The organism is Acinetobacter sp. 24-47-66 (genome assembly GCF_056779755.1).
On record NZ_JBWYIL010000007.1, the window covers coordinates 1 to 57,671 of the forward strand.

Consider the following 57,671-nt stretch of genomic DNA (forward strand, 5'->3'; position numbering starts at 1 on the left):
CCCAATCGCAATGGACCCAGGTCTACGTTTTGCGATCCGTGAAGGTGGTCGTACAGTTGGTGCTGGTGTTGTTGCGAAAGTAACTGCATAATAGAAGTACAAACGAAAACCGAGAGTTTCGATTCTCGGTTTTGTTATAGGTCAGTAGTTCAATTGGTAGAGCGTCGGTCTCCAAAACCGAATGTTGGGGGTTCGAGTCCCTCCTGGCCTGCCAAATTATTTTTGATAAAAAGCTTGATGCTGGCTAAACTGGTCATATAATAAGTCGCGAATTCAACGACGAGTACAAAAATGTCGAATGATAAATCGCGTGACGCATTAAGCGACGCGCCAATTCCTCAAAGAAACAATTCCGCTGAAGTCGTTAAATCTGGTTCACCAGTTGACGTGATTTTATGGATTATTGCATTGGCATTACTTGCTGGTGCACTTATGGTAAATCAACATCTTCCAGCATATTGGGTTCCCGCAAACAATATTTGGGTGCGTGTTGGGGTAATTTTGGCTTGTATCGTTGTGGCTTTAGGTTTATTATACGCCACCCATCAAGGCAAAGGCTTTGTTCGTTTGTTGAAAGACTCACGCATTGAACTGCGTCGAGTGATTTGGCCAACAAAGCAAGAAACAGTAACTGCATCATGGCAAGTGTTACTTGTTGTTGTAATCACCGCTATTGGTTTATGGTGTTTTGATTACATTATTAGTTGGTTGATGAAGTTTATTATCGGGTAAAAGAGCTATGAAACGTTGGTACATTATTCATGCCTATTCAGGTTATGAAAAACAAGTGATGCGTTCGCTTAATGATCGAATCCAGCGTAGCGCTGTTGCCGATAGCTTTGGTGAAGTCCTTGTTCCTACCGAAGAAGTGGTAGAGATGAAGGATGGTAAGAAACGTAAGTCAGAGCGTAAATTCTTTCCAGGCTATGTGTTAGTTGAAATGGAAATGAATGATGATACTTGGCACATTGTTAAAGAATGTCCAAAAGTACTCGGATTTATTGGTGGTACGGCAGAAAAGCCTGCTCCAATTACGCAAAAAGAAGCTGACGCGATTCTTGCACGTGTACGCAATACTGGCGAAGCACCTCGTCCTAAGACAATGTTCGAGCCAGGCGAAGAATTATTGGTTACTGATGGTCCATTCACAGACTTTAAAGGTGTGGTGGAAGAAGTCCAGTACGAAAAGTCACGCTTAACGTTGACGATTAATGTATTCAATCGACCAACTCAAGTTGAATTGGAATTTCGCCAAGTCGAAAAAACAATTTAATCTGAATTGGTTGAAAACGCCCGATTTTATTAATCGGGCATTGTTGTTGTAACGGTATCGTTACTTGTAAATATTGGGGAGCCTTAATCGGCGTTTGTACCCAGAGGTAATTGAAATGGCTAAGAAGATTGACGGCTATATCAAGCTGCAAGTTCCAGCTGGTAAAGCGAATCCATCTCCACCAATCGGTCCTGCACTAGGTCAACGTGGTGTAAACATCATGGCATTCTGTAAAGAATTCAATGCTGCTACACAAAAACTTGAAGCTGGTCTTCCGATTCCTGTAGTGATCACTGTGTACAACGACAAGTCGTTCACATTTATCATGAAAACTCCGCCTGCTGCTATTCTTCTTAAGAAAGCTGCTGGTATCCAAAAGGGTTCAGCTGTACCTAACAAAACTAAAGTTGGTAAGTTGACTCGTGCTCAATTAGAAGAGATCGCGACTACTAAAGAACCAGATTTAACTGGTGCTGACTTAGACGCGCGTGTACGTACCATTGCTGGTTCTGCACGTTCTATGGGCTTGGAAGTGGAGCTTTAAGACATGGCTAAATTAACTAAACGTCAAAAAGCGATTGCAGCTGCTGTAGAAGCGAACAAAGTTTATACTTTGGAAGAAGCTGTAGCAGTACTTTCTAGCCTTCCAGCTGCTAAATTCAAAGAATCTTTGGATGTAGCTGTAAATCTAGGTGTTGATCCTCGTAAATCTGACCAAGTTGTTCGTGGCGCGACTACACTTCCTGCAGGTACTGGTAAAACTGTACGTGTAGCTGTGTTTGCTCAAGGTGCTGCTGCTGAAGCTGCTAAAGCTGAAGGCGCGGACGTAGTTGGTTTTGATGACCTTGCTGAAAGCATTCAAGCGGGTAACCTTGACTTTGACGTAGTGATTGCTGCTCCAGATGCAATGCGCGTTGTAGGTAAGTTGGGTACAATCCTTGGTCCACGTGGCTTAATGCCAAACCCTAAAGTGGGTACTGTAACTCCTGACGTAGCAACTGCAGTTAAAAATGCAAAAGCTGGTCAAGCACGTTACCGTGTAGACAAAGCGGGTATCATCCATGCTGCGATCGGTCAAGTAGGTTTCACTGCTGAAGCTGTTCGTCAAAACGTTGAAGCTCTTGTAGCTGACCTTAAGAAAGCAAAACCTGCAACTTCTAAAGGTGTTTATATCAAAAAGATCACTTTAAGCTCAACTATGGGTCCTGGTCTTACTATTGATGTAACTAACGTTTCTAACTAAGTTTAACTTAGACAGAATTTTAAAGCCCTGAGTAAGATTTGAAGCGTTGCTTCAAATCTTACGCAAGATACCGGTTTTGGATTTCTTGCGAACTTAGGCAAACTTTGAATTGGTAAATGAGAATTTATCAGCGTCAAAGACCTCAGGCGAGGGGAGTTTTATGCTTCGCTCTTAATATTCCAGCCTGCGTAGACGCGGTGGTGTGATTTAGTTCATCCTCCGCGTGTTGACTCAGTGATGAGTTAACGAACTGGGAGTGTACTTCGCGTGAGTACATAAATCACCGTTAGGAGGTTTTACAATGGCTCTTCTTATCGAAGACAAAAAACAGATCGTAGCTGAAGTTAACGCTGTTGCTTCTACTGCTTTCACTGCTGTTGTTGCTGACTACCAAGGTTTAACTGTTGAGCAATTAACTGCTCTTCGTGTTGAAGCTCGTAAACTAGGTGTTACTACACGTATCGTGCGTAATACTTTAGCTAAACGTGCTCTTCAAGATACTCAGTTCGATATCTTGAACGACAACCTTGTTGGCCCAACAATTTTAGCTTTCTCGACTTCTGAAGACGACATGGGCGCAGCTGCTCGTTTGTTTGAAGAATTTGCTAAAACTAATAAAGCATTTGAACTTAAAGCTGCTGCATTCGATGGCAAGGTTTATCAAGGTGCTGAAGTTAGCGTAATCGCGAACCTTCCGAACCAAGAAAAAGCGCTTACTATGCTTGCAAACGTTCTTCAAGCTCCTATTTCGAAATTGGGTCGCCTTATTACTGCGCTCAAAGAGAAAAACGAGTCAGAAGCTGCTTAAGCTTAATAAATCAATTTCCACACCATTCAATATCCATTTGGAGTTATTCTCATGGCTTTAACTAACGAAGAAATCTTAAACGCAGTTGCTGAAAAAACTGTTCTTGAACTTGTTGAACTTATCTCTGCTTTTGAAGAGAAATTCAATGTATCTGCTGCTGCTGTAGCTGTAGCTGCTGCTCCAGGTGCTGGCGCTGCTGCTGCTGAAGAACAAACTGAATTCAACGTAGAGTTGACTTCTTTCGGTGCTAACAAAGTTGCTGTAATTAAAGCAGTTCGTGAAGCTACTGGTCTTGGTCTTAAAGAAGCTAAAGATTTAGTTGAAGGCGCTCCAGCTCTTCTTAAAGAAGGTGTTTCTAAAGAAGAAGCTGAAGAACTTAAGAAGAAACTTGAAGAAGCTGGTGCTCAAGTTACTGTTAAGTAATTTCGCCATGGGGCCAATATTAATTTGACCCCAAAAATTGGCTGATGGCTCTTGGGTCATCAGCCTTTTTGCGTTACAATTATCGGCTCGATTTTTGTTAACTTGATGTAAAAATCATCAATACCAACTATAATTGAATAAAATCAAACGCTTACCAATATTTTTCCATGTTTAAAAATATTGTTAAGCGTTTTAATACCACTGAACATTGCAGCATTTGAACAAAGTGGTGGTCATATCGACCTGCGTAATTCCTTCTAGACCCGTTCTGCAGGCGGGTTTAGTTTACTTTCCGAGGACTCCAGATGGCATACTCATATACCGAAAAGAAACGGATCCGTAAGAATTTTGGTAAATTGCCCCAAGTGATGGATGCTCCGTACCTGCTCGCGATTCAAGTCGACTCGTACAGAACGTTCCTTCAAGATGGCAAAACACCAAAAAACCGCGAAGATATCGGTCTCCAAGCCGCATTTCGTTCAGTTTTTCCAATTGAAAGTTATTCTGGGAATGCTGCTTTAGAATTCGTTGAGTATAGCCTTGGTAAACCAGAGTTTGACGTTCGCGAATGTATTCTTCGTGGCTCAACTTATGCGGCACCAATGCGCGTAAAAATTCGTTTGATCATTAAAGATCGCGAAACGAAATCAATTAAAGACGTACGTGAACAAGAAGTGTACATGGGTGAAATGCCACTTATGACACAGAACGGTACGTTCGTGATCAATGGTACTGAGCGTGTAATCGTATCTCAATTACATCGTTCACCTGGTGTGTTCTTTGATCATGACAAAGGTAAGACGCATTCAAGTGGTAAGGTGCTTTATTCTGCACGTATCATTCCTTACCGTGGCTCATGGTTAGACTTTGAATTTGATGCTAAAGACTTAGTATACGTACGTATTGACCGTCGTCGTAAGTTACTTGCGACTGTGATTCTTCGTGCCTTGAACTATACAAACGAACAAATTCTAGACATGTTCTATGAAAAAGTTCCTGTATATCTAGACATGGGCAGCTATCAAATTGACTTGGTTCCAGAGCGTCTGCGTGGCGAAATGGCACAATTTGATATCACAGATAATGACGGTAAGACAATCGTTGAGCAAGGTAAACGTATTAATGCGCGTCATGTTCGTCAAATGGAAGCTGCAGGCTTAACTAAACTTCCAGTACCTGATGAATATTTGTATGAGCGTATTACTGCTGAAGACATTACATTACACAATGGTGATGTGATTGCTGCAAACACGGTTCTTAGCCATGAAGTGATGGTTAAAATTGCTGAAGGCGGCGTTAAGCAATTTAACCTACTTTATACCAATGACATCGATCGCGGTTCATTCGTAGCTGATTCATTACGTGCTGATACGACTTCTGGTCGTGAAGAAGCGCTTGTAGAAATTTACAAGGTAATGCGTCCAGGTGAGCCACCAACGAAAGAAGCTGCAGAAAACTTGTTCAATAACTTGTTCTTCTCTTCTGAACGTTATGATTTATCACCAGTCGGTCGTATGAAGTTCAACCGTCGTTTGGGTCGTCCTTACGAAGTGGGTACAGATCAGAAGTCGCGTGAAGTTGAAGGTATTCTTTCAAACGATGACATTATTGACGTATTAAAAACACTGGTTGAAATCCGTAACGGTAAAGGTGAAGTCGATGATATCGACCACCTAGGTAACCGTCGCGTGCGTTCTGTTGGAGAAATGACAGAAAACCAATTCCGTGTTGGTCTAGTTCGTGTTGAACGTGCTGTGAAAGAGCGTTTATCACAAGCAGAGACAGATAACTTGTCTCCACAAGACTTGATTAATGCTAAACCAGTAGCGGCTGCAATCAAAGAATTCTTTGGTTCAAGCCAGTTATCTCAGTTCATGGATCAAAACAACCCATTGTCTGAAATTACACACAAACGTCGTGTATCAGCATTAGGTCCAGGTGGTTTAACACGTGAACGTGCGGGCTTCGAAGTACGTGACGTACATCAAACTCACTACGGTCGTGTTTGTCCAATTGAAACGCCTGAAGGTCCAAACATTGGTTTGATCAACTCATTATCTGTATATGCGAAAGCGAATAGCTTTGGTTTCTTAGAAACTCCATATCGTAAAGTTGTTGATGGTCGTGTAACGGATGAAGTTGAATATTTATCAGCAATTGAAGAAGTAGGTACTGTGATTGCACAGGCCGATTCTCAATTGGATAAAGATGGCAACTTAACAGAAGAATTCGTATCTGTTCGTCACCAAGGTGACTTCGTACGTATGCCGCCAGAAAAAGTAACGCACATGGACGTATCTGCTCAGCAGGTTGTTTCTGTGGCTGCGTCACTGATTCCATTCCTTGAACACGATGATGCGAACCGTGCATTGATGGGTTCAAACATGCAACGTCAGGCTGTTCCTACGCTGATTGCTGACAAGCCTCTTGTTGGTACAGGTATGGAAGCGAACGTGGCGCATGACTCAGGCGTGTGTGTGATCGCGAAACGTGGCGGGCGTATTGAATACGTAGATGCATCTCGTGTCGTTATTCGTGTGAATGAAGATGAAATGGTTGCGGGTGAAGCAGGTGTAGATATCTACAACTTGATTAAATACACACGTTCAAACCAAAACACATGTATTAACCAAAAAGTACTTGTGAACCTAGGCGACAAAGTTGGTCGTGGTGATGTACTTGCTGATGGTCCATCAACTGATGGCGGTGAATTGGCTCTTGGTCAAAACATGCGTGTCGCGTTCATGACTTGGAACGGTTATAACTACGAAGACTCGATCTTATTATCTGAGCGTGTTCTTCAAGAAGATCGTTTGACGTCTATTCACATTCAAGAACTCTCTTGTGTTGCGCGTGATACTAAACTTGGTTCTGAAGAAATTACTGCTGATATTCCGAACGTAGGCGAGGCTGCACTTTCTAAGCTTGATGAATCAGGTATTGTCTATATCGGTGCTGAAGTAACTGCTGGTGACATTTTAGTTGGTAAAGTAACACCTAAGGGCGAAACGCAGTTGACTCCTGAAGAAAAATTGCTTCGTGCAATCTTTGGTGAAAAAGCAGCTGATGTGAAAGACTCTTCACTTCGTGTTCCATCTGGTACGAAGGGTACAGTCATCGACGTTCAAGTGTTTACTCGTGATGGTATCGAGAAAGACGAACGTGCTCAAGCGATTGAAAAAGCTCAACTTGATGCATACCGTAAAGATTTGAAAGAAGAATACAAAATCTTCGAAGAAGCTGCACGTGAGCGCGTTGTACGTTTGTTGAATGGTCAAGAGTCTAATGGCGGCGGTACAACAAAACGTGGCGATAAGTTAACTGATGAAGTTCTTTCAAATCTAGAACTTGTTGATCTACTTGATATCCAACCAGTAGATGAAGGCATCGCGGAGCGTTTAACTCAAATTCAAGTATTCTTGAAAGAAAAGAGTCTTGAAATCGATGAGAAATTCGCTGAGAAAAAACGTAAGCTTTCTACAGGTGATGAGTTAACAACTGGCGTATTGAAAGTTGTTAAAGTTTACCTAGCAGTAAAACGTCGTATTCAGCCTGGTGATAAGATGGCGGGTCGTCATGGTAACAAAGGTGTTGTATCAAACATCTTGCCAGTTGAAGACATGCCACATGATGCGAATGGTGTTCCAGTAGATATCGTATTGAACCCACTAGGTGTACCTTCACGTATGAACGTGGGTCAGATTCTTGAAACTCACTTGGGTATGGCTGCGAAAGGTCTTGGTGACAAGATCGATCAAATGTTGAAAGAACAACGTACTGTACTTGAACTTCGTGAATTCTTAGACAAGATTTACAACAAAGTTGGTGGCGAGCAAGAAGATCTTGATAGCTTAACTGATGATGAAATCTTGGCACTTTCAGGCAACCTCCGTAAAGGTGTTCCACTTGCAACACCAGTATTTGACGGTGCCGAAGAAGGTCAAATCAAAGAGTTATTAGAACTATCTGGTCTTTCACGTACTGGTCAGACAGTACTGTATGATGGCCGTACTGGTGAACGTTTTGACCGTCCTGTAACTGTAGGTTACATGTACATGTTGAAATTGAACCACTTGGTTGATGACAAGATGCATGCGCGTTCTACAGGTTCTTACTCGCTTGTAACGCAACAGCCGCTTGGTGGTAAAGCACAATTCGGTGGTCAGCGTTTCGGTGAGATGGAGGTCTGGGCACTCGAAGCATATGGCGCAGCTTATACGCTTCAAGAAATGCTGACTGTGAAGTCGGATGACGTTGAGGGTCGTACCCGTATCTATAAGAACATTGTAGATGGTAACCATTATATGGACCCAGGTATGCCTGAATCGTTCAACGTATTGACCAAAGAGATCCGTTCTTTAGGTATCAACATTGAACTGAAAAATGGTGACTAAATCCCCCTAAAGCCCCCTTTGATAAGGGGGAGACTTTCCCCTCTTTAAAAAAGAGGGGTTAGGGGAGATTACCAATTCAGTTAAAAAACAATATTTGTGACCCAGTTGTGAAGTGAAAATCTCCACAACACACGGAGAAAAAAATTGAAAGACTTGCTCGATATCATGCGCAAAAAGACGGATTCAGACGGTCATGCTCCTGTAGAGTTTGATCGCATCCGTATTGGTCTTGCGTCACCAGAAATGATTAAGTCATGGTCTCATGGTGAAGTTAAAAAGCCAGAGACAATTAACTATCGTACGTTCAAACCTGAACGTGATGGTTTATTCTGTGCCAAAATTTTTGGTCCAGTAAAAGATTACGAATGCTTGTGTGGTAAATACAAGCGTATGAAATACAAAGGCGTCATTTGTGAAAAATGTGGCGTTGAAGTAACAACTGCGAAAGTTCGTCGTGAACGTATGGGTCACATTGAGCTTGCTTCACCAGTTGCACACATTTGGTTCTTAAAATCACTGCCTAGCCGTATCGGTCTTCTTTTAGACATGACGCTACGTGATATCGAACGTGTATTGTATTTCGAATCTTACGTTGTAACAGATCCTGGTATGACTCCTTTCGAAAAATACCAACTTCTGAATGATGAAGAATACTTCACAGCATTAGAAGAGCACGGTGATGAATTCACTGCGAAAATGGGTGCTGAAGCAGTTCAAGATTTGTTGAAAGACATTGATCTTGAAGCTGAGATTTCTCGTTTACGTGAAGAAATTCCGAATACAACTTCTGAAACGAAGCTTAAGAAAGCATCTAAGCGTTTGAAGTTAATGGAAGCGTTCAAAGAGTCGAATAACAAACCAGAATGGATGGTGTTGACTGTACTTCCAGTACTTCCACCAGATCTTCGTCCGCTTGTACCACTTGAAGGTGGTCGTTTCGCGACATCTGATTTGAACGATCTTTATCGTCGTGTGATTAACCGTAACAACCGTTTAAAGCGTCTTCTTGACCTAGCTGCTCCAGACATCATCGTACGTAACGAAAAACGTATGTTACAAGAGTCTGTAGATGCATTGTTAGACAACGGTCGTCGTGGTCGTGCGATTACGGGTTCGAACAAACGTCCTCTTAAATCTTTGGCAGACATGATCAAAGGTAAACAAGGTCGTTTCCGTCAAAACTTACTTGGTAAGCGTGTTGACTATTCTGGTCGTTCGGTAATTACTGTAGGTCCTACTTTACGTCTTCACCAATGTGGTCTTCCTAAGAAAATGGCACTTGAGTTATTCAAGCCGTTTATTTTCGCGAAATTACAAGCGTCTGGTCAAGCAACTACCATTAAAGCTGCGAAGAAAATGGTTGAGCGTGAGACTCCAGAAGTTTGGGACGTTCTAGCATCTGTGATTCGTCAACATCCAGTGATGTTGAACCGTGCGCCAACACTTCACCGTTTAGGTCTTCAAGCATTTGAGCCTGTACTGATTGAAGGTAAAGCAATCCGTCTACACCCACTCGTATGTGCTGCGTTCAACGCCGACTTCGATGGTGACCAAATGGCGGTACACGTTCCATTAACACTTGAAGCTCAATTAGAAGCTCGTGCGTTAATGATGTCAACGAACAACATCTTGTCTCCAGCAAACGGTGAACCAATCATCGTTCCATCGCAAGACGTTGTCTTAGGCTTGTATTACATCACGCGTGATGCAATCAATGCCAAAGGTGAAGGCATGGTGTTCGCGGATACTCACGAAGTAAACCGTGCGCTTGCAACAGGTCAAGTTGATTTACATGCTCGCGTTAAAGCTCGTGTACATCAAACTGTGATCAATGAAAATGGTGAGCGTGAGCAACAAACCATTATCGTTGATACAACGCCAGGCCGTTGTTTACTTTGGGAAGTTGTGCCAGAAGGTTTAAGCTTCGAGCAAATCAACGTTGAGATGACCAAAAAGAACATCTCTAAATTGATCAACTCTTGCTACCGTAAGCTTGGTTTGAAAGATACTGTTATTTTTGCTGACCAATTGATGTACCTCGGTTTCCGTCAAGCAACACGTTCAGGCGTGTCTGTTGGTATGGAAGACATGGTGATTCCACCTGCGAAGTATTCAATCATCGAGAAAGCTGAAGTTGAAGTTCGTGAAATTGAGCAACAGTTCGAACAAGGTTTCGTAACTGCCGGTGAACGTTATAACAAAGTTGTCGATATTTGGGCACGTACAAACGACCAAGTAGCGAAAGCGATGATGGATAACTTGTCTTACACGACTGTTAAGAACAAACAGGGCGAAGATGAGAAACAAAAATCATTCAACTCCATCTACATGATGTCTGACTCTGGTGCCCGTGGTAGTGCAGCACAGATTCGTCAGCTTGCAGGTATGCGTGGTTTGATGGCAAAACCGGATGGCTCGATTATTGAGACACCAATTAAAGCGAACTTCCGTGAAGGTTTGACAGTACTTCAGTACTTCATTTCAACACACGGTGCGCGTAAAGGTTTGGCCGATACAGCATTGAAGACAGCGAACTCGGGTTACTTGACACGTCGTCTTGTAGACGTAGCGCAAGACTTAGTGATTACTGAGCCAGATTGCGGTACTTTTGACGGTCTCGTAATGACGCCATTCATTCAAGGTGGTGATGTTATCGAGAACTTAGGTACTCGTGTGCTCGGTCGTGTACTGGCTGAAGATGCGAAGCGACCAGGTTCTGATGAAGTGGTACTGCCACGTAATACACTCATCGATGAGAAACTTGCAAACTACCTAGAAGAGCAAGGTGTCGATGAAGTTAAAGTGCGTTCAGTAGTAAACTGTGCATCTACTTTTGGTGTATGTGCGAAATGTTATGGTCGTGACCTTGCACGTGGTCACTTGGTGAATCCAGGTGAATCAGTGGGTGTAATGGCTGCTCAATCCATTGGTGAGCCAGGTACACAGTTAACGATGCGTACATTCCACGTGGGTGGTGCTGCGAGCCGAACTTCTGCTGCGAACAGTGTTCAAGTACGTAATGCAGGCTTTGTCCGTTTCCATAATGTGAAGACAGTGCAACACGCTAAAGGTCACTTAGTGTCTGTATCTCGTTCTGGTGAGATTGGTATCACTGATGACATCGGTCGTGAGCGTGAGCGCTATAAACTTCCTTACGGTGCCTCAATCTTGATTAAAGATGGTGGTGCGGTAGAAGCTGGCGGTATTGTAGCGACTTGGGATCCGCATACGCATCCATTGGTAACAGAAGTTGCTGGTAAAGCACGTTTCAGCCAAATCGCTGATGGCGTGACTGCAACATCGAAAACAGATGATGCAACTGGTATGACGACAGTTGAAATTTTACCTGTAACGTCTCGTCCAGCTTCTGGTAAAGACTTACGTCCAGCGATTGTATTAGATACAGTTGATGGTGGTGAACAGTTCTACTTCTTACCACAAAATACAATTGTGACTGTCCGTGATGGCGAAACAATTGGTGTGGGTGATGTAATTGGTCGTGTACCTCAAGAAACTTCACGTACTCGTGATATTACCGGTGGTCTTCCACGCGTAGCTGACTTGTTTGAAGCGCGTAAGCCGAAAGAACATGCGATCCTTGCAGAAGTTTCAGGTGTTGTAAGCTTTGGTAAAGAAACTAAAGGTAAGAATCGTCTTGTGATCACACCGGATGATGGCTCAGAGATTTACGAAGAGTTAATTCCTAAGTGGCGTACGATTAACGTGTTTGAAGGTGAGCATGTTAACCGTGGTGAAACGATTTCTGATGGTCCGCAAAATCCACATGACATCTTACGTTTGAAAGGTGAAGTGGCGTTGACAAACTACATCGTGAATGAAGTTCAAGACGTATATCGTCTCCAAGGTGTAAAAATCAACGATAAGCACATTGAAGTCATCGTACGTCAAATGTTGCGTAAAGTTGAGATCATCGATGGTGGTGATACAAGCTTCATCAAAGGCGAGCAAGTGGATTACATCCGTGTTGTCCAAGAAAACCAAGCAGTACTTGCTCAGAACAAGTTCCCTGCGAAGTTTGAACGTCAATTGATGGGTATCACGAAAGCTTCACTTTCTACTGACTCGTTCATTTCTGCTGCATCGTTCCAGGAAACAACACGTGTGTTAACTGAAGCTGCTGTAACAGGTAAAGAAGATGATTTACGCGGTCTAAAAGAAAACGTGGTTGTTGGTCGCTTGATCCCAGCGGGTACAGGTTTGGCTTACCACTTAGAGCGTCGTCGTCAAGAAGCAGAAGCTGCTGAACACGAATTGGTTAATGACTTCTCTGAAGTTGACCAAGCGTTCTCACAAGCATTAAATGAAGATCAGTTTTAATCTAAACTGAATTAAGAAGGCACCTACGGGTGCCTTTTTTTATTGAGTTTGATAATGTGAATTTGAGGCTAAATATCTATTTTGAAAAAAAATCTTTACAAATAGCATCATTTTCGCGTTGTCTTGTAACAGAAATTGAAAATTTTATTCTCTAGATCGCGATATGCTTATATAAATAGACAAAGAGGGACATCAAGATGAAAAAGTTAACAGCTGTCATGGCGATGGCAACCGTATCTACAATGCTCCTTGCAGGTTGTGAAAGCATGACGCCGAATCAACAGCGTATTGGTGCAGCTGCTGCAGGCGGTGCACTTGGTGGTGGTGTTGGTAATAATGTTGGTGGTGGTGTTGGTGCAACGCTTGGTGGTGGTGCAGGTGCCGCTGTAGGTAGTAAAGCTCAAGGGGGCTCAGATCGTAATGCCACTTATAGTGGTGTAGGCGGTGCAATCGGGTCTGCAGTAGGTAAAAGTATTTTTGGTGGTAACTCTGGCGCTGCAATTGGTGGTGCAATTGGCGGCGGTGCAGGAGCAGCGATAGAGCAAAAGCAATAGAACAAAATAATCGTTAATTTGCTAAAGTGATAAAAAAAAGCGCTCATAGAGCGCTTTTTTTATTAACGGAAACGTGTGGCTTTTGCCTTCTTGCGACGGATATACACAGTTTTGTGAACTTCTGCGATCCGTAAGCCTGATTCATCCATAATATTCACAGTATAGTTACGGTAAACAGGAGCATGATTGCTAGCGAGCTCTTTGATGAGTTGTATTTCACTGGAATCAATGCGGATATCTGCATAAACAGTGCTACGACCAGGAGTTAAAAAATCGATGCTTGCAGCCTTATCCCAAACAATATATTTATCACCTAAGTGATACATGAGTAATGTCATATAGAATGGGTCAACCATAGAATAAAGGCTACCGCCAAAGTGGACACCCACAATATTTTTATTTTTTCGTGTAAGTGGCATTTTTACACGAATATGATGATTTTTTAAGTCGATTTTATCGATAGTAATGCCTGCGCCTTGAAAGGGTGCAAAGCTATTAAACATATACTTGGAGATTAACGGAATTGTCGTTAGCTTTTTCAAAATACTCATTTAGGTCAATTATTTTTATTTCATTAGTTAGCATACTAAAGTACAAAAAATATTCTGGCATTGATCGAAAATCATCGTAGACCAAGAAAACGGTCAATCAATAACAAAAAAGGTTGAGCATATTATGCAATTTGAATCGCATTGGATTAACACGACAGATCAACAAAAACTCTATGCTAAAACATGGGGAGATCGGAATAAGCCGGCATTGGTGCTTGTGCATGGTTATCCAGACAATCAAGAAGTATGGGAACCAATCATTTCGAATTTAATCGAAGATTATTTTGTTGTGACTTATGATGTGCGTGGCGCTGGTCAATCGAGCGTACCGAAAAAGATTCGCGCTTATGCATTAGCTCAACTGTCTTTGGATTTGGAGAGTGTGGTAAATCATCTGTTGCCAAATCGAAACTTTCATGTGGCAGCACACGATTGGGGCTCAATTCAAACATGGGAATCCGTAACAGAATCTAAATTTAAAGGTCGTATTCTTTCATATACCACTATATCTGGACCATGCTTGGACCATGCTGCTTATTGGATGCGTGAACAATTCAAACATCAAAAACCAAAGTTCTTTAAGCAATTGATTAAGTCTTGGTACATCGTACTATTTCAGCTACCCGTAGTTGCACCGACGATGTGGAATTTTCTCAATCCAGATCGCTGGGGCAAAATATTTGAAATTCTTGAAGATACAAAAGGCTTACCTGTAAACCAAAATATCTCTAAGGATGGTGAGTATGGTGTGGCACTGTATCGGGCAAACTTTATTCCACGTCTAATGATGCCTCGTCAACGTCATGCGATTTGCCCCGTTCAAGCGGTAGTCTTAAAACGCGATAAATATGTAAGTCCAGAGTTGATTGACGAAATTCCAAAATGGGCGACAGGTTTTGAACGTGTTGAGCTAGATGCGAATCATTGGGCTGTTTTAAGTCGTGCCCAAGAGATCGCATCGTATATTAAACAATTTGCAAAAAAAAATGCGCAAGGCGAATAGAATCTGACGAGTGAAGGTATCAACCCCTGATGAGCAGATTTATTACAAACAAATTCTGATAAAATAGTTTTTTTGTCTGATTCCTATTTCTTATGTTTGCAATTCTTGCTGCCATTGGGGTCATGTTTGGCCTCTCTTTGGCTCGTGTGCCTGTGGTATTTGCACTGATCATTGGTGCTGTAACAGGAGGCCTATTGGCTGGTCTTGGTTTACAAGGCACTATGGAAGCGTTTAATGGTGGTTTGGGCAAGGGTGCCCAGATTGCTTTAGCTTATGGTGTACTTGGTGCATTTGCCTTAACTTTGGCTCGTTCAGGTTTGCCAGATCTTCTAGCATATAAAATGATTAATTCACTTAAAGGTGAGGCTAATCTTAAAATACAAAATCGTGTCAAATATGCCATCTTTGCAACGGTTGCAATAGCGGCTGTTTGTTCTCAAAACGTAATTCCCGTGCATATTGCTTTTATTCCTGTATTGATTCCACCATTATTGATGGTATTCAACCATTTAAAGCTTGATCGACGATTGGTTGCATGTCTACTCACATTTGGTTTATGTGCAACTTATATGTTGATCCCAGTCGGCTTTGGTGCAATTTTCCTAAATGATATTTTAGGTCAAAACATCAATACTTTTGGTGAACCACTTGGCTTCCAAATTGATTATGATCAAATCCCTTCTGCGATGGCGATTCCTGTGTTTGGGATGTTCGTAGGTTTATTAATCGCAGTGTTTTATAGCTATCGTAAACCACGAGAATATCGTGACATTCATGTCGAAGAACAACCACAAAGCATTTCGGGTGAAATGGGTGTTCAAGAAGGTTCTGCGAGACCGGAGGTTTCTAAATTTACGATTTATATGGCGGGGGGGGCTGTTTTAGCAACGCTTGCAGTGCAATTGTATTCTGATTCGATGATTTTAGCTGGTTTAGTCGGTGTGGCGATCCTAAGCTGTGCAGGTATTTTCAAGTGGAAAGAAGCTGACGATGTCATCATTACTGGTATGCGTATGATGGCACTCGTGGGTTTTATTATGATCGCAGCACAAGGTTTTGCAGCAGTGATCGGCGCTACTGGTCAGGTTCCAACGCTAGTTGAGGCTTCAGTCGCATGGATTGGTGATAGTCAAGGTTGGGCAGCATTCTGGATGTTACTCATCGGATTGTTAATTACACTAGGTATAGGATCATCATTCTCCACAGTGCCAATTCTTGCAATCATTTATGTCCCATTATGTATTCAGTTTGGTTTTAGTCCAGCAGCAACAATTGCGCTCATAGGTACTGCTGCAGCTCTAGGTGATGCAGGCTCTCCAGCTTCAGACTCGACTTTAGGACCAACATCAGGCTTGAATATGGATGGTCAACATGATCATATGAAAGACAGTGTGATTCCGACATTTATTCATTTCAATATTCCATTGATGATTTTTGGTTGGATCGCGGCAATGGTCCTATAACTACATTTAAAAAATGATTGAATAAAAGGCGATTAATATAATCGCCTTTTTTATTTTAAATCAGATTAAAATAGTAGAATTAAATAAAAAATTCCGAGTAAAATAATATGATTAATAGGTTATTTAAAATAATTGATGGTTTTATAATTGACTAAATTGGTATTATTTAAAATAAATTATTATTATAATCAGTTATTTATAAATAAAATGTATTTTATTTAATTTTTGAGAGTTGCATATTAATTTTTGGCATGTTTATTATATTTAAATAGTGGTTTATTTAGATATTTCTTTCAGAGGTTATAATAATGTTAAATAAAATTGCACTGATTGTTTTAGTTGGGATGTCAGCAAATGCACTGGCAGGAGAATGGCAACTTAAGGTAGGTGCATCTGCAATTTCTCCAACGCAAGATACCACTGTGGCCGCTCTAGGAGGAGCTAAAGTGGAAGCCGATGATGAATTTGCTTTTACCCCTTCGGTGGAATATTTCTTTAATGATCAAATTTCTGCTGAATTATTATTAGCCACACCAGTTCGCCATAATGTTTTGATTAATGGCGCTGATGCAGTGACGATTAAACATTTACCACCAACACTGACTGCGAAATATCATTTTAAAAATACCTCGGGATTTACACCTTATGTTGGTCTTGGTGCAACAGCATTTATTGCTTGGGATGAGCAAGGCGTTCAAAGTGTAAAAGAAGATTTTGGTTATGCAGCGCAGTTAGGTTTCAATTTCCAACCAGCTGATGCAAAAAACTGGGGTGTATTTGCTGACGTACGTTATGCAGATTTGAACCCTGAAGTGAATGTAGATGGAACAACAAAGTTCAAGCTAGATATAGATCCAGTCATCTATAGCATTGGTTACAGCTACAAATTCTAAAAATAAAGTTGCTCCTAGCCCTATTATTCAATAGGGCTTTTTTTATGTGTTGTACTATAACAGGTAGAAAATACCATATAAAAAAACAATTTTTTTCAATAATCTAGAAAGCTCATAACCGAGTAGTATGCATGAAGAACCAATTCATAAAACTCATCATTGTACTGGCTGCATGTGGAAGTGTTCCAGTATTTGCAGCGAGTTTTGATTGCAAAAAGGCGCAGTCCGAAACTGAGAAAGCTGTTTGTGAACATCGTATCCTGAATGATGCAGATGTTAAAATGGCTGCCACTTATCAAATTCTACGTCGTTTAGTACCGATGGGAATGCGATCAATCATTCAGAATGAACAAGTCAAATGGCTGGAATTACGTGATCAATGCCAAGCAAATTTGCAATGCTTAAATCATGTCTATCAAATGCGTCAGCAAAAACTAGAAATACATCTTGATCGAATTTACAAACAAGGTCCTTTTTAAAAAAATTTAATTTTGACCATTGAAAAAATTAGAAGCTACACCATTCATTAAGCATTCAAAAAAATTGTTTTGATGTGTTTAAGGAGTAGTTTATGAGCGAGCAGAATACACAAAAACATAGTTTCCAAGCGGAAGTTGCTCAGCTTTTACATTTAGTGACGCATTCACTTTATTCAAATCCAGAAATTTTCCTTCGTGAGCTAATTTCAAACGCTTCAGACGCATGTGATAAATTACGTTTTGAAGGGATTAATCATCCTGAATACTATGAAAATGATCCAGATTTACGTGTACGCGTACAATTGGATAAAGATAATAAAACCATCACCATTTCAGACAACGGTATTGGTTTAAGCCAACAAGAAGCTATTGATAATTTGGGTACGATTGCTAAATCTGGTACTAAAGACTTTATGTCTAAATTAACCGGTGATCAAAAGTCAGATGCACAGTTAATTGGTCAGTTTGGTGTCGGTTTTTATTCTGGCTTTATTGTCGCTGATAAAATCACAGTTGAATCACGTCGTGCAGGGGCTGAAGCTTCAGAAGGTGTACGTTGGATCAGTGGTGGTACAGGCGAATTTGAAGTTGAGCAAATTACAAAAGAAGGTCGCGGTACAGATATTATTCTACACTTGCGTGAAGACGCATTAGATTATTTGCAAAGTTATAAAGTAAAGCAAATTATCAATAAATATTCAGACCATATCAGTTTACCAATTCAAATGGAAAAAGAGGTATGGCAACAAGAAGAAGCGGCTGAGGGAGAAGAAGCCAAACCAGGCCAGTATGTCAAAACGGGTGAATGGGAGGCGATCAATTCTGCCAGCGCATTGTGGACACGTAGTAAGAATGACATTACTGAAGAACAGTATATTGAGTTTTATAAAAACTTAAGTCACGACTTTGAAGCACCGATTACTTGGGCGCATAACCGTGTAGAAGGGAGCACTGAATATACGCAATTACTGTATATCCCAAGTAAAGCACCGCACAACATTTTCTCACGGGAAGCGAAAGCAGGTATCAAGCTCTATGTGAAACGTGTCTTCATCATGGATGATGCAGATAATCTCATCCCGAACTATTTACGTTTCGTACAAGGTGTTGTGGATAGCGCAGACTTACCGTTAAATGTGAGTCGTGAATTACTTCAAGAAAGTCGAGATGTTAAAACCATCCGTGAAGGCAACACACGTCGAATCTTAACAACTTTAGATACTTTAGCTAAATCTGAAGATGAAGCAGATCAAGAGAAATTTAAGAAGTTTTATGCTGAGTTTGGGTCTGTCTTAAAAGAAGGTTTGGGTGAAGATTTCACCAATCGTGACCGAATTTTGAAGCTTCTACGCTTTGCAACTTCAAACAATGATGAGGTCACTACTTCATTGGCTGACTACAAAGCAGCAATGAAAGAAGGTCAAAAGGCGATTTATTATGTAACGGCGGAAAGCTTAGCCGCTGCTAAAAACTCGCCACAACTTGAGTTATTCAAGAAAAAAGGCATCGATGTTCTGCTAATGACTGAACGTGTAGATGAATGGGCAATGGAATTTGTTCATGAGTTTGACGGGACACCAATGCAGAATGTCGCAAAAGGTGCTGTAGACTTAGGTGATTTACAGGATGCTGAAGAGAAAAAAGCATTAGAAGCGGCGGCTGAGCAGTTTAAACCTGTGGTTGAAAAGCTGTCTGAGTCATTAAAAGACAAAACCAAAGAAGTGCGTGTAACCACTCGTTTGGTTGATTCTCCAGCGTGTCTGGTAACTGGTGAAGGCGAATTGTCTCCACAGTTGATTCGCATGTTAAAACAAGCAGGTCAAGCAGTCCCAGAAAGCAAGCCAATTTTAGAGATTAACCCTGAGCATCCATTAGTGAAAAAATTGGATGGTTCAGCACAATTTGACGATCTTGCAAATGTGATTTTTGATCAAGCGATGATTGCGGAAGGTGGTTTACCAGAAGATCCAGCTGCATATCTAAAACGCATTAACAGCTTATTATTGAAATAAGCGCATATTTTAAATTGTGATCGAAAGCCTATCTTCGGATAGGCTTTTTTTATGCAGCGCCGTCGTAGGATGTAAAAAGGAACTATTTAAGCTTTGGGTTAAACTAGATAAATTTTTTCGATGTTAATGATAAAAAAATACGTCCAAGTTTTGATTTGTAGAACATATTAAAAAATAATAATTAATCTATAATAGCGATCATTAAATATTGGGAATATTCTATGAAAACTTCAATGATGCTCGCATTTAGCATGTTTTGTCTGAGCTTAACTAATGTCACTTATGCAGAACATGATGTGAAAAAAATTGTTCGAAATGATCGTGTAACCGTGGTGAAGCATCAAATTCCACAGTTTGATATTAATTCTTTTGTGGATAGTAAACGTATCGCACGCACAGATCGTGTCGATTATGTTTTACCTAAAACTGAAGCTGAAGTGGCGCCTAAAAAAACACGTATTACACGTAATGATCGTATCGTGATTCAAAAGCCTGTCATTTGAGAATCTAAGATCCAAAAAAAGCCCATCAATGATGGGCTTTTTTATGACTATTATCGAGCGCTAAAATCTAGCTTCAAGACGAACTAAAGCACGAGGATAGTGTGATCGATCTTCACGCTTGTCATTAAAATAGTTAAGATCACTTTGAACAAAGAACCATTCGCGGAATAAGGGTTGGCGCCACGAAACAAAAGGTCCCCAACTGTTCATACGTAAATCATCTTCGTTGTAATAACCACCCACATACATACCGTAGTTAAAGCGGTTATCATGGAAAAACTGATGTTGGCGATAGGTACGATTATCCCAAGTCCAATCATCATCTTGCTCATCCGCATAAGTTAGATAAAGCTGATTTGAAATAAATGCTTCATTTGGACGTGCGTGGGTGAGTTCCAAATTGGTTCTTAGATAATTTTCACTATCTATACCATAACGATAGATTTGTTCAGCATGAAAGGAAAAATCATTCCCGAGAGTCCAATCTTTTTTTGCCTTTAAGCGGGCATAAATGTCATCTCCAGATCGAATACCTAAGTCAGCATCTAAATCGAAAGGTAACTTATCAGACAGTTGTGACCAACGTAATGCGATCGAACTGTTATCTTCACGGATTCGCTTAGTGTCGACATTTTTGTCGGGATCTGCAGCGGGATTTTCATTGGTAATGGCAATATTGTTGTCAATTTCATTATCCAGTGAATCATCACCAAAGACTAAACTTAATTTACGCTCTAAGGTTGGTAAGTCGATTTTACCGCGTATACGTGGCTTGAATTCGTAACCATCATACTTATTCCATTTATTATCAAAGATTACACGTAGCGTTGCTTTGGCGGTTTCATCTTCATAACCTTCACCAAACCAACCATCGATTCGCTGAGCGGTTCGGTCTGCCCAGTGGCGAATCGATTTTTGACGTCGGTCAATCCATGATAAATCTTCAGTCGCTTGGGTCGGGGCGTATATTATTTTATTGGATTGTTCAGGGAATAGTGTGGGGGTTGAATCTACCATGCGAGGAACGTAGTTAATCCAACCTAAGCTATTTTCATCCGATGTTGGCCAATCTTTTTGTTGAAATTCTAAAGGATAGTCTAAAGTAGGGAATTCGCTACTGACACTGATTTCATCTGTTTGATAAGGATCAGTCAAGTGATCTATCTGATCTTGGCTATACACGAAAGTACTTAAAAAGCTACAACTTAAGACAAGACTTAAGGTTGACGGTTTGAATTGCTGCATGATTCTTTTCATATTCGCTCTAAGTCATTTTCATTGTTAAGCCACTGAATTTATTTATAAAATTAAAAATGGGCTTAAGCATCGTGATATTATTAAAAATCAATGTTTGATCTATTCTAATGAATTGTTCAACAAAATTCACAATAAACAACAATGAATTTGAAGTGATTTAAAATTGGAACAGATAATGAGAAGACTTGAAACTGAAATAATTTTATTAAATGATTGTTTTATAGATAAAAAAAGACCTCCTTGGGGAAAGAGGTCTATAAAAATTTACCATGTATAGAGTCATGCAGTGAATCTATACATGAAGTATATTCAGTTTCGATTCACTTGAATAGGCTTGTTTATGCAACGCTGAATTCTATTTTTATAACAGTCTAAATATGGCTTAAGTCATGCAACCTTAAACCAGTATTTAGGTTGTCGAAGGTGTTTTATGATTTGCTTGGTGGTACTTCACAATGCTCATCAGTACAAGTTTCTGCATCTTCAACAGTGGGTTGATCTGTTTGTTCATTGGCAGTTGTTAATACTTTGTTAATCACATCTTGGAAGACTTCAGTCGGTTGAGCACCAGCTAAAGCTACACGCTGATCGAATACAAAGAATGGTACGCCAGTCACTTTCAATTGATCACGTGCAAGTTCTTCATCAAATTGGACAAAATCGGCATATTGATCAGAATCCAAAATATCATCCACTTCAACTGGATTCAAACCAATGCGCGAAGCAACATCTTCGAGGGTTTCACGCTCGCCAATGGCTAAACCTTGGGTCATATAGCTATAGAAAAAGGCTTCTTTTGCTTCCGAACCCAATCCTAAGCTTTGTGCATGATGAATAATTCGATGGGCGTTGAATGTATTTCCTGAGTTGGCATTTTCCCAATTGAACTCGATGCCTTCTGCTTTTGCCATTTCCGCAATATTGCGTTGCATTTCTTCAACTTCAGCGACAGTACGCCCATATTTTAATGCTAAACGTTCGCTATTTGAGACTTCTTGACGTGGCGGTGCATCAGGATCTAGCTGAAAACTGTGCCAATGGACTTCAAGTTCTACACCAGTTGCAGCTGCTGCTGCTTCTAAACGTTTTTTTCCGATATAGCAAAAAGGGCATACTACATCTGACCACACATCTACACGCATAAAAAATCTCTAATCATCATTTATGAATCTATAGTGTGGGCAATGACAACAAAATTAAAGGTCTAAATCTGAAACGCAGAGTTTCAATCCGATATATTTCTGTCGAAAATATGAATTTTGCGTAATAAATTATTGAAACTTGATCACAGAATCACGAATAAATCGACAAAATCACAGCAATATCCACTAAATTCATTCCTAATTCTGCTTAAAAAATATGCTATACAATACACATCATGTGCTTGTCATTGTTCGCAAGTGATTCATTACTCAAACAAAAAAAGGATAGGAGTTTGAGATGCGCGGAATTTTAGCGGTGGTTATCGTCATGGTGACCTTATTATTTGGTTATTGTGCCTACGCGCAAAATGAAAAAAATGATGAAGTGCAACGTCAACAATTTGATTTGGTGATGACAGAAAAAATTGAGCAGCTTTATGTTCAAGCGAAGGATTGGAAGACCCCTCTGAATTTTAAAGTTGAAGATGAGCGTTTGAATGGTGACTATAAAGTACTTTCTGAATTTATTTTGAAGTATTGGGTAGACAATATTGAATCACGAAATATGTATTTACGTGAGTTAGATCAAGCCAAGTGGGATGAGTTTCTGAACGTTCGTCGCCTAGAATTAGATAAAAAGAATAAATATCAAGACACCGAAAAGATGTTTGTCCTAGTGAAGAAAATTCAATCTGAATATCAAACGCGTGACCAACAAATTTATGCGACAGCTTTACAAGCGCTTGATGCTTTGGAGATGAAAGCAGACTTGCGTGAGCCAATGAAAGAAAAGTTAAAATTCAGCCGACAGCATAATAATGATCAAGCTTTGTTTGCTTTAGAACTTAAGATCACAAAAAAAGCTGAAGAAATGTTTGAGTTTTTGAAGAATCATGACTGGCAACGCCGTAATGAAATGATTCTATTTAAAAGTGATCTCAGTGTGAATCGCTTTAACGAGTTATATCGTGAATTAAATCAATTACAACGCGAAATTGATCAGTTAAAAAATCAAAATGCCGAGGTGATTGAAGCACAAACAGTGAATCAAAGTCCAAGTTCAGAGCCTGCTGTTCAGCAAGAAACGAAATAAACACTCTTTCTTAGCTGTTTCTTTCAGCGTGGTTATAAAAAAAGGACGCCTGCTTTACTCACGGAGTAAGGCAGAAAAGGCTTTACTTGAAAGTAAATGTACATCATGAACATGCTCAATTTTGGGATTAATGTGTGCTTTTTCTTTCCATTGATCTAAGGTGATACCATTATCGAGTACTTTTTTGTCATATAAATAGTTTGGAATTAAGCCTGGTAAGGTAACTCGATAATCTCGTGGAATTTGTCCTACTGCATGTTCTAATAAATCAAACAAGATGGTCGTACAATTACTGATATAGGTGTTATACCAAACTGGGGTATGATTTAGCCGATTGGCTTTGTTCAGGAATTCTAAAAACAACATCTGAATTTCGGTTTGATTCATTTGAATTGGATAAATATAGACATCTTCTTCGCGAATATTTGAGCGGGTATAAATCAAATCATTTTCATCACCTACGACCAGTGCCAATTCATACTGCCGAAAAAAACCGCCAATGGTGGAGAAACCTTCATCCTTTTCCTGACGAACCTCTAAAGAAAATGCGAGATGTTCGCCACCATCAAAACCAAATGTAATAAAAACATGCGCAATAGGACCTTGCATAAAATGAGATACCACTAAATCTATACGATCTAACTTTTCTAAATCGTATTGTCGTGTTTCCCATCGCGTCACGTAGTCTTTATCACTGTGCCAAATAAAATTTCTGACATTCTGTAATTCCACTTTGCCATCTTTGAATTGGAATTGAATAATTTTGTCGGTTTCATCCTGCCAAACGAGATCATTGCGCGGCTCTAAGGAAAAAAAGCTAATCATGGCAATCAAAAAAATAATCAAATACGCCCATGTGAAATAGGGCTTATAGCTGTGTTGCTTGAAATGGAATATCCCTGTAATGATGGCAAGTCCAACCCAAAACAAGATCAGTACATAAGTAGAAATGGCATTAACAGGCTGATGTGTCCAAATGAATAAAATTGTCCAAATAGCACTGAGAGAGATAAACAAGATGAAAAGGGCATTTCTAATATTTGTAATCATACGCCGTACTTTTCGATGTTTTTCTTTTATAAACAATATTGACCTTTGCCTGAAGCGCAAATTTGTAAAAGAGGATAAAGTATCTAATTCGCTTGTTGAAGTGTGAATATCTTCAGAGGAATGTGCGAACACATTCCTGCTGAATTTTGGAAAATTAAGCTGCTTTTTTAAACCAAGAGAAAAAGCCTTTTTTCTCAGCTTTTTCTGTCGCTTTTACATTAGCTTCAGCTTTTACAGCTTCAACTTTTGCTTGAGCAGGTTCAGCTGTTTGTTGAGCTGTTTGAGCAGCAATAGTTTTTACTTGAGCTTTAAGGGCAGCAGCAGGAGATACGATTTTAGCAGCCATAGCAGATGCAGAAGTAGCAACGATTGCAGTTGCAAGGATAGTTTTAAGCATGTTCATTGTACGCCCTGTTGGAGAAAGGAGAATGTATCAGGCGATATGACACGCTTATGAGTTTTAAGTTGGTGATGAATAAGGTTTTAATGGTTGAATATTCAAATAATTTTACAAAGGGATAACATTTAATAGATTATCGCTAAACTAAGCTCAATTTTTACTGAATAGATATTGTTTTTAGAAGCTAATGTTGGTATATCCTATTTATAAATAAAACGTACTTTGATACGTTGTAATTTTTTAGTACAATTTGGCATCTTGAATTTGGAGGGTAGTGCAATGAATGTTCTATTTCCAATGATTTTTATATTCTTTTTGACTGTTCTATTAGGTGTGTTTTATTTTTATAGAAAGTACAATAAATTCACACGCTTAGATAAAAATATTAAATTAGTAGCTAATATCTCAGTTAACGGAGCTAAACGTGATTTGCAAGATGTTCGTAGTTCTTTGAAAAATTTAAGAGAACAGACAAATAATATTTAATTTTTAGGATTTAGCTTTGGCTTTATTATATTTATTACCCATCATTTTGATGGGTTTTATTTATCTTTATTACTGTCCAGTTCATCTTCATAAATTTAGGCAGTCAGAAGGTCAATTATTATATTTCAGAAGTTTTTTTTATGGGATTATTTTTTTCTTAATATCAGTATTTATTCAAAAGATTTTAATTTTTTTTGGTTACTATATTATTTTTTCAAAAGTATTAAATGGATTGTTAGTTATTCAATCGCAAGAATATTTTTTATTTTACCTTAACACTCTGTTTGTATCGATTATATTAGAATTTGTTATAATAATTTGGTTTTATCTTGTTGTTTTTGGAGGTATTTTTGTTTCCCTGTTGTCTAAAACCATAAAACAGCGAAAAATAGACGTAGAAAATGCAACCGATGAAAAACTTTATGATTTAGCTAAGGAGCTATGGGGGAAAACAAAAGCGAATTTCAAAACCTTATTATTGTTTGAATCTTTGGATGATGAGCTAGATCGAATTTTATTAGAGAGTGTAATTGATGAAAAATCTTTAATCTTGCATATGAAAGATCGTAAGTTTTATATCGGTTTTGTTCAGTTTTATAAAACTGAAATTAAGAGTAGGGAAGAGTTAGAAGCTATTAAATTTGTGCCATTGAGAAGTGGTTATAGAGATAAAGATGATTTAACTGTAAAAATAACTACAGAATATGATGAAAATAGTGTTTATCAAATTGTTTTATTGAAAGAAAATATTATCTCAGCTACTTATTATAATAAGCAAATATTTGATGATTTTATGAAGAAAAAGACCGAAAAGAATCCTAATATTTTTAAGAAAATATTAAAAAAAACCCCGCAATAAGCGGGGTTTTCTTCTCTCACGTATTTAAGAATTAAACACGTTCAATAATCGTTGCAATACCTTGACCTAAACCAATACACATCGTCGCAAGACCGATTTGTGTATCTTGTTGTTCCATCACGTTCAACAACGTCGTTGTGATACGTGCACCAGAACAGCCCAATGGGTGACCAAGCGCAATCGCACCACCGTTTAAGTTCACGATGTCTTGTTTGTCATGTAAACCTAGACCTTTCAATACTGAAAGACCTTGAGCAGCAAATGCTTCGTTTAACTCAACAGTTTGAATGTCGCCAATGCTCAGGCCAGCACGTTTAAGCGCTTTTTGAGTTGCTGGAACTGGACCATAACCCATGATCGCAGCATCACAACCTGCAACCGCCATAGAACGGATAACAGCACGTGGCTTGAGACCTAATGCTTGTGCACGCTCAGCAGACATCAATAACATTGCAGATGCACCATCAGACAACGCTGATGATGTAGCAGCAGTCACTGTACCGCCTTTAGGGTCAAACACAGGACGTAACGCTTTAAATGCTTCAAGGTTCGCATCTGGACGAATCACTTCATCTACATCGCATAGGATTTTGAAGCCATTTGCATCATGACCTTCAACACCAATGATTTCGTTTTTGAAACGACCTTCTTGAGTAGCAGCCCAAGCACGACGGTGAGATTCAACACCAAAAGCGTCTTGCTCTTCACGGCTAATGCCATTCATACGGCCTAACATTTCAGCCGTTAAGCCCATCATGTTAGATGCTTTCGCATAATGTTTAGATGCTTGTGGGTTCAAGTCGATGCCGTGCATCATGCCAACGTGACCCATGTGCTCTACACCACCAATGATGAAGATATCACCTTGGTTAGTCGCAATTTGAGCAGCTGCGGTATGAATTGCTTGCATTGAAGAACCACAAAGACGGTTAACAGTTTGACCTGCAACAGTTTTTGGTAAGTCTGCCAATAACACGATGTTACGACCGATGTTCATGCCTTGCTCTAGAGTCTGGTTCACACAACCCCAGATCACATCTTCAACTTCGTTCACATCAAACTGGTTACGAGCAACCAATGCACGAACTAATTCAGCAGATAAGTTATCGGCACGTACATTGCGGAACATACCATTTTTGGTTTTACCCATTGCTGAACGTACGCCATCAACGATGACAACGTCACGTGGATTTAAAGTAGCCATTCACGTTGCTCCTTAACCGTAGAATTTTTTATTGTTAGCAGCCATGTCACGCAACATTTGTGGCGCTTCATAAGCCTTACCTAAATGCGCATACTTGTCGCAAAGCGCAACATACTCAGCTACACCAGTTTGATCGATGTAACGGCATGGACCACCACGGAATGGAGGGAAGCCTACACCCATGATCATTGCCATATCTGCTTCGTTTGGTGTTGCAACGATGTTGTCTTCTAAGCAACGAACAGTTTCGTTACAGAAAGCAATCATCATACGGTCAATGATCTCTTGAGGATCAAATTCACGTTTTTCACCAGTCACGACAGAAGCAATTACGTCATACGCTGTTGGATCAACAGTTTTTGCTTTCTTGCCTTTCTTGTCCAATTCATATTTGTAGAAACCAACATCGTTCTTTTGACCAAGACGTTGTGCTTCATACATTGTTTGGATTGAACCTTTGAAATCAGGCTTCATACGGTCAGGGAAACCTTCAGCCATCACTTCTGCACCGTGAACGCCAGTATCAATACCGACAACGTCCATTAAGTATGCAGGACCCATTGGCCAGCCAAATTTTTCCATTACTTTGTCGACTTGTTGGAAGTCGGCGCCGTCTTTAAGAAGAAGGTCAAACGCACCAAAGTAAGGGAACAATACGCGGTTTACAAGGAAGCCCGGGCAGTCGTTTACAACGATAGGAGTTTTACCCATTTTTTGAGCGAGTACGACAGTCGTTGCAATCGCTTCAGGTGAAGTTTTTTCACCACGAATGACTTCAACCAAAGGCATCATATGCACTGGGTTAAAGAAGTGCATCCCTACAAAGTTCTCAGGACGTTCTAGGTTTTCAGCCAAACGCGTGATTGAGATCGTAGAAGTGTTTGATGCAATGATCGTGTTTTCACGTACTTTAGATTCAGTTTCTTTGAGTACGATGCCTTTCACTTTCGGGTTTTCAGTTACCGCTTCGATTACGATATCGACTTCTTTAAACTCATCATAGCTTAATGTCGGACGGATACGTGCAAGCGTTTCACCCATTTGAGCAGGCTTGATTTTCTTACGTTCAACTTGTTTAGTTAGGAGACCGTTTGCTTCTTTCATTCCTAAAGCAAGTTGTGGGTTACCAATATCTTTCATGATAATTGGTGTGCCTTTGCTTGCCGCTTGATAAGCAATACCACCACCCATGATACCTGCACCAAGTACTGCAGCTTGATTTACAGGGTGAGCGCCTTGTTCATATTTTTTCGAAGTTTTCTTCACAACTTGGTCGTTGATGAATAGACCAATCAACGCCCCTGCTTGTGGCGTTACCGCTGCTTTTGCAAAGTGTTCAGCTTCTTGGCGAAGTGCACCAGCACGATCTAAGCTCGAGCCTGCTTGCATAGAATCAAGCAATAATTTTGGCGCAGGGTATTGTGCAGGATTAGCTTTCGCAAGTACCACACCTTTAGATGAGTTGAAAGCCATCATTTGTTCTAATGGATTCAACTTAATTGGATCTAATTTTTCTTGACGCTTCGCTTTCCAGTCTAAACGACCTTCGATTGCTTGTTTAACGATAGAGATCGCAGCATCTTGTAATTTATCAGCAGCGACCACAGCATCGACAGCACCATCTTTAAGTGCAGCAGGCGCTTTTTTCGGGTTCGCCATTGCCATCCATTCAACAGCGTTATCGATACCGATTACACGGCTTAGACGAACAGTACCACCGAAACCAGGAATGATCCCAAGTTTAATTTCTGGAAGACCAACTTGTGCTGATTCTGACATCACGCGATAGTCACACACCAAGCACATTTCAAAACCGCCGCCCAATGCCATACCATTGATTGCAGCAACTTTAGGAATATTTAAATCTTCGAATGAGTTGAAGATTTCATGAACAGGCATCGCCCAATCTACAATGACTTGTTCGCCTTGCGCAAAGTTTTCACCAAACTCAGTGATGTCTGCACCAACGATAAAAGTAGATTTACCAGATGTAACGATAAGACCTTTAATCTCAGCGTTTGATTGAACAGCAGCAATTGCAGCTTTAAAGTCGTCAATTGTTGCGCGGTTGAATTTATTAACCGACTCACCTTGTAAGTCAAAGCGGAATTCTGCAATTCCGTCCGAAAGCATTTGGACGGTAATGGCATTGCCAGCGTGGATCATGCCCTGATCTCCTTTTTTTTGGAGGACTTCTAAGTTGATGTTGTGAAGCAAGTGCGTATTTCCTGCGCACATTAAAGCTTCGCTAATCTTACGATAACTATATCGAAAAAGAACATAACAAGTTGTATCAAGCCGTGACGCAATGGTCATCTATTTATTGCACCAGCATGCATTATAAAACAGCAGATGCGAATGTAGAGTTTGTTCTTCTTACAATAAAGCGATTGTTTCAATTGGCATTTTATTTAAAAACACTTCAACTTATATCTGGGGTAGGTAGGTAATTTCAAGTTATTTTGCACTTTAAATTTCGTCATAAAAGTCAATAAACTGAAATATAAAGCCATCAAAAGTCTATTTGTAGAACACAATGTTTCGTTGTTTGGGGTAGTCGTTATACAATTTACGTGATTATCTATACACCTAAATTGGAACAATTCACTTCCAATTTAGGTGCAGCATCTCTTCATTTAACCCGCTAACCAAAGATAAACCGAGTCAATCAATGATCAAGTGGATTATTCTCGCGATATTCATCATATCGGCACTGTATATTCAACGTCGTGGAAAAGTACGACATTCGTTCTATCGTCAATTCTTTGATCATTCGACCATTTTGGCACCTATTAATTTTTTTATGTATATGTTCTCTAAGGTACCAAACCAGCCTTATATCGACACACAGCATTTTAAAGATTTAAAAGTGTTAGATGAAAATTGGGAAATGATTCGTGATGAAGCCAAAGCTTTATATGAGCAGGGTGGGATCAAAGCCTCTGAAAAATATGATGACCTAGGCTTTAATTCATTTTTTAAAACTGGTTGGAAGCGTTTTTATTTAAAATGGTATGACTCTGCACATCCTTCAGCAGCGGAACTGTGCCCTAAAACGACAGCATTGCTTAAAACATTGCCAACCATTAAAGCGGCGATGTTTACTGAGCTTGCTCCTGATAGTCGATTGGTTCGTCATCGTGATCCTTATGCGGGATCTTTACGCTATCATTTAGGGTTGTTGACGCCAAATGATGATCGTTGCTTTATTGATGTAGATGGTCAGCGATATTCATGGAGAGATGGTGAAAGCGTTGTGTTTGATGAAACCTACATTCATTATGCAGAAAACACGACGGATCAAAATCGTATTATTTTCTTTGCTGATGTAGAGCGTCCTTTAAAGACACGTTGGATGGAACGGTTTAATCATTGGTTTGGTAAAAATGTAATGACTGCGGCAAGTTCACCGAATGAAGCAGGGGATCAAACGGGTGGTCTGAACAAAGCATTTGGTTATATTTATCGCTTGCGTGTGAAAGCAAAAGCACTGAAAGCGAAGAACCGTCAGTTATATTACTTTTTAAAATGGTTCTTGATGTTAGGGATATTCTTCCTGATTTTTATTCGACCTTATGTGTTTTAAGAGTATTCAGATCAAAATGCGCCTAAGGGCGCATTTTTTAATTTTACTTAAAATGATGTAAATTAAAATTGAGAAGTTGTTCAATAAAAGCTATGCTTTTGTGTGTAAAATATACAAAAGAAAATTCAAATGAATCTCAAAAAAACAATATTGGCTCTAAGTGTTTTACCGTTTTTTTTAAGTGCCTGTGGCGGCGGTGGGTCGGGAGATTCGTATGAATCATCACCGAGTACACAATTTCGAAACGGTGATCAACTCTATTCAATTTACTATAATTCCAATGATCGATTCGGCTTAAATTATATTGAATTTCAAAATGGACAATTTACTTATACGGATAGTTTTAAACCGTTGAATAGTGTGATTGTGACGCGAAATCGTATCTATCAAACCTATGATCAAGCCCAAAATACGCTCAGTGTGAATAGTCCTAGTCATTGGACGATGAATATCATTGGTGACATCCAAACGGATATCGAAATGGAGCGTGTAAACCTATCGGGTAAAAATGTTTTTGATACAGTTTTACCAGGTTATCGCAACATTGATCGAAATGATTTGAACCCTAATGTGAGATTGTTTATTGCCAAAGATGGTCTTAAAAATTTTTCTTCAGGTAGCTATTGTTATAGAAAGAAAGCAGAACAAAACCGAGTAGATTATTTACAACTCTATCCAAACACGAGTGAACCATTGGAAGAGAGTTTTAACCAATTTTATGAAGATAACTTGCTGTATCTTGATCTTTTAAATGACAAAAATCCAATTGTTAAATTTCAACTTGCTAAAGATCGTTGGATGGGTATGAATTTTAGCAGTATTTTTGACACGAGTATGAAGATTAGTTTAGATGATTCAACAGCCATTGAATTTGAAAGCAAACTATATCCTGCTGAATATCATCAAACTTTGAAGCGTACGACTGATGATGAATATAAGCTCTATGAAAAATTGTTAATGAACGATGATGTTGCAGAAAATAGACAGCGTTATCAGTTATTAATGGCAAATATTGAAAAAGGGTGTACGTATTATAATAAAACGGCAGCAGAATCCTTTATCACGATTCCTGGATTAAGATGATTTGTTTAAAAAAAGCCCATAATGGGCTTTTTTATTGATTGATGATCGAGAGCTGACCGTCTTTGCAATCCAGCTTGAGATGAAGTTGATCTGGATGCTTTAGAAAGTAGATTGCAATAATGGGTTCTAGGTCGGTTCTCATTTTACGTGCTAAATGACGTGCCCCAAAGCGGATATCATGACCCTGATAGAAATATGCTTTGGCAAGGTCTGATAAATGAACCTGACGTTTTTGATGTTGCAAACGAATGTTGAGTTTTTCCAGTTCAATATCAACCAATTTAGGGAGTGCATCATCTTGAACAGGTTGATAATGAAGGACACGATCAATTCGATTCAGAAATTCGGGATCAAAACTGCTATGCAGTATTTTTTCAATAATGGCTTTCGTGGGTAGGCGTTTTAAACATAGATTCTGAAGTTTTTGCGGTAAAACATTTAATTTATCTAAATATTGTTGTGCTGCGCGTGCTCCTGCATTACTGGTCATAAAAATCATACAATTACGAAAATCAATCGTTTTTGTTCCAGCAGTAAGGGTTAGGCGACCTGTATCCAACACATTCATTAAGCCACGAATCACTTCGGGAGAGGCTTTTTCAAGTTCATCAAACAGCATAATGCCAGGACGGGTATGAGAGCCATTAATCGCAGTTTCATCGAATAAACTATGACCTTCTTTTGAACCGACATATCCGGGCGGAGCGCCTGTTAAAGCGGCTGCATAATGTTCTTGAGCCAGTGTATTCATATCGATACGACAAAACGCATCAGGACGACCATAAATCGCTTCAGCAATCAAACGAACAGTCTCTGTTTTACCAACACCTGTTGGTCCAAGCATCAAGGTGACGGACAAAGGGCGTTCAGGACTTGAAAAGTCAGCTTTGACTACGTGAAGCAGTTTTTCGATTTCATCTAAGGCTGGATTTTGCCCAATGATACGATCACGCAATAACTGCATCACTTTGGCTGGTTCAAAATGAAAGCGAGACTTTCCAATGAGTCGATCTTTTTCTGAAGGACTATGGGATGAGAGTGCAGGTTGTATGGCGTGAAAAGCACGATCGGTCGCAGTCATGTTGGCGCATCCATGAATGAATCAGTTGAAAAGCATATCAAACTTGAATTTAACAACTCAGACTTTTTAACAATCAGCTGATTATAAAATCTGCGATCATTGCCCTGAACTGTTGGATCAACAAGGTTTTAAAATCGTCTACCGAAATGCACTTGAAATAGAGCGCGTTACCATCACAATAAGCTCATGCTGTTGCATGAATGACTGACTCTACATTAAAGGCTGCTTGTGAACGAAAACGCACGTGAACACATTGAAAAAATCTTAACCAATCTTACGACTTTGCCTGGTGTCTATCGCATGTTAGGTAAAGATGGAGAGTTGTTGTATGTGGGAAAAGCCAAGAATTTAAAAAATCGTGTTTCTAGCTATTTTGTTAAAACCATTGAGCATCCCAAAACACAGGCTTTAGTTGCCCGCATTCATGATATTGAAACCATGGTGGTCCGCTCAGAAACGGAAGCATTACTTCTTGAACAAAACTTAATTAAGCTTCATCGACCGCCGTATAACATCATGCTGCGAGATGATAAATCTTACGTCTATATTTTTGTGTCCAGTGATAAGCCTTATCCACGTATTGCAGCAGGTCGTGGTAAGGGGAAACATCAAGCAGGTAAATTTTTTGGACCTTATCCAAGTGCCTATAATGCACGTGATACATTGGTGGTCTTACAAAAATTATTCAATGTCCGCCAATGTGAAAATAGTTATTTTGCGCAACGTAAAAGACCGTGTTTGCAGTATCAAATTAAACGTTGCTCAGCTCCATGTGTGGGCATGATATCACCTGAAGACTATAAAGATGATGTCGATAACTCTATTCGTTTTTTACAAGGGGACACACGTGAGCTTAATCAAGAATTAATTGCCAAGATGGAAGCGGCAGCAGGAGCTCTCGAATTTGAAAAAGCCGTTTTTTATCGTGATCGGATGGCATTATTGCGTGATGTCCAAACGCAACAAGCGATTTATAAAGTCAAAGGTGAAGCAGATATATTGGCGATCGCATACCAAGCGGGGGTAACGTGCGTTCAGATTATGCATGTGCGTAATGGCAAGATGTTGGGAGGAAAAAGTTATTTCCCAGATATGTTGGGCGATGATTTGGGACAAATGCTGGCAGATTTTATCGCGAACTTTTATTTCCAAGTTGCCGATGAGATTCCAACAGAATTAATCGTCAACGTGGAGCTGCCAGACAAAAAAGACATAGAAGAGGCACTACAACAAAATTTTGGCAAAAAAATTCTGATTAAATCAAAAGTTAGAGAAACCCGTGCAGAATGGCTCGAGCTTGCGAACATGAATGTACAACATGCCATTAAAGGACAACTTGCTAACCATTATGAATTGAATGAACGTTTTCATCAGTTAGAAGAGGTGGTCGGACGTCCAATTGATCGTATCGAATGTTTTGATATATCCCATACGATGGGCGAAGCAACGATCGCTTCTTGTGTTGTCTTTGATAGTGGAGGGGCTCGCAAGCGCGATTACCGTCAGTTTGCTATCGAAGATATCACTGGCGGTGATGATTATGCTGCCATGCGTCAGGCTTTGACACGACGGTATAAGAAGGCGATGCTGCCAGATTTGCTTCTCATCGATGGTGGTAAAGGGCAATTACATATGGCAATGCAGGTCATGCAAGATCTTGGATTGGATGCATTCATGGTGGGGGTTTCAAAAGGGGAAGGGCGTAAGCCTGGTTTGGAAACCTTACATTTCACTGATGGCACAAAGATTCAACTGCCTGAAGACCATAAAGCGTTACATTTAATTCAACAGGTTCGTGATGAGGCGCATCGATTTGCCATTACTAAACATCGTGCCAAGCGCGATAAACGTCGTGGGCAGTCAGTTTTAGAAGCCATTCCAGGGCTAGGACCAAAACGCCGCCGTGATTTATTAACACATTTTGGTGGGATTCAAGGGGTATTAAAAGCCTCTGAAAAGGATCTGAATTTAGTCCCAGGTTTTGGTGCAAATCTCGCTCGGACTGTGTACAAAATCTTGCATGAGTAATCATGCATATCAATTTGCCAAAATGATCATTGACCTGCGAGTCATTGATCATTTACCTCAATCTGAAAATTCAGCATGCTAGCGCGATAAGAAATTTAAAATAAAAGGGTTGCGCATGTCATTTGGACAGGTATTTCAAGAAATTGATCAACAAGAATGGGTGGAGATCCCTGAGGGTTGGTTGCAAGGTCGTACCATTTTTGGTGGTTTAACCACGGCGATGATGCTACACAAAGCAACACAAATGATTCATGACCCTCAAAAAAGATTATTGAGCACCAGTGTGGTATTTGTGGGTCCTGTTCAGGAAAAGCCAGTCAAAGTGACAGTGGAAATTTTAAGGCAAGGTAAATCTGTGACTAATATTGAGGCTCGGATTTGGCAGGCTGATGCTGTACAGGGAATTCTGCTGGCAAGTTTTGGTTCAGACCGTGAATCAGTCGTGAATATGGATCAAACTCGCTCAGCACCACAGTATGATTTACCTGAAAGTTTAGTTAAGTTGCCTTATCATCCTCTTATGCCGCAATGCTATCAGAACTATGATCTGATTTGGGCTGAAGGGAAATACCCTTGTACGGCTGCTGAAAAGCCAGATTTTGGTGGGTGGTTTCGATATGCAGAATCTAAATTTGAAGCAGGTCCGCTGAGCATGCCTGAATTTATAGCAATGTTAGATATTTGGCCTGCAGGAATTTTTCCTATATTAAAAAAACCAGCACCAGGAAGTTCAATTTCTTGGTATGTGACGCTGTTAGAACATATTCAAGCTGACCGACGAGATTGGTTTAAATATAAAGTATTTACAGATCATTCTGCGCATGGTTATTCTACTGAATATGCCCATATTTGGGACCATAATGACCGTCTCGTTGCAATTTGTAGACAGACTGTCGCGATTTTTGCCTAGTCGACAGCGGGTAGTGAATCGTTTAAAGTAAGCGGATTAAAGAATCAAAGCTCAAGTTTTTATTGCAAATTTTAGCTGTAATTGGGGCAAACTGGCGGTGTCTATGTCTACAGGTCGCATCCTGAATATACCAAATATCTTGACGCTAGCACGTATTGCGTTAATACCTGTTTTTTTAATTATTGCCTATTGGCCTCCTGCGATTGGTGTGGGTGGGCATGAAGGGGGTATGACGCGTCATATCATTCTGACTGCAATTTTTGTGATTGCTGCTGTCACAGATTGGTTTGATGGTTACTTGGCAAGAACATTGAATCAGACTTCTGCATTCGGACGTTTTTTAGATCCTGTTGCGGATAAATTAATGGTCGCGGCAGCATTGATTGTTTTGGTGCAATGGCAACCTACAATTTCGATGGCTTTTGCTGCGATTGTGATTATTTCACGCGAGATTACGGTTTCTGCTTTACGTGAGTGGATGGCTGAGCTCGGTGCACGTACCAATGTAGCTGTATCTACGGTTGGCAAATATAAAACAGCTTTTCAGATGATTGCTATTTCCGTGTTCTTACTCAATTGGAAACCACTTGAATTAGTTGCATATGGTTTGTTATATACCGCTGTAATTTTAACACTGTGGTCCATGTTTATTTATTTAAGAGCGGCATGGCCATATCTAAAACAACCCTAATGTATTTAAAGCGCCAAAAGGCGCTTTTTTTATTTCGTTGAGAACGTGATTTAAAAAATGAGAAGTAAATTTGCTATTGCTTTGAGTATCTTGTCGAGTTCAAGCATTTATGCGGATGATTTATCACGGGCACAAGAGTATTTGCATAATGATGGAATCGCGTATTGTCTATCTCATTCTGAGATTTATGCAAATGAAGCAAATATTGCGAGAGGTGGATATTTTCAACTCGGTGAGCATAGCCATGAGGCGGCAAAACAAGTGCAAAATTATATTGATCAAGCGCTCAAAGAAGCGTTAGGCAGCTATCAATATTCAAAAGAGAAAGCATACCTTATGCGTTGTTTGGAAATCTCTTATTCAACGCAGTATCGAAATTATATTAAAACTGTTTATGCGTTAGATGTTATCGAAAATCAAAAATAACCTTAATTGCTTAAGCTTTTCTGGTGATGGTTAAAGTAATTCATATTGTGAGATTCAACCGCTTTAAATTTGAATCATCTTAGAGATTAAAAATAACAATGAAAAAAATACACTTGCAAAAAGTCATTGATGACTTAAACCTTATGGAAATACTCAAGTGGTATCAAGTTACAGTGGTCGGTACGCCACCTTTAGGAATTGCAACAGCACAAAGTGATACCGACCTCATTTGTAGTTATCCGATTGAGCAAGAGAATCATTTGATTGAAACACTAAATTTATTTCAAACATTTAAGGCATGGTGCATTGAGCGAAGTTATTTTGAACGTGATACTTAGATTTACCGACTTGAATATTGTGCTTGGTCAATTGAGATATTTTGTTCTACAACACCAATTCATCAGCAGGCGGGATTCCAGCACTTCTATGTTGAACGTAGAATATTAGATTTGGGAAATGACCAATTTAAACAGGAAATCATTCGCCTTAAGCTAAAAGGTATAAAAACTGAACCTGCATTTGCACAGATGTTAGCGCTCGATGGTGATCCTTACACGAAGTTAAGTCAGCTATATGAAGCAGATGACTGTGTGTTGATTCAACTGCTTCAATGCCAAGGTTACCTAGATTAAACTTTAACTATGGGTTTCCTCATCTCCATCGTCTTCAAAAGTTTTTGCAATTTTTTCGATATTCAAACTTTTAGCCATCGCATCAAAAATTTGTTTATATACACCGTCTTGATGGTAAAGGGCATCATGTTCTCCATGCTCGGCAATTTCGCCTTCTTTCATGACATAGGTGTAATCCGCATCAATAATTTGCGACAGGCTGTGCGAGATAATAATGACAGTACGTCCTTGTTTAATCTCATCAAGGCTTTGTTTAATTTGTTCCGAAGCAATGGCATCCAAACTCGCTGTCGGTTCATCTAAAAAGATAATCGGTGGATTTTTCAAGAACATACGAGCAATCGCAATACGCTGTTGTTGTCCTCCAGAGAGTTGCAATGCATCGGAATGATAGCCATCTGGAAGTTGTAAAATTTGCTCATGAATGGATGCTTTTTTAGCAGCAATGATCACGTCTTCTTCAGTAGCATCTGTTTTACCATAGCGAATATTTTCAAAAATAGTCCCTTGGAAAATATGATTTTTTTGTAGGACTAATCCAATATGATCTCTCAAATATTGTGTATCAATTTGATTGAGATCGATTCCATCGAGTTCGATACACCCCTGATTAGGTTCATAAAATTTATCTAAAAGACTGATTAAGGTTGATTTTCCCGCACCTGATAAGCCAACTAATGCAGTAATTTTATTGGGTCGAATCTCCATATTGATATTCTTTAGTGCGTGATGACCGTTTGGATAAAAGAATTCAACATTTTTCAGCGTAAATTTTCCTTGAATTTGCGGTTTGAGTTGACCTGTAGGTTCAATTTGATCATCTGCTTCTAAAATTTTAAAGAAGCTTTCTGAATAGATCATGGCATCATTCACTTCATCATATATACGATGTAAGGAGCGAATTGGCGCGGATACATTATTGAACAACAGTACATGAAACATGATCATACCGATGCTCATCTGACCATCAAGCACAAAATACGCAGTTAGGATGATGATTAAAACAATACCTATTTGTTCAATAAAGGTTTTTAACCCATCAAATAAAAAGCTGACTTGACGGGTTTGCATTTGATTATCTGTGAGTTCTTTTTGTAGTTTGAGTTGTTTGGTTGATTCTATTGACTCGCGGTTGAAAGATTTGATAACCGTAATTGAATTAATAATTCCGAGGATACCTTGGCTTTTCTTTTCTCGACCATCACGTAAATTTCGACGCCAGCCTCCGAGTTTTTGTGCTTGTTTATAAGTTAACCAGAAGTAGATTGGAACGATAGTGGTCGCCACCAAGCCAACATAAAAGTTGGCGTAGTACATTAATCCTAAAGCCACGATCGCACTGGTAAATAACGGCAAAATGTCAATAAAGAATATTTGAACTAGACGAGTCAGAGAGCCAATACCACGATCGATTCGTGTTTGTAATTTTCCCGCCTGATTATTCTCTTCGTTGAAAAAAGCTAATCTATAGGTCAGAAATTTTTCAATGATGCCTTGTGCTAAATCTTGTGAAATAAAAATTCTAAGTTTTTCACCATAAAACTTTTGTCCGAATTGGACAAAAGCATTAATCACTTCTTTACCCAATAATATCGCTGTAATGGTAATCAGGATATTCCAGCCTTCGGCTAAGCCAAAGCCATTCTCAACCAGCGCATTAATTTCATCAACCGCATACTGCAAAGTGAGTGCATTCACTTGAGCTGTGAATGAGCCGATGAGCGTAAGAAAGAGAGTGGCAATCACTAAAAAGCGATAAGGTCGAACGAAAGGTTTAAGTTTTAGAAAAAGTTGCCATAAATTCATAAGCGATTGTTTTTATTGTCTAGATTTATGCCAGTCTAAGCTTGATTGTCCAGTGTCACAAGCGTTCACAATGTTTCAATTTGTCAGTTGAAATATTCAGCTAATATACGGTTATATTTTCATGGCAAATTGGTTATGAACTTTGAGCTGTTTGCACCCGAACCCAATTCAAATCTCCTACCTTGTGATGGGATTGTAGAAGATTACGGTCTTATACTTACTCATGCTGAATCACAGGATTATTTCGATTATTTTTCAGAAGCTTTGGCTTGGAAACAGGATGAAGTGATTTTATACGGTCAATATTTTAAGACGGGTCGTAAAGTCGTATGGTATGGTGACCAAAACTATCAATATCACTATTCAGGAATGGATAAACAAGCACAGATTTGGGATTTGAAATTATTAGTACTCAAGCAAAAAATTGAACTTATAACAGGAGTTCAATTTAATTCTTGTTTGGCCAATTTGTATGAAGATGGAACTCAAGGTGTAGGATGGCATAGTGATGATGAAGCTGCATTAAGAGATCCTGAACATGGCGAGACCGTCATTGCCTCACTGAGTCTCGGTGCAACACGAAAATTTAGATTTAAACATCGTGATAAAACTCATACTGCTGAAATGTATCTACAATCAGGACAGTTGATTGTGATGAAAGGTCAAACACAGCGTTTTTGGAAACACACTTTAGCGAAATCAACCAAAGTATTAGAGCCTAGAATCAATTTAACCTTTCGCTATTTTTATCCTAGATGAAGTGGCAAATATTCTATTAAGGTTGAATACCTTGAGGATTACGATACCAACTTTCAATAAATAAAGCGGCTGCCAAGCTGTCTGCGGACAACTTTTTTCCACGCCCTTGCGCCTGATAATGATCGAGTTCATCACGCGCTTCGCGAGTTGTTAATCGCTCATCCACCATCCATGTTTCTATATTGGTTTGGTGTCTTAAACGACGGGCAAATTTACGTGCTCGTGTTGATAGTTCCGATTCGCTATCATCCATATTCAGTGGTAGCCCGACTAAAAACAGATTTGGAGAATGCTGTTTTACAATTTTGAGTAGATCATCCCAATTGGGAATGCCATCTTTCATCGGTAAAAGTGAAAGTGGCGTAGCACTTTCAATAATGGACGATCCTACAGCCATTCCTGTTTTTTGTGTGCCAAAGTCAAAGGCCATAATGAGTTGAGCGGTAGTTGAATCAGGCATGTCCAATCTCAGATGAAAGCCATGTACGATCGACCCCCATTTTTCTATAGGCAGCGTCCCAGCGATCGTCATAGGGTAAGTTAAAAATCAAATCCATATCAGAGTCACAAATGAGCCAGTCACCTCGAGCGATTTCTTGCTCCAACTGGTTTTTACTCCAACTTGCATAGCCTAAAGCAATTTGATAGCGACCAACACCTTCATTGTGTGCGATTGCATCAAGAATATCCTTTGAAGTTGTTAAACAGAGATTTTCACCTACAGCGATGGACGCATGCCAAGTAGGTTGACCCGTATGAAGTACAAAACCCGCTTCTGGTCGTAAAGGACCACCTTGTAAGACATCATGTGGGTGAACATGATCTGCAACGATATCAAGATCTGTTAAGAGTTCTTTAACCTGAATCCCAGCCGGACGATTGATCATAATTCCCTGCGCACCTTCATGATCATGACGAGCGATATAGACCACACTATTTGCGAAGAAATCATCTGCTAAATCAGGTGGGGCAATCAGGCAACGGTGCGTTAGAAATTGTTTACTCACCTAATGGCTTCTCCTATGTTTGAGTATCACTTTACTTCAACATACTAGACTTATGGGTTTTCAACAATCCTTTTAAAATAATCAAGATGTGCTGGTCTGAAACTTTAATTGTCTTAATTGTTTTGCATGTTGAAGGGTGGTCTCGCTAATTTCGACACCACCAGTCATGCGAGCAAGCTCTAATATCCGTTGATCTTCATCAAGCTCAACGATAGTGCTGCTAGCAGGGTCTGTTTGCAGTTTTTTCACTAACAAATGTTGGTCCGATTGCGCTGCAACTTGGGCTTGATGTGTAATACATAGAATTTGAACATGTTGACCTAATCCAGCCAATAAGCGACCGACAATCTCAGCAGTTCCACCACTGATACCTACATCAATTTCGTCAAAAACGAGTACTTCAGCTTCGGTTTTCTCTGCATTCATGACTTGCATGACCAATGCAATACGTGACAATTCACCACCAGAAGCAACCTTCGCAAGCGGTTGAGGTGGGATCCCTTTGTTTGCTGTGAACAACAATTGAATAAAACTAAACCCTTCAGATGAAGGCTGCTCCAGAGGATCAAAACGGAATTCAAAATGAGCTTCTGGTAAAGCCAGTTGTTTGACTTGTTCTGTTAAAAGTTTAGCTAAGGGCTCTGCTGCTTTACGACGAATATCATCTAGATATTGAGCTTTCTCTATAAACTGTTGATGTGAAATTTCAACTTGTTCAGCCAAAGTCTCTGGATCTTCAAGTTGATGTAGTTGTTCTAGCTCTACCTGCCAATGTTCGTATTCTGATTTTAAATCTTCGGGCTGTACTCGATATTTGCGCGCTAAACGATGGAATATTTCCAGTTGTGTGTTTAACTCTTCCATTCGTTCAGGATCAAAACTCTGACGGTCAATGAATTGTTTTAAATTCGCACTGGCATCATCGATTTCACTTTGCGCATTTAATAATGAGTTATAAATTTCAGAGAGTAAATCACTACGACCTGCATGAGATTCAAGCTTGCGAATAATACTTGAAATTTCCTGAGTGATATTTTGATCAGACTCATCTAAAACGTTGATTGCATAACTACAATCTTGCATGATGTGTTCATGATGACTTAAGCGATCGAACTCTTGTTCAATTTCTTTATAGTCAAGTCGAACCACTTCTTCTAATTCTTCTAATTGAAGATTAAGTGTCTCAATGCGTTGAAGGCGGGTGGTCTGTGCATCAAGCGCAGCTTGATGCTGTCGGATATTTTTTTGCCATGCGTTATAACTGTCTTTGACAGCAAGCGTATGTTGAGCAAAGTTGCTGTAACGATCTAACCAATGTTTTGGATAGGGCGGTTCTAACAATTGTTGCTGACTATGCTGGCTGTAAAGTTGGACTAAAAGTCTGCCTATTTCCTTTAATTCTGACAGACTACTTGGACGTCCATTGATCCAAGCTTTACTACGACCTGTAGCAAAGATTACCCGTCTTAGATGAATTTCACCCGATTCATCTGCCAGCTCATGAGTGCTTAACCATTCAGCTTCAGGACTTTGATCTTGATAACTAAATACGGCTGTAACATCAGCCTTATCTGAACCATAACGAACGTAATTCGTATCAGTACGCTCGCCTAAACACGCTGATAATGCATCGAGTAATAAAGATTTACCTGCACCAGTTTCACCCGTAAGAACATTGAAACCTTGATCAATATCAATGGCTAAGTTATCGGCTAAAGCAAAGTTGATCAGATTAAGGTGTGTCAGCATAAACGCATCCGAGCTGCGAAAGTGTGGATTCTAAGATAGAGAAATTTTGTTTTAGTCTCAAGTCACGACATTTGAATATGAGAACTTTTAGTTTGCATTTTAACTGAAATTAGGTTGATTACTAGTGACTGAATATATTCTTTTACCTGTGTACAAAAGATATATAGAAGAAATCAAAAAAATCTTTAAATTTCATCAATAGGGAACAAAAGTTGCTTATAAAAACCATTGCAAAACACTGATTGATTAGTTGCTCGAGCGCAATTAAACTACGGCAATTAAAATTTATAAAATGCGCATTATTTGGAGAATACGCATGTCATCACAATTTGATCATGTATCTGTTGTAAAAAAATCAAATGTTTATTTTGGCGGGACGTGTATTAGCCACACTGTTCAATTTGAAGACGGTACGAAAAAAACACTTGGGGTTATTCTACCGACGGAACAACCGCTTACTTTTGAAACACATGTACCAGAGCGTATGGAAATTATTTCTGGTGAATGTCGTGTCACAATTGCAGACAATGAAGAACATGAGCTTTTCCGTGCAGGGCAGTCGTTTTACGTGCCTGGTGAGAGCCGTTTCAAAATCGAAACAGATGACGTATTAGACTACGTTTGTCATTTCGAAGGTTAATTACCAAAAAAAAATTTGACCAACATTCAATGGTCAAATCGGTTAAACTATTCGCTATATAAAATCCTGTAAAGTTGGCTTTGCGGGATTTTTCTTTTCTATATTATTGTATTGTCTTAGTGAGTTGAGGTCGTTCATGGCTAAACCCGAATATTATTATGGCGTTCATTCTGTGGAGTCATTGTTGGAGTTAGAACCTGAACGCGTTTTGACTCTATTTGCACTAAAAGGTCGTGAAGATCAACGTTTAAAACGTATTTTTGAGTTGGCTGAACCTTTCGGAATTAGTATTCAAAAAGCGAGCCGAGACAGCCTTGAAAAACTGGCTGGACAACCTTTTCATCAAGGTGTCGTTGCTGCAGTTCGTCCTCATCCAACGCTGAATGAAAATGATCTTGAGCAATTAATCAAAAGTACAGACAATGTTTTTTTACTGGCGCTTGACCAAGTGACGGACCCGCATAATTTGGGTGCGTGTATTCGAACTGCGGCAGCCATGGGCGTACACGCGGTTGTTGTTCCTCGTGATCGTTCTGCGAGCTTAACACCAACGGCTCGTAAGGTTGCTGCTGGTGGTGCAGAGAAAGTTAAATTTATCCAAGTGACGAATTTGGCTCGTACTTTAGCTAAAATCAAAGATGATTTTAATGTTCGAGTGATTGGCACGATGTTAGATGAGCATGCTCTACCTATTCACGAATGTGATTTGACTGGTCCTGTCGCAGTGATTATGGGTGCTGAAGATACTGGTTTAAGACCGATTACTCAGGCGCAATGCGATCACAAAGTTTATATTCCAATGAGTGGCAATTTACAAAGTTTGAATGTGAGTGTGGCGACAGGCATGGCACTTTACGAAGCGTGTAGACAACGTCAAGCCTAATTTGAGATGGCACTTTCAGATCGAGCCCAAGGCTATTTTTTTCTTATTACTACCATGTGCATCTGGGGGGGATTTACCCTCACTGCACGATTAAATGCGCTATGGCATATCAATACGTGGGACATTGTGGCACTGCGTTTTTCACTGGCTTTTTTGATCTTAATGCCGATTTTACTTTATCGTAGAGAAGCCTCTTTTTTACTTAAAAAAGAACCATTTATCTTGGCAATGATTGGTGGTGTGATCTATTGTTTGTTGGCTTATAGCGCATTTCACTATGCACCGACTGCGCATGCTGCAATTTTTCTCAATGGTTGTATTCCTATTTGTACTGCCATCGTGGCTTTTATATTGATGAAGCAGGCTTTTGATCGTCATACATGGGCAAGTTTGATCATTATGATCACCGTGCTCGGTATTATGAGTCTCCTGATGTATCGTGAATCTGGCATTCCTTTTGGTGCTGGTGATGGATTATTCTTCTTGAGCGCCATTTTTTGGGCAATATTTACCGTATTACTGCGTAAATTCCAACTGAGTGCATGGCAGGCGATGTGTGGGGTTGCCATCTGGTCAGCCGTGATTTATGTACCCATTTACGTGTTATTTTTACCCAAAGATCTTAGTACTCCTGAGCCTCAGCATTTAATGTTTCAAACAATATTTCATGGCATATTTGTGGTCATTATTGCAACTTTAACTTATGTGGAAGCGATTAAAAGACTCGGGGCTTTTAAAGCAGGGAGCATTACCAATTTAGCACCTTTTTTAGCTGCAATTTTGGCAGTGCCTTTGTTAAATGAACCTTTAAGTATTGCGATGTTATTTGGGTTGTTGGGTATGGCGATAGGCGCATTACAACCATGGCGATGGCTGGGTCGCCAAGATGCACTAAGCCAAAAACTTGAGCAACAAAAAAAGCAGTCTTCTTAGACTGCTTTTTTTTAATCTAAGCTTGTTGTGCAAGACTAAGATAATATTGGTGTTTTACTGCGAGTTGTTGATAGAGATGATCAAGTTCACCATCATTAATAACAACATCGTCTGCACGTTTTAATTTTTCTTCACGAGACATTTGCGCACTCATTATTTTTTTAATTTGCTCAATGTCTTGATGATCACGTTGCGAAGCACGCAAGATTTGTAATTCTGTGGATGCATCGATTAGTAAAGTACGTTGAGTAAGTTGGTGTTGATTGGTTTCAAATAAGAGTGGGGAAACTAAAATGGCATAAGTACTGGTCGCCCGTTGTAGTTGTTCAATAATCGATAGGCGAATTGCAGGATGCGTAATATTTTCTAATATCTTTCTAGCTTCAGGATGTTTAAAAATATGGTCTCTTAACGCTCTGCGGTCGAGTGCGCCATCTTCCAATAGCACCCAATCCCCAAAATGATCTTTAATTTTTTGTAGTGCAGGTTTTCCAATTTCAACCACTTCACGTGCTACGATATCTGCATCAACAACAGTAATACCTTGTGTTTCAAACCACTGACTTGCAGCAGTTTTTCCACTTCCAATACCACCTGTTAAGCCCAAAATAAAGCGCATGTAAAAAACCTTGTAATTATCATAATGGGGCTTATTTTAGCTTACCCCCCTAAATAAACCTTCATAATTTCGTTACCCCATAAGAATGCAATCCATCCAGCAATCGCAATATAAGGTCCAAAAGCAAAGGGCTGATTTTCTTTTTTGACTTTCATCAAAATGATGCCGATGATTGCACCGACTAAGGATGAAAGTAGGACAATGAGCGGTAATAAAAATGGACCCATCCATGCACCAAGCGCGGCCAGTAATTTGAAGTCGCCATATCCCATTCCTTCTTTGCCTGTCACGATTTTAAATAGATAGTACACCACCCATAAACAGAGGAAACCAATCAAATAACCCCAAATGGCGGAGGTAGGTGAGGTGTAGAGTGCATAGCTATTTACCGCTAAACCAAGTGCAGCCAAGGGGAGAGTATATCGATCGGGTAAAAGTTGTGTATCGAAGTCGATGAATGTGAGTGCGATCAGTGTCCAAGTTAAAATTAAGCCAAAAAGCATTTGTAGGCTTGGACCAAATACCGCGACGACCACTAATGAGCAAACAGCAGTCAAAACTTCTACCAGTGGATAACGAATGCCAATCGGATTTTCACATTCACCACATTTTCCACGTAAAAATAACCAACTTATCACGGGGATATTTTGATACCAACGAATAGGTGTTTTACATTTCGGGCAGGTCGATGCAGGTTTACTTAGCGTGAGCTTATCTTCATCAATTATGGCTTGGTCGGGATGTAAAAACATCTGACAGTCTTGACGCCATTCTTGCTCCATCATTTTAGGTGTGCGGTAAATGACAACATTTAAAAAACTGCCGACACATAAGCTGATGATTCCTACAGTTAAATAGAGTGCTGTAGGCGATTGAATTAAATACCCAATTATTTCGTTCATTACACCACAGAACCCATTTGGAAGATTGGAAGATACATTGCGATGACTAAACCGCCGACCAAGACACCTAGAATGGCCATAATCAAAGGCTCCATCATGGAGGTTAAGCCATCGACAGCATTGTCGACTTCACTTTCATAATGGGTTGCAACCTTATCTAGCATAGCATCGAGTGAACCCGATTCTTCACCAATCGCTACCATTTGCACAGCCATAGATGGGAATAAATTGGTCGAGCGCATAGCGAAATGAAGTTGTTGACCAGTCGCAACGTCGTCACGAATACGCATAACTGCTTGCTCATATACCACGTTATTCGTTGCACCAGCTGTTGATTGGAGTGCATCGATTAAAGGGACGCCTGCAGCAAATGTGGTTGAAAGTGTACGGCTATAACGTGCGATAATTGCTTTATAAACCAAATCACCAAAAATAGGCAGCCTTAAAGCCGTGCGATCTAATGCATCCGCAAATTTTTGACTACGTTTTTTGGCTTCAATAAAGCCGATAATGGTCAGCGCGATACCGATAATTAAAATAAACCAATATTTTTGCACCCACTCAGACATTGCCACTACGAGTTGCGTGAACGCAGGTAAGTCTGCGCCAAATGAGCTAAACATCTCAGAGAAGACAGGAACCACTTTGACCATCAAAATAATGGTCACAATAATTGCAACCACAATGACAGCAATTGGATACTTCATCGCTTTTTTAATTTTTTGTTTGAGAACTTCACTTTTTTCTTTATAAATCGCAACTCGATCGAGCATGGTTTCAAGCGCACCTGATTGCTCACCTGATTCTACCAATGAGCAGAATAACTGATCAAAATGCTGAGGATATTTGCGTAGTGCACCTGCAAAAGTATTACCACCTTCGACCTCAGTTTTAATACCCAAAACCACTTCACGCATTGCAGGATTATCTAAGCCTTCTGCAACAATTTCAAAGCTTTGAACAAGTGGTACACCTGCTTTCATCATGGTGGCAAGCTGACGCGTAAAGATGGTGATGTCCAAAGTAGACACTTTCTTCTTCATTAAGCCTTCAAGAATATTCTTGCGCTTCTCGCGGATACTACGCACCGTAATGCCTTGTTTGCGGAGCATGACTTTTGCAAGTTGAATATTACGCGCAGGCATTTCACCTTTAACTTTGGTTCCCTTGCGATCCACGCCGTCATATACAAACGTTGGCATCATCTGTGCTTTTTTCACCGCCATAATGATTTCCTTATTTTTAATTATTCACTGGTCACACGATTCACTTCTTGTAAAGAAGTGAGTCCGTTCATGACCTTAATTAAGCCCGAACGTCGAAGATTCTTAAACCCCAGTCTTTCAGATGCAGCTGCAATCTCTAATGCATTGCCATCATCCATAATAATCTTCGAAATTTCAGGTGTCACTTTCATGACTTCATAAATACCGACACGTCCTTTATAACCATCACGGCACTCAGGACAACCGACAGGTTGATAAATTTTAAAATCTGGATCTGCTAAATCCTGTTCTGTGAATCCCATTTCTAACAAACTTGGTTTAGGAATATCAGCAGGTACTTTGCAGTGCACACACAGTCGTCTAGCAAGTCGTTGAGCAATGACGAGATTCACCGAAGTTGCAATATTAAAAGAGGGAACCCCCATATTGCGCAAACGGGTTAAGGTTTCAGGAGCACTATTGGTATGAAGTGTAGACATCACCATGTGGCCTGTTTGTGCTGCCTTAATTGCAATTTCAGCTGTTTCGAGATCTCGAATCTCCCCGACCATAATAATATCAGGATCTTGACGCAGGAATGATTTCAATGCGACTGAGAAGCTTAAGCCCACTTTATAATTGACGTTGACCTGATTAATGCCTTCTAAGTTAATTTCTACGGGATCTTCTGCTGTAGAGATGTTGGCATTTTCAGTATTTAAAATATTCAATCCTGTATAAAGCGATACTGTTTTACCAGAACCTGTTGGGCCCGTAATCAGTAACATGCCTTGAGGCTTTTCAAGTGCCTCAAGAAATAAAGCTTTCTGATCTTCTTCATAACCTAATGCATCGATACCGAGCATTGCACTAGAAGGATCCAAAATACGTAATACGATTTTTTCACCAAATAAGGTTGGTAATGAGTTAACACGAAAATCAATCGCTTTAGTACGAGATAATTTAAGCTTAATACGGCCATCTTGCGGAATACGCTTTTCTGAAATATCCATTTGAGACATAACTTTCAAGCGTGAAGCTAATCGATTCGCGAGTTGCAATGGTGGATTTGCAATAGTTCTTAAAACACCATCAACGCGGTATCGAACTCGGTACGTTTTTTCATAAGGTTCGAAGTGTAAATCTGATGCACCAATGCGAATGGCGTCAACCAAAAGCTTGTTGATGTACTTAACAATCGGGGAATCATCACCTGAAGGACCATCATCGTTATTATTTTGCGGTGTATCGTTCTCGACGACGTTAACGTCAAGATCTTCATCACCGAAATTGAAATTCTCATTTTCAGAAAAATGCTTTTCGATCAGTTTTTCAAGTTTATTATGTTCTACAGTAATAGGAACGACGTTTAATTTACTATTAAATCGAATTGCTTCCAATGCTTCGATATCTGTAGGATCACTCGTCGCTACAAATAAAGATATACCTCGTTGATATAAAGGTAAGATTACATGTTTTGTAACAAGATTTTCTGCAACGATATCTTTGGGTAGTAACTCGACATTATATGCATCTAAATCGAACAATGGCTCCCCAAACTCTTGAGCAACCATTTCAGCAATCGTATTTGCTCGTATTTTGAGATGTTCAACGAGGTAAGGTACTAATTTTTGATGATATTTTTTTGAATTAATAATAGCATTTTGCATTTGCTGGGAGGTCAAAATGCCTTCATCAACCAAACGACGACTTAACCCAGAAAATTTTGGCCCACTTTGATCTAAAGTCATCCCCAATACGCCTTAAATTCATTTTATAATTCGAATAGTAAAATTATACGGTTATAAGTAGAAAATTCTATACTTAAAATCATTAATATTATCCGAAAACTATGAAAAAATTGAATTTTTTCACTTATTCTGTTGGATATTGTGTCTTATGTTGTCTTTTTTTAAAGAATTCTAGGTGCTGAATCTGTATCCATTGAATTTTTACGTTAATTTTTTAAAATCCGTGTAGAATGTGCGCATTTTTGATAGAAGGTTAGATCTATGTCGGGTTCGACAATTACTCCGTGGGTTGTAGGCAATTGGAAAATGAACCCAATGCAGGCTAACACGCAACAGCTTTTAGCTGATTTGAAACAACAGCTTGAGCAAGCTTCAATCGCTCATGATGTTTGTAAAATTGGTGTTGCGCCAACTTTATTGGCTTTACTCCAAGTAAAAAATGAACTTGCAACAGATGCTCATGAAGTGTTTGTGGTCGCTCAAGATGTATCGCGTATTGCGGGTACTGGTGCATTTACAGGTGAAGTCAGCGCAGATCTTTTAAAGGATAGCCAGGTCGATTATGTATTAATTGGGCATTCTGAGCGTCGTGAAATATTTAATGACACGCCTGCGATTCTTAATGAAAAAATAAAAAATGCTTTAGCTGCTAACTTACATATCATCTATTGTGTGGGTGAAAGCCTTGAGCAGCGTGAAAGTGGGCAAGCTGAGCAAGTGGTGTTACAACAAATTTGTGACATTGCAGGTGTTGTGAATCCAGAGCAATGGGTGCATATTACCGTCGCTTACGAGCCAATTTGGGCAATTGGAACTGGTAAAACAGCTTCCCCGGATGATGCACAAGCAATGCATGCTAAAATTCGTGAAGGATTGAGTCAAATTACACCTGAAGGTCAAAACATAGCAATTCTTTATGGTGGTAGTGTAAAACCTGAGAATGCTGTTGAATTGGCAGCATGCCCTGATATCAATGGTGCCCTCGTAGGCGGTGCATCACTCAATGCAGAATCATTTGTTCAAATTGCGCAAGCATTTGCCCAATCAAAATAATTAGGAGTTCATCATGCAATCTTTTGTACTGGTGCTACACATCATTTTAGCGTTATTGATGATTATTTTAATTCTAGTACAGCATGGTAAAGGTGCAGATGCAGGTGCGTCTTTTGGTGGAGGCGGTGCAGCGACTGTATTTGGCGCTTCTGGTTCTGGTAACTTCTTAACACGTTTAACCGGAATACTTACTGCTTTATTCTTTATCACAAGTATTAGCTTGGCTTACTTTGCGAAGCAGCAAACGACAGATGCTTATGGTTTGAAAACGATTAACACAACTGAGCAAGTTGATCAAAAATCGCCTGAAACTTCATCAACTGCACCAAAACCAGCTGAATAATTGAATATTTCGCTTTCAATTTTTCATTGAAACCACTAGAATGCGTCACAGCTGCGGTGGTGGTGGAATTGGTAGACACGCTACCTTGAGGTGGTAGTGCTTTCGGGCGTGGGGGTTCAAGTCCCCCCTTCCGCACCAACTTATAATCCAGAAGTTTAAGTTGGTGTTTGCAGCAAAATCTGTTGATGCGGGATGGAGCAGTCTGGTAGCTCGTCGGGCTCATAACCCGAAGGTCGTTGGTTCAAATCCAGCTCCCGCTACCAATCAATCCTATAATTAAGATGCAAACTTAAGATAGGCAACTTAAACAAGGTTTGAGTTGAGATATACTTTTTGCACGTTGATGCGGGATGGAGCAGTCTGGTAGCTCGTCGGGCTCATAACCCGAAGGTCGTTGGTTCAAATCCAGCTCCCGCTACCACTTTTGATTAAGGTGCAACTTAATCAAGTCTAATTAGAAAGTTTTTCTGATTGAAAAATGATTCAAATTTAGATATAATTTTGCACGTTGATGCGGGATGGAGCAGTCTGGTAGCTCGTCGGGCTCATAACCCGAAGGTCGTTGGTTCAAATCCAGCTCCCGCTACCAAGTTTCTAAAGAGGCTCACAACTAGGTGGGCCTTTTTGCACAGTGGGCATTGCTTTTCTGTGCAATAATGGGGGCGAATGCGCCCTTTTTTGTTATCTATCGTGTAGTGTGGACATCAATTGGTCAAATAATCATGCTATCACTATAGTTAGTCTGTGTCGGTCTGTTGGCCGATTGAATCGCACATAAATGACGAGAGTAAATGAAGTTATCAAATAAAACCCAAGCATTGTATGAACTGATCGCACCCGCTGTTGAGGCGTGCGATGTTGAACTATGGGGTTTAGAATTTACACCTCAGGGTAAGCGTTCGCTAGTACGTATCTACATTGACAAGCCTGAAGATCCAAACAAAGAACCAGTTATTTCGGAAGATGGTGAAATTGATCTTGGTCGTGGTGTGGGTGTGCAAGATTGTGTACGTGTTACCCAACAAGTTGGTGCAATCCTCGATGTTCATGATCCAATTTCTGGTGAATACGCATTAGAAGTTTCATCACCAGGTTGGGATCGCACTTTCTTTAAACTTGAACAGATGCAAGCATATATTGGTCAACAAGTTGCTTTACGTTTGATTTCTGCAGTGGATAACCGCCGTAAATTCCAAGCGAAACTGGTTGCTGTAGATGTAGAAAATGAAATGATCCAAGTTGAAGTTGAAAAGCAACAAGTGCTCGAGATCGATAGTCACAATATCGATAAGGCCAACTTGATCTACCAAGACTAAATTAATCTTAACTAAAAGAATTTGAATAGTAGGTGACTTATGGGCCGTGAAATTCTTACCGTTGCTGAGACGGTTAGTAATGAAAAAGGTGTTAGTCGTGAAGCGATTTTCGAAGCGCTCGAGCAAGCTCTAGTTGCTGCAACGAAGAAAAAATTCTACGAAGGCACAAATTCTGAAGAAGCACAGTTGCGCGTTGAAATCGATCGTAAGACTGGTGAATACCGTACTTTTCGTCAATGGACTGTAGTAGCAGATGAAGATCATGAAATGCCTGCATGCCAAGACGCGATTTCTGATGTGGACCCAGCGAAATGGTCAATCGGTGATGTGCGTGAGCTTGAAGTAGAATCAATTGAATTTGGTCGTATTGCAGCTCAAATCGCGAAGCAAGTTATTGTTCAGAAAATTCGTGAAGCTGAACGTGCGCTTATTGCAGATGCATATGAATCTAAAGTTGGTGAGTTAATTTACGGTGAAGTAAAGAAACAAACTAAAGATGGTTTCATCATTGACCTCGGTGAGAATGCGGAAGCATATCTTGCACGTGAAGAAATGATCGCAAAAGAAATTTTACGTCCTAAACAACGTGTAAATGCGATTTTATTTAACGTAAACCGTGAAGGTCGTGGTGCGCAGCTACAACTTTCTCGTGCTAAGCCAGAAATGTTAATGGCATTGATGAAAAAAGAAATTCCAGAAATTTCTGAAGAAATCATCGAAATTAAAGCTGCTGCACGTCAACCGGGTGTTCGTGCTAAAATTGCAGTGAAAACGAACGATCATCGTATTGATCCAGTTGGTGCATGTATTGGTATGCGTGGAACACGTATCCAAGCTGTACAGCAAGAATTGAATGGTGAACGTATTGATGTTGTAGTTTGGTCAGATGATCCAGCTCAATATATCGCAAGTGCTTTAGAGCCAGCAGATGTATCTGGTATTGTGATTGATGAAGAAGAACGTACAGCAGATATTATTTTTGCTACAAGCGATCAATTGGCGCGTGCAATTGGTTCTCAAGGTCAAAACGTACGTTTAGCCTCTGAGTTAACTGGTTATAAGCTCAATATGATGCTTGAAGAAGAGTACCGTGCTCGTCAACAAAATGAAGCACAGCAATATCTCGATATGTTTGTAGGTCGTCTTGATATTGAAGAAGACCTTGCGATGGCATTGGTAGAAATGGGCTTTACTTCACTTGAAGAGATTGCTTACGTTCCAGCTGAAACATTTGATGAAATCGAATTAGATGCAGAAACGGTTGAGCTTTTACAAAGCCGTGCGAAAGAAGTTGCATTAGCAGATGCACTGAAAGAGCAAGAAAATATTCAAGAACCGAGCGAAGAGCTTCTAGCGATGGAAGGAATGAGTTCAGAGCTTGCTTATGCATTAGCGGCTCGCGGTGTAATCACAGTAGATGATTTAGCAGATCAGGCAACTGATGATATCTCTGATATCGAAGGTTTAGGTGCTGAGAAAGCAGGTCAATTGATCATGAAAGCACGTGAATCATGGTTTAATTAACGAGGAGGTCATACATGACGGATAAGTCAATTAAAGAGTTAGCAGTCAGCGTAGGTCTTCCAGTTGAAAAACTATTAGATCAGGTGCGAGATGCTGGGTTGCCTCAATCTAAGGCAGAAGACACAATCTCAGTAGAACAGCAAGACCGTTTAGTCGCTCATTTGAAAAAAGCGCATGGGCAAGACAGCGGCAGCGCAGGAAAAATCACGTTGAAACGTAAAACTACGAGTACTGCAAAAGTAGCAAGTACATCAGGTAAAGCTAAAACTATTAACGTAGAAGTTCGTAAGAAGCATACGTTCACTAAGCCAGATCCTGAACAAATTAAAGCTGAAGCATTGGCAAAAGCAAAAGCTGAAACTGAAGCAAAAGCACAGCAAAAAGTTGAAGTTAAACCAGCTCAAGCTGAAGAGAAGGCGCAACCTGCAGTAAGTAAAGCGAAAGCGAACTTAGATGCAATGCGTGCTGCAGCTAAACAATCGAGTGAGAAGCAAGAAGTTGCTAAAGCTGCGGTTGTGGTTAAGCGCAAGTCAACAAATAAACCGATTGTTAAACAAGCAACTAAACCAACTGAAACTGCAGAACAGAAAAAAGCACGTGAAGCTGAAGCTGCTAAATTAAAAGCAGTTGAAGAAGCAGCACGTCGTAAAGCAGCTGAAGAAGCACAACAACGTACGCTTGAACAAATGCGTCAGATGGCTTCTAAGTACTCTAATGAAGATGCAACTGCAACGATTCGTGTGGTCGATGATTCTCCATTGGCTGCTGGTCTTGTTGGTCAAGCATACGAAGATTCATTCGCGAAAGAAGATCGTGACATTAAGCGTGGTAATAACACACCAGGTGCACGTTCTCCTAAGAAAGGTGGTCGTCGTGGTCAAGAAGAGCAATCTTTCCGTGACAACTCTCATAAACGTGGTTTGAAATCAAGCCAAGCTAATAAACATGGTTTCGAGAAACCAGTTAAAAAGCAAGTTTATGATGTTGAAATCGGTGCAACTATTGTTGTTGCTGACCTTGCTGCAAAAATGGCGATTAAGGTTCGTGAAGTAATTAAAACACTCATGAAAATGGGTGAGCTTGTCACTCAAAACCAATCAATCGACCAAGATACAGCAGTTCTAGTGGTTGAAGAAATGGGTCATAACCCAGTTCTAGTATCAGATACTCAAGCGGAAGATAACTTGCTTGAAGCGGCTGAAGAAGCACGTGGTGCACAAACAACGCGTCCACCAGTGGTTACTATCATGGGTCACGTTGACCATGGTAAGACATCGCTTCTTGATCGTATTCGTCGTGCGAAAGTAGCGCAAGGTGAAGCGGGCGGTATTACACAGCATATCGGTGCTTATCACGTTACAACGGATAAAGGTATTATCACTTTCTTGGATACTCCGGGACACGCAGCATTTACTGCGATGCGTTCACGTGGTGCGAAAGCAACTGATATCGTTGTATTGGTGGTCGCAGCTGATGATGGTGTTATGCCACAAACAGCGGAAGCGATTGACCATGCTCGTGCAGCAGGTACGCCAATCATTGTTGCAATCAACAAGATGGATAAAGAATCTGCTGATCCAGATCGCGTATTGAATGAATTGACAACTAAAGAAATCGTGCCTGAGCAATGGGGTGGTGATGTCCCTGTCGCGATGGTTTCTGCGCACACCGGTGCAGGTATTGATGAACTTCTTGACTTGATCTTGATTCAATCTGAACTTCTAGAGCTTAAAGCTTCTGAAGAAGGTGCGGCACAAGGTGTTGTAATCGAAGCACGTGTTGATAAAGGCCGTGGTGCGGTTACTTCGATTCTTGTTCAAAATGGTACATTAAAAGTAGGTGACCTTGTTCTAGCTGGTGCATCTTACGGTCGTGTACGTGCGATGACTGATGAAAATGGTCAACGTATTAAGTCTGCAGGTCCATCGATTCCAGTTGAAATCTTAGGTCTTCCAGAAGCGCCAATGGCAGGTGACGAAGTTCTTGTTGTAAATGATGAGAAGAAAGCACGTGAAGTGGCTGATGCGCGTATGGATCGTGAACGTCAAAAACGTTTAGAGCGTCAATCTGCAATGCGTCTTGAAAACTTAATGGCTTCAATGGGCAAAAAAGATGTGCCGATTGTGAATGTAGTTCTGAAGACAGATGTTCGCGGTACATTGGAAGCGCTTCATGTTGCATTGGCTGAACTTTCAACTGATGAAGTTAAAGTGCGTGTCATTGGTTCAGGTGTTGGTGCGATTACTGAGTCTGATGTCACACTTGCAGAATCTTCAGAAGCATTCTTATTAGGTTTTAACGTTCGTGCAGACAATACAGCGCGCCAAAAAGCTGACGCAGATGGTATCGACATCCGTTACTACTCAATCATTTACCAATTGATTGATGATGTGAAAGATGCAATGAGTGGTAAGCTTGCACCAGAACATCGTGAAACAATTCTTGGTGTGGCTGAAGTACGTGAAGTATTCCACTCGAGTAAGTTTGGTGCTGCAGCAGGTTGTATGGTTCTTGAGGGCTTATTACACCGTAATAAACCAATTCGTGTCTTACGTGATGATGTGGTTGTGTTCCAAGGTGAACTTGAATCACTTCGCCGTTATAAAGAAGTGGTTGAAGAAGTTCGTGCTGGTATGGAATGTGGTCTTGCAGTCAAAGGCTATAAAGACATTAAAGTACTCGATAAAATCGAAGTCTATGATGTTCAATTAATTAAACGGAGTCTTTAATGGCGGGTAGTCAACGTCTTAAGCGTATGGCGGACACGGTTCAGCGAGAATTGTCTGAACTCATCCGTCAGGAGCTGAAAGATCCACGCTTAGGTGGTCTTGTGACCATCTCAGCGGTGAAAGTGAGCCCAGATTTAGGCTATGCTGAAGTTTATGTCACGGTCATGGGGCGTGAACTTGGTGATGAGCAAAGTGAAGCAGCAAATAAAGATACTCTAGATGTTTTAAATAAAGCATCAGGTTTTCTGCGCCATGAGCTGAGTCGTCGTATTAAGACACGTATCACACCTCGTTTACGTTTCCATTATGATAAAACTAATGCATACGGAAACTACATGTTTGGTCTAATTGCTGAAGCTGTGAAGGACTTACCTCCAGCTGACGATAAAAAAAACGAAGAGTAATTTCAAACAAAAAGCCACCTTAGGGTGGCTTTTTTTATCTTAATGTTTTTATATAAATTAAAGCCATAAAATAAATGCTACATTCAATTTTGAATTTGCGTATACAATATTTTTAATTAAACAAATACAAATAAATAATGAGGTTGATGTCATGCAAATTTTAAAAAAATCAGCTGTTGTGCT

At 39.9% G+C, this 57,671-nt stretch carries 52 protein-coding genes, 5 tRNA genes and 1 pseudogene (1 of these 58 running past the window's edge); 42 read left to right on the plus strand and 16 right to left on the minus strand.

The genetic code is table 11. The features are described 5' to 3' along the window. The 11 genes from AC1M84_RS07975 to AC1M84_RS08025 all read left to right on the plus strand — a co-directional run. On the plus strand, positions 1 to 91 hold a 91-nt coding region (locus tag AC1M84_RS07975), incomplete at its 5' end, for an EF-Tu C-terminal domain-related protein (RefSeq protein WP_019509660.1). Between the two features lie 47 nt (positions 92 to 138). Next, positions 139 to 214 (plus strand) — tRNA-Trp (locus AC1M84_RS07980). A 77-nt stretch (positions 215 to 291) separates the two neighbouring features. After that, complete coding sequence (gene secE / locus AC1M84_RS07985; protein ID WP_035265936.1) at positions 292 to 732, plus strand: preprotein translocase subunit SecE; 441 nt, start codon at positions 292 to 294, stop codon at positions 730 to 732. A gap of 7 nt (positions 733 to 739) precedes the next feature. Continuing rightward, positions 740 to 1,273 (plus strand): transcription termination/antitermination protein NusG, encoded by a 534-nt coding sequence (gene nusG / locus AC1M84_RS07990; protein WP_035265938.1) that lies wholly within the window; start codon positions 740 to 742, stop codon positions 1,271 to 1,273. A gap of 115 nt (positions 1,274 to 1,388) precedes the next feature. Further along, positions 1,389 to 1,817, plus strand: coding sequence for a 50S ribosomal protein L11 (gene rplK / locus AC1M84_RS07995; protein WP_004813566.1), 429 nt, complete (start codon positions 1,389 to 1,391; stop codon positions 1,815 to 1,817). A 3-nt stretch (positions 1,818 to 1,820) separates the two neighbouring features. Further along, positions 1,821 to 2,516, plus strand: coding sequence for a 50S ribosomal protein L1 (gene rplA, locus AC1M84_RS08000; RefSeq protein ID WP_035265940.1), 696 nt, complete (start codon positions 1,821 to 1,823; stop codon positions 2,514 to 2,516). Positions 2,517 to 2,817: 301 nt separating this feature from the next. Further along, positions 2,818 to 3,324 (plus strand): 50S ribosomal protein L10, encoded by a 507-nt coding sequence (gene rplJ / locus AC1M84_RS08005; protein WP_035265941.1) that lies wholly within the window; start codon positions 2,818 to 2,820, stop codon positions 3,322 to 3,324. Positions 3,325 to 3,375: 51 nt separating this feature from the next. Beyond that, positions 3,376 to 3,747, plus strand: coding sequence for a 50S ribosomal protein L7/L12 (rplL, locus tag AC1M84_RS08010; RefSeq protein WP_035265942.1), 372 nt, complete (start codon positions 3,376 to 3,378; stop codon positions 3,745 to 3,747). A gap of 305 nt (positions 3,748 to 4,052) precedes the next feature. Further along, positions 4,053 to 8,141, plus strand: coding sequence for a DNA-directed RNA polymerase subunit beta (rpoB, locus tag AC1M84_RS08015; RefSeq protein WP_092766627.1), 4,089 nt, complete (start codon positions 4,053 to 4,055; stop codon positions 8,139 to 8,141). Between the two features lie 144 nt (positions 8,142 to 8,285). Then, positions 8,286 to 12,479: a DNA-directed RNA polymerase subunit beta' gene (rpoC, locus tag AC1M84_RS08020; RefSeq protein WP_035265945.1), complete on the plus strand. Its 4,194-nt coding sequence runs from the start codon at positions 8,286 to 8,288 to the stop codon at positions 12,477 to 12,479. A gap of 197 nt (positions 12,480 to 12,676) precedes the next feature. After that, positions 12,677 to 13,033: a DNA transfer protein p32 gene (locus AC1M84_RS08025; protein WP_481594792.1), complete on the plus strand. Its 357-nt coding sequence runs from the start codon at positions 12,677 to 12,679 to the stop codon at positions 13,031 to 13,033. A gap of 62 nt (positions 13,034 to 13,095) precedes the next feature. Here AC1M84_RS08025 and AC1M84_RS08030 read toward each other — a convergent pair whose 3' ends face one another. Further along, entirely contained in the window at positions 13,096 to 13,584 is a 489-nt protein-coding gene (locus tag AC1M84_RS08030) for a DUF4442 domain-containing protein (protein WP_035265952.1), read from the minus strand. Positions 13,585 to 13,708: 124 nt separating this feature from the next. Between AC1M84_RS08030 and AC1M84_RS08035 the strand changes: the two genes are divergently transcribed. From AC1M84_RS08035 to AC1M84_RS08060, 6 genes are all read left to right on the plus strand, one after another. Further along, positions 13,709 to 14,587, plus strand: coding sequence for an alpha/beta fold hydrolase (locus tag AC1M84_RS08035; RefSeq protein WP_180028978.1), 879 nt, complete (start codon positions 13,709 to 13,711; stop codon positions 14,585 to 14,587). 92 nt (positions 14,588 to 14,679) lie between these two features. Continuing rightward, positions 14,680 to 16,050 (plus strand): Na+/H+ antiporter family protein, encoded by a 1,371-nt coding sequence (locus tag AC1M84_RS08040; protein ID WP_092766629.1) that lies wholly within the window; start codon positions 14,680 to 14,682, stop codon positions 16,048 to 16,050. Positions 16,051 to 16,358: 308 nt separating this feature from the next. Continuing rightward, a complete protein-coding gene (locus AC1M84_RS08045) occupies positions 16,359 to 16,943 on the plus strand; it encodes an OmpW/AlkL family protein (RefSeq protein ID WP_481594793.1) in 585 nt (194 codons plus the stop codon). Between the two features lie 131 nt (positions 16,944 to 17,074). Then, on the plus strand, positions 17,075 to 17,422 hold the full coding sequence (locus AC1M84_RS08050; RefSeq protein WP_035265964.1) for a lysozyme inhibitor LprI family protein: 348 nt from the start codon (positions 17,075 to 17,077) through the stop codon (positions 17,420 to 17,422). Between the two features lie 92 nt (positions 17,423 to 17,514). Continuing rightward, the gene (htpG, locus tag AC1M84_RS08055; protein WP_180028982.1) at positions 17,515 to 19,434 is read left to right on the plus strand and encodes a molecular chaperone HtpG; all 1,920 of its coding nucleotides are present in this window, start codon (positions 17,515 to 17,517) and stop codon (positions 19,432 to 19,434) included. Positions 19,435 to 19,655: 221 nt separating this feature from the next. Beyond that, complete coding sequence (locus tag AC1M84_RS08060) at positions 19,656 to 19,937, plus strand: hypothetical protein (RefSeq protein WP_481594794.1); 282 nt, start codon at positions 19,656 to 19,658, stop codon at positions 19,935 to 19,937. A gap of 60 nt (positions 19,938 to 19,997) precedes the next feature. Here the strand turns inward: AC1M84_RS08060 and AC1M84_RS08065 are convergent, their stop codons facing one another. Both AC1M84_RS08065 and AC1M84_RS08070 read right to left on the minus strand, forming a co-directional pair. After that, positions 19,998 to 21,194, minus strand: coding sequence for a hypothetical protein (locus AC1M84_RS08065; RefSeq protein ID WP_481594795.1), 1,197 nt, complete (start codon positions 21,192 to 21,194; stop codon positions 19,998 to 20,000). A 428-nt stretch (positions 21,195 to 21,622) separates the two neighbouring features. Next, positions 21,623 to 22,336 carry a DsbA family oxidoreductase gene (locus AC1M84_RS08070; protein WP_481587402.1) on the minus strand — a complete coding sequence of 238 codons (714 nt, stop codon included), beginning with the start codon at positions 22,334 to 22,336 and terminating at the stop codon, positions 21,623 to 21,625. A 298-nt stretch (positions 22,337 to 22,634) separates the two neighbouring features. Here AC1M84_RS08070 and AC1M84_RS08075 point away from each other — a divergent pair, with 298 nt between their 5' ends. Next, the gene (locus AC1M84_RS08075) at positions 22,635 to 23,429 is read left to right on the plus strand and encodes a hypothetical protein (RefSeq protein ID WP_180028985.1); all 795 of its coding nucleotides are present in this window, start codon (positions 22,635 to 22,637) and stop codon (positions 23,427 to 23,429) included. Between the two features lie 54 nt (positions 23,430 to 23,483). Here the strand turns inward: AC1M84_RS08075 and AC1M84_RS08080 are convergent, their stop codons facing one another. Both AC1M84_RS08080 and AC1M84_RS08085 read right to left on the minus strand, forming a co-directional pair. After that, positions 23,484 to 24,479, minus strand: coding sequence for an Lnb N-terminal periplasmic domain-containing protein (locus tag AC1M84_RS08080; protein WP_481594796.1), 996 nt, complete (start codon positions 24,477 to 24,479; stop codon positions 23,484 to 23,486). Positions 24,480 to 24,633: 154 nt separating this feature from the next. Beyond that, positions 24,634 to 24,882: a hypothetical protein gene (locus tag AC1M84_RS08085; RefSeq protein WP_481594797.1), complete on the minus strand. Its 249-nt coding sequence runs from the start codon at positions 24,880 to 24,882 to the stop codon at positions 24,634 to 24,636. Between the two features lie 276 nt (positions 24,883 to 25,158). On the opposite strand from AC1M84_RS08085, the gene AC1M84_RS08090 reads away from it, so the two are divergent. Then, on the plus strand, positions 25,159 to 25,365 hold the full coding sequence (locus AC1M84_RS08090) for a hypothetical protein (protein WP_481594798.1): 207 nt from the start codon (positions 25,159 to 25,161) through the stop codon (positions 25,363 to 25,365). Positions 25,366 to 25,381: 16 nt separating this feature from the next. Continuing rightward, entirely contained in the window at positions 25,382 to 26,224 is an 843-nt protein-coding gene (locus AC1M84_RS08095; protein ID WP_481594799.1) for a hypothetical protein, read from the plus strand. 31 nt (positions 26,225 to 26,255) lie between these two features. On the opposite strand, the gene fadA is transcribed toward AC1M84_RS08095, so the two are convergent. Further along, the gene (gene fadA, locus AC1M84_RS08100) at positions 26,256 to 27,428 is read right to left on the minus strand and encodes an acetyl-CoA C-acyltransferase FadA (protein WP_481592352.1); all 1,173 of its coding nucleotides are present in this window, start codon (positions 27,426 to 27,428) and stop codon (positions 26,256 to 26,258) included. Between the two features lie 12 nt (positions 27,429 to 27,440). Further along, complete coding sequence (fadB, locus tag AC1M84_RS08105; protein WP_481588585.1) at positions 27,441 to 29,594, minus strand: fatty acid oxidation complex subunit alpha FadB; 2,154 nt, start codon at positions 29,592 to 29,594, stop codon at positions 27,441 to 27,443. Between the two features lie 505 nt (positions 29,595 to 30,099). Between fadB and lpxO the strand changes: the two genes are divergently transcribed. Both lpxO and AC1M84_RS08115 read left to right on the plus strand, forming a co-directional pair. Then, positions 30,100 to 31,014: a lipid A hydroxylase LpxO gene (gene lpxO, locus AC1M84_RS08110; protein ID WP_481594800.1), complete on the plus strand. Its 915-nt coding sequence runs from the start codon at positions 30,100 to 30,102 to the stop codon at positions 31,012 to 31,014. Between the two features lie 129 nt (positions 31,015 to 31,143). After that, the gene (locus AC1M84_RS08115; protein ID WP_481594801.1) at positions 31,144 to 32,097 is read left to right on the plus strand and encodes a hypothetical protein; all 954 of its coding nucleotides are present in this window, start codon (positions 31,144 to 31,146) and stop codon (positions 32,095 to 32,097) included. 31 nt (positions 32,098 to 32,128) lie between these two features. Here AC1M84_RS08115 and AC1M84_RS08120 read toward each other — a convergent pair whose 3' ends face one another. Next, complete coding sequence (locus AC1M84_RS08120; protein ID WP_481594802.1) at positions 32,129 to 33,178, minus strand: AAA family ATPase; 1,050 nt, start codon at positions 33,176 to 33,178, stop codon at positions 32,129 to 32,131. Positions 33,179 to 33,406: 228 nt separating this feature from the next. Between AC1M84_RS08120 and uvrC the strand changes: the two genes are divergently transcribed. The 5 genes and pseudogenes from uvrC (at position 33,407) to AC1M84_RS08145 (ending at position 37,865) form a co-directional block, all read left to right on the plus strand. Continuing rightward, on the plus strand, positions 33,407 to 35,206 hold the full coding sequence (uvrC, locus tag AC1M84_RS08125; RefSeq protein ID WP_481594803.1) for an excinuclease ABC subunit UvrC: 1,800 nt from the start codon (positions 33,407 to 33,409) through the stop codon (positions 35,204 to 35,206). Between the two features lie 115 nt (positions 35,207 to 35,321). Beyond that, entirely contained in the window at positions 35,322 to 36,116 is a 795-nt protein-coding gene (locus tag AC1M84_RS08130; protein ID WP_481593357.1) for a thioesterase family protein, read from the plus strand. A gap of 103 nt (positions 36,117 to 36,219) precedes the next feature. After that, on the plus strand, positions 36,220 to 36,807 hold the full coding sequence (gene pgsA / locus AC1M84_RS08135) for a CDP-diacylglycerol--glycerol-3-phosphate 3-phosphatidyltransferase (protein WP_035265993.1): 588 nt from the start codon (positions 36,220 to 36,222) through the stop codon (positions 36,805 to 36,807). 57 nt (positions 36,808 to 36,864) lie between these two features. Then, positions 36,865 to 37,233 carry a hypothetical protein gene (locus tag AC1M84_RS08140; protein ID WP_481594804.1) on the plus strand — a complete coding sequence of 123 codons (369 nt, stop codon included), beginning with the start codon at positions 36,865 to 36,867 and terminating at the stop codon, positions 37,231 to 37,233. Between the two features lie 98 nt (positions 37,234 to 37,331). After that, positions 37,332 to 37,865: pseudogene (locus AC1M84_RS08145) on the plus strand (DUF4269 domain-containing protein). Between the two features lie 3 nt (positions 37,866 to 37,868). Here the strand turns inward: AC1M84_RS08145 and AC1M84_RS08150 are convergent. Then, positions 37,869 to 39,671 carry an ABC transporter ATP-binding protein gene (locus AC1M84_RS08150; RefSeq protein ID WP_179998801.1) on the minus strand — a complete coding sequence of 601 codons (1,803 nt, stop codon included), beginning with the start codon at positions 39,669 to 39,671 and terminating at the stop codon, positions 37,869 to 37,871. A gap of 135 nt (positions 39,672 to 39,806) precedes the next feature. On the opposite strand from AC1M84_RS08150, the gene AC1M84_RS08155 reads away from it, so the two are divergent. After that, a complete protein-coding gene (locus AC1M84_RS08155) occupies positions 39,807 to 40,430 on the plus strand; it encodes an alpha-ketoglutarate-dependent dioxygenase AlkB family protein (protein ID WP_481594805.1) in 624 nt (207 codons plus the stop codon). A 16-nt stretch (positions 40,431 to 40,446) separates the two neighbouring features. Here AC1M84_RS08155 and ruvX read toward each other — a convergent pair whose 3' ends face one another. From ruvX to recN, 3 genes are all read right to left on the minus strand, one after another. Next, entirely contained in the window at positions 40,447 to 40,890 is a 444-nt protein-coding gene (gene ruvX, locus AC1M84_RS08160; RefSeq protein ID WP_035266001.1) for a Holliday junction resolvase RuvX, read from the minus strand. Then, on the minus strand, positions 40,883 to 41,437 hold the full coding sequence (locus tag AC1M84_RS08165) for a YqgE/AlgH family protein (protein ID WP_035266003.1): 555 nt from the start codon (positions 41,435 to 41,437) through the stop codon (positions 40,883 to 40,885). The genes ruvX and AC1M84_RS08165 overlap by 8 nt, the downstream gene beginning before the upstream one ends. An 81-nt stretch (positions 41,438 to 41,518) precedes the next feature. Continuing rightward, entirely contained in the window at positions 41,519 to 43,186 is a 1,668-nt protein-coding gene (recN, locus tag AC1M84_RS08170; protein ID WP_481594806.1) for a DNA repair protein RecN, read from the minus strand. Positions 43,187 to 43,502: 316 nt separating this feature from the next. On the opposite strand from recN, the gene ppnP reads away from it, so the two are divergent. From ppnP to AC1M84_RS08185, 3 genes are all read left to right on the plus strand, one after another. Next, positions 43,503 to 43,826 (plus strand): pyrimidine/purine nucleoside phosphorylase, encoded by a 324-nt coding sequence (ppnP, locus tag AC1M84_RS08175; protein WP_092766653.1) that lies wholly within the window; start codon positions 43,503 to 43,505, stop codon positions 43,824 to 43,826. A gap of 136 nt (positions 43,827 to 43,962) precedes the next feature. Next, on the plus strand, positions 43,963 to 44,709 hold the full coding sequence (rlmB, locus tag AC1M84_RS08180) for a 23S rRNA (guanosine(2251)-2'-O)-methyltransferase RlmB (RefSeq protein WP_035266007.1): 747 nt from the start codon (positions 43,963 to 43,965) through the stop codon (positions 44,707 to 44,709). Positions 44,710 to 44,715: 6 nt separating this feature from the next. Continuing rightward, on the plus strand, positions 44,716 to 45,642 hold the full coding sequence (locus AC1M84_RS08185; protein WP_180028662.1) for a DMT family transporter: 927 nt from the start codon (positions 44,716 to 44,718) through the stop codon (positions 45,640 to 45,642). A 16-nt stretch (positions 45,643 to 45,658) separates the two neighbouring features. Here AC1M84_RS08185 and coaE read toward each other — a convergent pair whose 3' ends face one another. The 4 genes from coaE to pilB are packed head-to-tail and all read right to left on the minus strand — an operon-like array spanning position 45,659 to position 50,119. Next, positions 45,659 to 46,261, minus strand: coding sequence for a dephospho-CoA kinase (coaE, locus tag AC1M84_RS08190; RefSeq protein ID WP_481594807.1), 603 nt, complete (start codon positions 46,259 to 46,261; stop codon positions 45,659 to 45,661). Positions 46,262 to 46,302: 41 nt separating this feature from the next. Then, entirely contained in the window at positions 46,303 to 47,163 is an 861-nt protein-coding gene (locus AC1M84_RS08195; protein ID WP_481594808.1) for a prepilin peptidase, read from the minus strand. Beyond that, positions 47,163 to 48,389 carry a type II secretion system F family protein gene (locus AC1M84_RS08200; protein ID WP_035266014.1) on the minus strand — a complete coding sequence of 409 codons (1,227 nt, stop codon included), beginning with the start codon at positions 48,387 to 48,389 and terminating at the stop codon, positions 47,163 to 47,165. The genes AC1M84_RS08195 and AC1M84_RS08200 overlap by 1 nt, the downstream gene beginning before the upstream one ends. A 20-nt stretch (positions 48,390 to 48,409) precedes the next feature. Next, a complete protein-coding gene (pilB, locus tag AC1M84_RS08205) occupies positions 48,410 to 50,119 on the minus strand; it encodes a type IV-A pilus assembly ATPase PilB (RefSeq protein WP_481594809.1) in 1,710 nt (569 codons plus the stop codon). A gap of 261 nt (positions 50,120 to 50,380) precedes the next feature. Between pilB and tpiA the strand changes: the two genes are divergently transcribed. The 11 genes from tpiA to AC1M84_RS08260 all read left to right on the plus strand — a co-directional run. Beyond that, complete coding sequence (gene tpiA, locus AC1M84_RS08210) at positions 50,381 to 51,172, plus strand: triose-phosphate isomerase (protein ID WP_035266016.1); 792 nt, start codon at positions 50,381 to 50,383, stop codon at positions 51,170 to 51,172. 13 nt (positions 51,173 to 51,185) lie between these two features. Continuing rightward, positions 51,186 to 51,515, plus strand: a complete 330-nt coding sequence (gene secG, locus AC1M84_RS08215; protein ID WP_035266018.1) for a preprotein translocase subunit SecG — start codon at positions 51,186 to 51,188, stop codon at positions 51,513 to 51,515. 53 nt (positions 51,516 to 51,568) lie between these two features. After that, positions 51,569 to 51,653, plus strand: a tRNA-Leu gene (locus AC1M84_RS08220). Positions 51,654 to 51,701: 48 nt separating this feature from the next. Beyond that, positions 51,702 to 51,778, plus strand: a tRNA-Met gene (locus AC1M84_RS08225). Between the two features lie 81 nt (positions 51,779 to 51,859). Beyond that, a tRNA-Met gene (locus tag AC1M84_RS08230) sits at positions 51,860 to 51,936 on the plus strand. A 91-nt stretch (positions 51,937 to 52,027) separates the two neighbouring features. After that, positions 52,028 to 52,104: transfer RNA gene (locus AC1M84_RS08235), tRNA-Met, on the plus strand. 202 nt (positions 52,105 to 52,306) lie between these two features. After that, a complete protein-coding gene (rimP, locus tag AC1M84_RS08240; RefSeq protein ID WP_035266019.1) occupies positions 52,307 to 52,831 on the plus strand; it encodes a ribosome maturation factor RimP in 525 nt (174 codons plus the stop codon). Between the two features lie 39 nt (positions 52,832 to 52,870). Next, positions 52,871 to 54,355, plus strand: coding sequence for a transcription termination factor NusA (gene nusA, locus AC1M84_RS08245; RefSeq protein WP_035266021.1), 1,485 nt, complete (start codon positions 52,871 to 52,873; stop codon positions 54,353 to 54,355). A 14-nt stretch (positions 54,356 to 54,369) separates the two neighbouring features. Beyond that, entirely contained in the window at positions 54,370 to 57,084 is a 2,715-nt protein-coding gene (infB, locus tag AC1M84_RS08250; protein ID WP_035266024.1) for a translation initiation factor IF-2, read from the plus strand. Beyond that, complete coding sequence (locus AC1M84_RS08255; protein ID WP_481594810.1) at positions 57,084 to 57,488, plus strand: ribosome-binding factor A; 405 nt, start codon at positions 57,084 to 57,086, stop codon at positions 57,486 to 57,488. Before infB ends, AC1M84_RS08255 begins: the two co-directional genes overlap by 1 nt. 151 nt (positions 57,489 to 57,639) lie before the next feature. After that, positions 57,640 to 57,671: the 5' end (the start) of a LemA family protein gene (locus tag AC1M84_RS08260; protein WP_179998788.1), read on the plus strand. The gene runs 559 nt beyond the window's last position; 32 of the gene's 591 nt are visible here — the first part of the coding sequence; its start codon is at positions 57,640 to 57,642; its stop codon lies beyond the right edge, outside the window.

Bases quoted from the DNA above. Each gene is read 5' to 3' on its own strand.
- secE (WP_035265936.1), top strand. From the start codon at position 292: ATGTCGAATGATAAATCGCGTGACGCATTAAGCGACGCGCCAATTCCT.
- nusG (WP_035265938.1), top strand. From the start codon at position 740: ATGAAACGTTGGTACATTATTCATGCCTATTCAGGTTATGAAAAACAA.
- rplK (WP_004813566.1), top strand. From the start codon at position 1,389: ATGGCTAAGAAGATTGACGGCTATATCAAGCTGCAAGTTCCAGCTGGT.
- rplA (WP_035265940.1), top strand. From the start codon at position 1,821: ATGGCTAAATTAACTAAACGTCAAAAAGCGATTGCAGCTGCTGTAGAA.
- rplJ (WP_035265941.1), top strand. From the start codon at position 2,818: ATGGCTCTTCTTATCGAAGACAAAAAACAGATCGTAGCTGAAGTTAAC.
- rplL (WP_035265942.1), top strand. From the start codon at position 3,376: ATGGCTTTAACTAACGAAGAAATCTTAAACGCAGTTGCTGAAAAAACT.
- rpoB (WP_092766627.1), top strand. From the start codon at position 4,053: ATGGCATACTCATATACCGAAAAGAAACGGATCCGTAAGAATTTTGGT.
- AC1M84_RS08025 (WP_481594792.1), top strand. From the start codon at position 12,677: ATGAAAAAGTTAACAGCTGTCATGGCGATGGCAACCGTATCTACAATG.
- AC1M84_RS08030 (WP_035265952.1), bottom strand. From the start codon at position 13,584: ATGAGTATTTTGAAAAAGCTAACGACAATTCCGTTAATCTCCAAGTAT.
- AC1M84_RS08035 (WP_180028978.1), top strand. From the start codon at position 13,709: ATGCAATTTGAATCGCATTGGATTAACACGACAGATCAACAAAAACTC.
- AC1M84_RS08040 (WP_092766629.1), top strand. From the start codon at position 14,680: ATGTTTGCAATTCTTGCTGCCATTGGGGTCATGTTTGGCCTCTCTTTG.
- AC1M84_RS08045 (WP_481594793.1), top strand. From the start codon at position 16,359: ATGTTAAATAAAATTGCACTGATTGTTTTAGTTGGGATGTCAGCAAAT.
- AC1M84_RS08050 (WP_035265964.1), top strand. From the start codon at position 17,075: ATGAAGAACCAATTCATAAAACTCATCATTGTACTGGCTGCATGTGGA.
- htpG (WP_180028982.1), top strand. From the start codon at position 17,515: ATGAGCGAGCAGAATACACAAAAACATAGTTTCCAAGCGGAAGTTGCT.
- AC1M84_RS08060 (WP_481594794.1), top strand. From the start codon at position 19,656: ATGAAAACTTCAATGATGCTCGCATTTAGCATGTTTTGTCTGAGCTTA.
- AC1M84_RS08065 (WP_481594795.1), bottom strand. From the start codon at position 21,194: ATGAAAAGAATCATGCAGCAATTCAAACCGTCAACCTTAAGTCTTGTC.
- AC1M84_RS08070 (WP_481587402.1), bottom strand. From the start codon at position 22,336: ATGCGTGTAGATGTGTGGTCAGATGTAGTATGCCCTTTTTGCTATATC.
- AC1M84_RS08075 (WP_180028985.1), top strand. From the start codon at position 22,635: ATGCGCGGAATTTTAGCGGTGGTTATCGTCATGGTGACCTTATTATTT.
- AC1M84_RS08080 (WP_481594796.1), bottom strand. From the start codon at position 24,479: ATGATTACAAATATTAGAAATGCCCTTTTCATCTTGTTTATCTCTCTC.
- AC1M84_RS08085 (WP_481594797.1), bottom strand. From the start codon at position 24,882: ATGAACATGCTTAAAACTATCCTTGCAACTGCAATCGTTGCTACTTCT.
- AC1M84_RS08090 (WP_481594798.1), top strand. From the start codon at position 25,159: ATGAATGTTCTATTTCCAATGATTTTTATATTCTTTTTGACTGTTCTA.
- fadA (WP_481592352.1), bottom strand. From the start codon at position 27,428: ATGGCTACTTTAAATCCACGTGACGTTGTCATCGTTGATGGCGTACGT.
- fadB (WP_481588585.1), bottom strand. From the start codon at position 29,594: ATGATCCACGCTGGCAATGCCATTACCGTCCAAATGCTTTCGGACGGA.
- lpxO (WP_481594800.1), top strand. From the start codon at position 30,100: ATGATCAAGTGGATTATTCTCGCGATATTCATCATATCGGCACTGTAT.
- AC1M84_RS08115 (WP_481594801.1), top strand. From the start codon at position 31,144: ATGAATCTCAAAAAAACAATATTGGCTCTAAGTGTTTTACCGTTTTTT.
- AC1M84_RS08120 (WP_481594802.1), bottom strand. From the start codon at position 33,178: ATGACTGCGACCGATCGTGCTTTTCACGCCATACAACCTGCACTCTCA.
- AC1M84_RS08130 (WP_481593357.1), top strand. From the start codon at position 35,322: ATGTCATTTGGACAGGTATTTCAAGAAATTGATCAACAAGAATGGGTG.
- pgsA (WP_035265993.1), top strand. From the start codon at position 36,220: ATGTCTACAGGTCGCATCCTGAATATACCAAATATCTTGACGCTAGCA.
- AC1M84_RS08140 (WP_481594804.1), top strand. From the start codon at position 36,865: ATGAGAAGTAAATTTGCTATTGCTTTGAGTATCTTGTCGAGTTCAAGC.
- AC1M84_RS08150 (WP_179998801.1), bottom strand. From the start codon at position 39,671: ATGAATTTATGGCAACTTTTTCTAAAACTTAAACCTTTCGTTCGACCT.
- AC1M84_RS08155 (WP_481594805.1), top strand. From the start codon at position 39,807: ATGAACTTTGAGCTGTTTGCACCCGAACCCAATTCAAATCTCCTACCT.
- ruvX (WP_035266001.1), bottom strand. From the start codon at position 40,890: ATGCCTGATTCAACTACCGCTCAACTCATTATGGCCTTTGACTTTGGC.
- recN (WP_481594806.1), bottom strand. From the start codon at position 43,186: ATGCTGACACACCTTAATCTGATCAACTTTGCTTTAGCCGATAACTTA.
- ppnP (WP_092766653.1), top strand. From the start codon at position 43,503: ATGTCATCACAATTTGATCATGTATCTGTTGTAAAAAAATCAAATGTT.
- rlmB (WP_035266007.1), top strand. From the start codon at position 43,963: ATGGCTAAACCCGAATATTATTATGGCGTTCATTCTGTGGAGTCATTG.
- AC1M84_RS08185 (WP_180028662.1), top strand. From the start codon at position 44,716: ATGGCACTTTCAGATCGAGCCCAAGGCTATTTTTTTCTTATTACTACC.
- coaE (WP_481594807.1), bottom strand. From the start codon at position 46,261: ATGCGCTTTATTTTGGGCTTAACAGGTGGTATTGGAAGTGGAAAAACT.
- AC1M84_RS08195 (WP_481594808.1), bottom strand. From the start codon at position 47,163: ATGAACGAAATAATTGGGTATTTAATTCAATCGCCTACAGCACTCTAT.
- AC1M84_RS08200 (WP_035266014.1), bottom strand. From the start codon at position 48,389: ATGGCGGTGAAAAAAGCACAGATGATGCCAACGTTTGTATATGACGGC.
- pilB (WP_481594809.1), bottom strand. From the start codon at position 50,119: ATGACTTTAGATCAAAGTGGGCCAAAATTTTCTGGGTTAAGTCGTCGT.
- tpiA (WP_035266016.1), top strand. From the start codon at position 50,381: ATGTCGGGTTCGACAATTACTCCGTGGGTTGTAGGCAATTGGAAAATG.
- secG (WP_035266018.1), top strand. From the start codon at position 51,186: ATGCAATCTTTTGTACTGGTGCTACACATCATTTTAGCGTTATTGATG.
- rimP (WP_035266019.1), top strand. From the start codon at position 52,307: ATGAAGTTATCAAATAAAACCCAAGCATTGTATGAACTGATCGCACCC.
- nusA (WP_035266021.1), top strand. From the start codon at position 52,871: ATGGGCCGTGAAATTCTTACCGTTGCTGAGACGGTTAGTAATGAAAAA.
- infB (WP_035266024.1), top strand. From the start codon at position 54,370: ATGACGGATAAGTCAATTAAAGAGTTAGCAGTCAGCGTAGGTCTTCCA.
- AC1M84_RS08255 (WP_481594810.1), top strand. From the start codon at position 57,084: ATGGCGGGTAGTCAACGTCTTAAGCGTATGGCGGACACGGTTCAGCGA.